The organism is Rhizobium sp. 768_B6_N1_8 (assembly GCF_051811225.1).
Classification (GTDB): domain Bacteria; phylum Pseudomonadota; class Alphaproteobacteria; order Rhizobiales; family Rhizobiaceae; genus Rhizobium.
In genome coordinates this window covers 3,224,857-3,280,163 of record NZ_JBPWPV010000001.1, presented here as the reverse complement: position 1 = coordinate 3,280,163, position 55,307 = coordinate 3,224,857, and the positions used below count along the sequence as shown (strand labels likewise).

57 protein-coding genes (2 of these 57 only partly in view) are annotated in these 55,307 nt (G+C 60.7%); 30 read left to right on the top strand and 27 right to left on the bottom strand.

Translation table 11 applies throughout. The annotated features are described in order from the left end of the window. On the bottom strand, positions 1 to 3,160 hold the 5' portion of the coding sequence (locus tag AB8B33_RS16880; RefSeq protein WP_439016224.1) for a hybrid sensor histidine kinase/response regulator. 227 nt of this gene lie to the left of the window's left edge; 3,160 of the gene's 3,387 nt are visible here — the first part of the coding sequence; its start codon is at positions 3,158 to 3,160; its stop codon lies beyond the left edge, outside the window. 178 nt (positions 3,161 to 3,338) lie between these two features. On the opposite strand from AB8B33_RS16880, the gene AB8B33_RS16875 reads away from it, so the two are divergent. From AB8B33_RS16875 to AB8B33_RS16780, 20 genes are all read left to right on the top strand, one after another. Further along, entirely contained in the window at positions 3,339 to 5,243 is a 1,905-nt protein-coding gene (locus AB8B33_RS16875) for a phosphatase PAP2 family protein (RefSeq protein WP_439016223.1), read from the top strand. Between the two features lie 184 nt (positions 5,244 to 5,427). Continuing rightward, complete coding sequence (urtA, locus tag AB8B33_RS16870) at positions 5,428 to 6,720, top strand: urea ABC transporter substrate-binding protein (RefSeq protein ID WP_113321639.1); 1,293 nt, start codon at positions 5,428 to 5,430, stop codon at positions 6,718 to 6,720. A gap of 194 nt (positions 6,721 to 6,914) precedes the next feature. Next, entirely contained in the window at positions 6,915 to 8,534 is a 1,620-nt protein-coding gene (urtB, locus tag AB8B33_RS16865) for an urea ABC transporter permease subunit UrtB (RefSeq protein WP_439016222.1), read from the top strand. Then, positions 8,531 to 9,694: an urea ABC transporter permease subunit UrtC gene (urtC, locus tag AB8B33_RS16860; protein ID WP_113321641.1), complete on the top strand. Its 1,164-nt coding sequence runs from the start codon at positions 8,531 to 8,533 to the stop codon at positions 9,692 to 9,694. Before urtB ends, urtC begins: the two co-directional genes overlap by 4 nt. A 4-nt stretch (positions 9,695 to 9,698) precedes the next feature. After that, positions 9,699 to 10,454: an urea ABC transporter ATP-binding protein UrtD gene (gene urtD, locus AB8B33_RS16855; RefSeq protein ID WP_113311270.1), complete on the top strand. Its 756-nt coding sequence runs from the start codon at positions 9,699 to 9,701 to the stop codon at positions 10,452 to 10,454. Positions 10,455 to 10,553: 99 nt separating this feature from the next. Beyond that, a complete protein-coding gene (locus AB8B33_RS16850; RefSeq protein ID WP_439016221.1) occupies positions 10,554 to 11,048 on the top strand; it encodes a hypothetical protein in 495 nt (164 codons plus the stop codon). A gap of 18 nt (positions 11,049 to 11,066) precedes the next feature. Then, positions 11,067 to 11,762, top strand: a complete 696-nt coding sequence (gene urtE, locus AB8B33_RS16845; RefSeq protein ID WP_007816041.1) for an urea ABC transporter ATP-binding subunit UrtE — start codon at positions 11,067 to 11,069, stop codon at positions 11,760 to 11,762. Between the two features lie 178 nt (positions 11,763 to 11,940). Then, on the top strand, positions 11,941 to 12,765 hold the full coding sequence (locus AB8B33_RS16840; protein WP_439016220.1) for an urease accessory protein UreD: 825 nt from the start codon (positions 11,941 to 11,943) through the stop codon (positions 12,763 to 12,765). Positions 12,766 to 12,785: 20 nt separating this feature from the next. Next, a complete protein-coding gene (locus AB8B33_RS16835) occupies positions 12,786 to 13,088 on the top strand; it encodes an urease subunit gamma (RefSeq protein ID WP_007816043.1) in 303 nt (100 codons plus the stop codon). A 9-nt stretch (positions 13,089 to 13,097) separates the two neighbouring features. After that, positions 13,098 to 13,349: a DUF1272 domain-containing protein gene (locus tag AB8B33_RS16830; RefSeq protein ID WP_439016219.1), complete on the top strand. Its 252-nt coding sequence runs from the start codon at positions 13,098 to 13,100 to the stop codon at positions 13,347 to 13,349. A 10-nt stretch (positions 13,350 to 13,359) separates the two neighbouring features. Beyond that, a complete protein-coding gene (locus AB8B33_RS16825) occupies positions 13,360 to 13,665 on the top strand; it encodes an urease subunit beta (RefSeq protein ID WP_037104568.1) in 306 nt (101 codons plus the stop codon). A 25-nt stretch (positions 13,666 to 13,690) separates the two neighbouring features. After that, positions 13,691 to 14,101, top strand: a complete 411-nt coding sequence (locus tag AB8B33_RS16820) for a lysozyme inhibitor LprI family protein (RefSeq protein WP_439016218.1) — start codon at positions 13,691 to 13,693, stop codon at positions 14,099 to 14,101. Between the two features lie 16 nt (positions 14,102 to 14,117). Beyond that, positions 14,118 to 14,741 carry a Urease operon accessory protein gene (locus AB8B33_RS16815; RefSeq protein ID WP_439017267.1) on the top strand — a complete coding sequence of 208 codons (624 nt, stop codon included), beginning with the start codon at positions 14,118 to 14,120 and terminating at the stop codon, positions 14,739 to 14,741. Between the two features lie 3 nt (positions 14,742 to 14,744). Further along, positions 14,745 to 16,457, top strand: a complete 1,713-nt coding sequence (ureC, locus tag AB8B33_RS16810; protein ID WP_439016217.1) for an urease subunit alpha — start codon at positions 14,745 to 14,747, stop codon at positions 16,455 to 16,457. A gap of 21 nt (positions 16,458 to 16,478) precedes the next feature. Beyond that, positions 16,479 to 17,153, top strand: a complete 675-nt coding sequence (locus AB8B33_RS16805) for a TIGR02117 family protein (RefSeq protein ID WP_439017266.1) — start codon at positions 16,479 to 16,481, stop codon at positions 17,151 to 17,153. Positions 17,154 to 17,559: 406 nt separating this feature from the next. Further along, positions 17,560 to 18,423: a GGDEF domain-containing protein gene (locus AB8B33_RS16800; protein ID WP_439016216.1), complete on the top strand. Its 864-nt coding sequence runs from the start codon at positions 17,560 to 17,562 to the stop codon at positions 18,421 to 18,423. A gap of 85 nt (positions 18,424 to 18,508) precedes the next feature. Next, positions 18,509 to 19,099 carry an urease accessory protein UreE gene (locus tag AB8B33_RS16795; protein ID WP_439016215.1) on the top strand — a complete coding sequence of 197 codons (591 nt, stop codon included), beginning with the start codon at positions 18,509 to 18,511 and terminating at the stop codon, positions 19,097 to 19,099. Between the two features lie 6 nt (positions 19,100 to 19,105). Then, the gene (locus tag AB8B33_RS16790; RefSeq protein WP_439016214.1) at positions 19,106 to 19,777 is read left to right on the top strand and encodes an urease accessory protein UreF; all 672 of its coding nucleotides are present in this window, start codon (positions 19,106 to 19,108) and stop codon (positions 19,775 to 19,777) included. Between the two features lie 87 nt (positions 19,778 to 19,864). Beyond that, on the top strand, positions 19,865 to 20,476 hold the full coding sequence (gene ureG / locus AB8B33_RS16785) for an urease accessory protein UreG (RefSeq protein ID WP_439016213.1): 612 nt from the start codon (positions 19,865 to 19,867) through the stop codon (positions 20,474 to 20,476). Positions 20,477 to 20,551: 75 nt separating this feature from the next. Next, positions 20,552 to 21,985, top strand: coding sequence for a DUF6880 family protein (locus AB8B33_RS16780; protein WP_439016212.1), 1,434 nt, complete (start codon positions 20,552 to 20,554; stop codon positions 21,983 to 21,985). Between the two features lie 2 nt (positions 21,986 to 21,987). Here the strand turns inward: AB8B33_RS16780 and AB8B33_RS16775 are convergent, their stop codons facing one another. Beyond that, entirely contained in the window at positions 21,988 to 22,674 is a 687-nt protein-coding gene (locus AB8B33_RS16775; RefSeq protein WP_439016211.1) for a Crp/Fnr family transcriptional regulator, read from the bottom strand. A gap of 111 nt (positions 22,675 to 22,785) precedes the next feature. Then, a complete protein-coding gene (locus AB8B33_RS16770; protein WP_439016210.1) occupies positions 22,786 to 22,983 on the bottom strand; it encodes a hypothetical protein in 198 nt (65 codons plus the stop codon). A gap of 156 nt (positions 22,984 to 23,139) precedes the next feature. On the opposite strand from AB8B33_RS16770, the gene AB8B33_RS16765 reads away from it, so the two are divergent. Further along, complete coding sequence (locus AB8B33_RS16765; protein ID WP_439016209.1) at positions 23,140 to 24,201, top strand: LacI family DNA-binding transcriptional regulator; 1,062 nt, start codon at positions 23,140 to 23,142, stop codon at positions 24,199 to 24,201. A gap of 58 nt (positions 24,202 to 24,259) precedes the next feature. Here AB8B33_RS16765 and AB8B33_RS16760 read toward each other — a convergent pair whose 3' ends face one another. The 6 genes from AB8B33_RS16760 to AB8B33_RS16735 all read right to left on the bottom strand — a co-directional run bounded on the left by AB8B33_RS16760 (position 24,260) and on the right by AB8B33_RS16735 (position 33,084). Next, positions 24,260 to 27,580, bottom strand: coding sequence for an efflux RND transporter permease subunit (locus AB8B33_RS16760; RefSeq protein ID WP_439016208.1), 3,321 nt, complete (start codon positions 27,578 to 27,580; stop codon positions 24,260 to 24,262). A gap of 12 nt (positions 27,581 to 27,592) precedes the next feature. Continuing rightward, on the bottom strand, positions 27,593 to 28,825 hold the full coding sequence (locus AB8B33_RS16755) for an efflux RND transporter periplasmic adaptor subunit (protein ID WP_439016207.1): 1,233 nt from the start codon (positions 28,823 to 28,825) through the stop codon (positions 27,593 to 27,595). Positions 28,826 to 29,236: 411 nt separating this feature from the next. Continuing rightward, positions 29,237 to 30,208: an ABC transporter substrate-binding protein gene (locus tag AB8B33_RS16750; protein ID WP_113321658.1), complete on the bottom strand. Its 972-nt coding sequence runs from the start codon at positions 30,206 to 30,208 to the stop codon at positions 29,237 to 29,239. Between the two features lie 54 nt (positions 30,209 to 30,262). Next, positions 30,263 to 31,390: an ABC transporter permease gene (locus AB8B33_RS16745; protein WP_113321659.1), complete on the bottom strand. Its 1,128-nt coding sequence runs from the start codon at positions 31,388 to 31,390 to the stop codon at positions 30,263 to 30,265. Further along, a complete protein-coding gene (locus tag AB8B33_RS16740) occupies positions 31,387 to 32,271 on the bottom strand; it encodes an ABC transporter permease (protein ID WP_439016206.1) in 885 nt (294 codons plus the stop codon). The genes AB8B33_RS16745 and AB8B33_RS16740 overlap by 4 nt, the downstream gene beginning before the upstream one ends. A gap of 30 nt (positions 32,272 to 32,301) precedes the next feature. Next, a complete protein-coding gene (locus AB8B33_RS16735; protein ID WP_113321661.1) occupies positions 32,302 to 33,084 on the bottom strand; it encodes an ABC transporter ATP-binding protein in 783 nt (260 codons plus the stop codon). Positions 33,085 to 33,178: 94 nt separating this feature from the next. On the opposite strand from AB8B33_RS16735, the gene AB8B33_RS16730 reads away from it, so the two are divergent. Beyond that, complete coding sequence (locus AB8B33_RS16730; RefSeq protein WP_439016205.1) at positions 33,179 to 33,592, top strand: cupin domain-containing protein; 414 nt, start codon at positions 33,179 to 33,181, stop codon at positions 33,590 to 33,592. Between the two features lie 2 nt (positions 33,593 to 33,594). Here the strand turns inward: AB8B33_RS16730 and AB8B33_RS16725 are convergent, their stop codons facing one another. From AB8B33_RS16725 to AB8B33_RS16710, 4 genes are read right to left on the bottom strand one after another with little or no spacing between them, the layout of a single operon-like run. Beyond that, entirely contained in the window at positions 33,595 to 33,972 is a 378-nt protein-coding gene (locus tag AB8B33_RS16725; protein ID WP_439016204.1) for a hypothetical protein, read from the bottom strand. A 5-nt stretch (positions 33,973 to 33,977) separates the two neighbouring features. Beyond that, entirely contained in the window at positions 33,978 to 35,432 is a 1,455-nt protein-coding gene (hydA, locus tag AB8B33_RS16720) for a dihydropyrimidinase (protein ID WP_439016202.1), read from the bottom strand. Next, positions 35,429 to 35,710 carry a hypothetical protein gene (locus AB8B33_RS16715; RefSeq protein ID WP_439016201.1) on the bottom strand — a complete coding sequence of 94 codons (282 nt, stop codon included), beginning with the start codon at positions 35,708 to 35,710 and terminating at the stop codon, positions 35,429 to 35,431. The genes hydA and AB8B33_RS16715 overlap by 4 nt, the downstream gene beginning before the upstream one ends. After that, entirely contained in the window at positions 35,707 to 36,960 is a 1,254-nt protein-coding gene (locus AB8B33_RS16710) for a Zn-dependent hydrolase (protein WP_439016200.1), read from the bottom strand. The genes AB8B33_RS16715 and AB8B33_RS16710 overlap by 4 nt, the downstream gene beginning before the upstream one ends. A 300-nt stretch (positions 36,961 to 37,260) precedes the next feature. Here AB8B33_RS16710 and AB8B33_RS16705 point away from each other — a divergent pair, with 300 nt between their 5' ends. Further along, positions 37,261 to 37,911 (top strand): TetR family transcriptional regulator C-terminal domain-containing protein, encoded by a 651-nt coding sequence (locus AB8B33_RS16705; protein WP_439016199.1) that lies wholly within the window; start codon positions 37,261 to 37,263, stop codon positions 37,909 to 37,911. A 142-nt stretch (positions 37,912 to 38,053) separates the two neighbouring features. Here the strand turns inward: AB8B33_RS16705 and AB8B33_RS16700 are convergent, their stop codons facing one another. Further along, complete coding sequence (locus AB8B33_RS16700; protein ID WP_439016198.1) at positions 38,054 to 38,953, bottom strand: LysR family transcriptional regulator; 900 nt, start codon at positions 38,951 to 38,953, stop codon at positions 38,054 to 38,056. Positions 38,954 to 39,055: 102 nt separating this feature from the next. Here AB8B33_RS16700 and AB8B33_RS16695 point away from each other — a divergent pair, with 102 nt between their 5' ends. Then, entirely contained in the window at positions 39,056 to 40,078 is a 1,023-nt protein-coding gene (locus tag AB8B33_RS16695; RefSeq protein WP_439016197.1) for a zinc-dependent alcohol dehydrogenase family protein, read from the top strand. Between the two features lie 43 nt (positions 40,079 to 40,121). Here AB8B33_RS16695 and AB8B33_RS16690 read toward each other — a convergent pair whose 3' ends face one another. Further along, positions 40,122 to 40,532: a rhodanese-like domain-containing protein gene (locus AB8B33_RS16690; protein WP_439016196.1), complete on the bottom strand. Its 411-nt coding sequence runs from the start codon at positions 40,530 to 40,532 to the stop codon at positions 40,122 to 40,124. 71 nt (positions 40,533 to 40,603) lie between these two features. Between AB8B33_RS16690 and ftrA the strand changes: the two genes are divergently transcribed. Further along, the gene (ftrA, locus tag AB8B33_RS16685; RefSeq protein ID WP_439016195.1) at positions 40,604 to 41,605 is read left to right on the top strand and encodes a transcriptional regulator FtrA; all 1,002 of its coding nucleotides are present in this window, start codon (positions 40,604 to 40,606) and stop codon (positions 41,603 to 41,605) included. Positions 41,606 to 41,666: 61 nt separating this feature from the next. On the opposite strand, the gene preA is transcribed toward ftrA, so the two are convergent. The 4 genes from preA to AB8B33_RS16665 all read right to left on the bottom strand — a co-directional run bounded on the left by preA (position 41,667) and on the right by AB8B33_RS16665 (position 46,797). Further along, positions 41,667 to 42,980, bottom strand: a complete 1,314-nt coding sequence (preA, locus tag AB8B33_RS16680; protein WP_439016194.1) for an NAD-dependent dihydropyrimidine dehydrogenase subunit PreA — start codon at positions 42,978 to 42,980, stop codon at positions 41,667 to 41,669. Between the two features lie 15 nt (positions 42,981 to 42,995). Then, entirely contained in the window at positions 42,996 to 44,357 is a 1,362-nt protein-coding gene (locus tag AB8B33_RS16675) for an NAD(P)-dependent oxidoreductase (protein WP_439016193.1), read from the bottom strand. Between the two features lie 456 nt (positions 44,358 to 44,813). Beyond that, positions 44,814 to 45,809, bottom strand: coding sequence for a sensor histidine kinase (locus AB8B33_RS16670; RefSeq protein ID WP_439017265.1), 996 nt, complete (start codon positions 45,807 to 45,809; stop codon positions 44,814 to 44,816). Positions 45,810 to 46,002: 193 nt separating this feature from the next. Continuing rightward, positions 46,003 to 46,797 carry a response regulator gene (locus AB8B33_RS16665; protein ID WP_113185377.1) on the bottom strand — a complete coding sequence of 265 codons (795 nt, stop codon included), beginning with the start codon at positions 46,795 to 46,797 and terminating at the stop codon, positions 46,003 to 46,005. Between the two features lie 274 nt (positions 46,798 to 47,071). Between AB8B33_RS16665 and AB8B33_RS16660 the strand changes: the two genes are divergently transcribed. Both AB8B33_RS16660 and AB8B33_RS16655 read left to right on the top strand, forming a co-directional pair. After that, a complete protein-coding gene (locus AB8B33_RS16660; RefSeq protein WP_007815242.1) occupies positions 47,072 to 47,278 on the top strand; it encodes a NepR family anti-sigma factor in 207 nt (68 codons plus the stop codon). A 10-nt stretch (positions 47,279 to 47,288) separates the two neighbouring features. Next, positions 47,289 to 47,843 (top strand): RNA polymerase sigma factor, encoded by a 555-nt coding sequence (locus tag AB8B33_RS16655; RefSeq protein WP_113321671.1) that lies wholly within the window; start codon positions 47,289 to 47,291, stop codon positions 47,841 to 47,843. Between the two features lie 226 nt (positions 47,844 to 48,069). Here the strand turns inward: AB8B33_RS16655 and AB8B33_RS16650 are convergent, their stop codons facing one another. The 7 genes from AB8B33_RS16650 to hemP form a co-directional block, all read right to left on the bottom strand. Next, positions 48,070 to 48,471 (bottom strand): hypothetical protein, encoded by a 402-nt coding sequence (locus tag AB8B33_RS16650; RefSeq protein WP_439016192.1) that lies wholly within the window; start codon positions 48,469 to 48,471, stop codon positions 48,070 to 48,072. A gap of 8 nt (positions 48,472 to 48,479) precedes the next feature. Next, a complete protein-coding gene (locus tag AB8B33_RS16645; protein ID WP_439016191.1) occupies positions 48,480 to 48,824 on the bottom strand; it encodes a DUF883 family protein in 345 nt (114 codons plus the stop codon). 134 nt (positions 48,825 to 48,958) lie between these two features. Beyond that, positions 48,959 to 49,753 (bottom strand): heme ABC transporter ATP-binding protein, encoded by a 795-nt coding sequence (locus AB8B33_RS16640; protein WP_439016190.1) that lies wholly within the window; start codon positions 49,751 to 49,753, stop codon positions 48,959 to 48,961. A gap of 9 nt (positions 49,754 to 49,762) precedes the next feature. Beyond that, positions 49,763 to 50,872: a FecCD family ABC transporter permease gene (locus tag AB8B33_RS16635; RefSeq protein WP_439016189.1), complete on the bottom strand. Its 1,110-nt coding sequence runs from the start codon at positions 50,870 to 50,872 to the stop codon at positions 49,763 to 49,765. Between the two features lie 2 nt (positions 50,873 to 50,874). Continuing rightward, positions 50,875 to 51,804, bottom strand: a complete 930-nt coding sequence (locus tag AB8B33_RS16630) for a heme/hemin ABC transporter substrate-binding protein (RefSeq protein ID WP_439016188.1) — start codon at positions 51,802 to 51,804, stop codon at positions 50,875 to 50,877. 11 nt (positions 51,805 to 51,815) lie between these two features. Further along, a complete protein-coding gene (locus AB8B33_RS16625) occupies positions 51,816 to 52,865 on the bottom strand; it encodes a hemin-degrading factor (RefSeq protein ID WP_439016186.1) in 1,050 nt (349 codons plus the stop codon). Positions 52,866 to 52,885: 20 nt separating this feature from the next. Further along, positions 52,886 to 53,071 (bottom strand): hemin uptake protein HemP, encoded by a 186-nt coding sequence (gene hemP, locus AB8B33_RS16620; RefSeq protein WP_007815260.1) that lies wholly within the window; start codon positions 53,069 to 53,071, stop codon positions 52,886 to 52,888. A gap of 180 nt (positions 53,072 to 53,251) precedes the next feature. Here hemP and AB8B33_RS16615 point away from each other — a divergent pair, with 180 nt between their 5' ends. Then, entirely contained in the window at positions 53,252 to 53,683 is a 432-nt protein-coding gene (locus AB8B33_RS16615) for a hypothetical protein (RefSeq protein ID WP_439016184.1), read from the top strand. Positions 53,684 to 53,745: 62 nt separating this feature from the next. Here the strand turns inward: AB8B33_RS16615 and AB8B33_RS16610 are convergent, their stop codons facing one another. After that, the gene (locus AB8B33_RS16610) at positions 53,746 to 53,895 is read right to left on the bottom strand and encodes a hypothetical protein (RefSeq protein ID WP_439016182.1); all 150 of its coding nucleotides are present in this window, start codon (positions 53,893 to 53,895) and stop codon (positions 53,746 to 53,748) included. A 90-nt stretch (positions 53,896 to 53,985) separates the two neighbouring features. Between AB8B33_RS16610 and AB8B33_RS16605 the strand changes: the two genes are divergently transcribed. Beyond that, positions 53,986 to 55,131: a TonB family protein gene (locus tag AB8B33_RS16605; protein ID WP_439016181.1), complete on the top strand. Its 1,146-nt coding sequence runs from the start codon at positions 53,986 to 53,988 to the stop codon at positions 55,129 to 55,131. A gap of 107 nt (positions 55,132 to 55,238) precedes the next feature. Beyond that, positions 55,239 to 55,307, top strand: partial view of a DUF2325 domain-containing protein gene (locus tag AB8B33_RS16600; protein ID WP_007815267.1) — the 5' portion only. It continues 339 nt past the right edge of the window; 69 of the gene's 408 nt are visible here — the first part of the coding sequence; it begins with the start codon at positions 55,239 to 55,241; the stop codon falls past the right edge of the window.

The following is a 55,307-nucleotide window of genomic DNA, read 5'->3' as shown; positions in this document are numbered from 1 at the left end:
CAATCACCGGCGCGGGTGTCTGATCGTCGGCATAGAGCCATTTCAGGGCGAGATGCAGGGCCAGCTTGTCGCGCAGCTGCTTGATGTCGACCGGCTTGCCGATCGCGTCACTGTGGCTGTCGTCGCTGTCGCTGTGAGCGGCGGCATCGCCGATATTTGCTGACAGCATCAGGATCGGCGCTGTGCGTCCCGCCTCGCGCAGCCGGGAGACGAGCTGCCAGCCGTTCATACCGGGCATGGAGATATCGACGAGAAAAAGGTCCGGCTCGATACCCTCGATCAGCGTCAGGCAGTCGGGGCCGCTTGCGGCCGTCAGCACGATGAAATCGAGGGGAACCAGGATTTCCCGCATCATCTCGCGATGATCCTCGTTGTCGTCGACAACGACGATAGTGCGGCGCGGGCCGTCATAGCTGACGATCTTCTTTTCCTGCGGCGGTGCTGCAACGGCGCGCATGACGGCCGACAGCATGAGACGGACGCGGAAGGTCGAGCCCTTGTCCTTTTCACTCGTGACAGAGATTTCGCCGCCGAGCGTGTTGGTCAGTAGGCGAGTGATGGTGAGGCCAAGGCCGAGACCTGGCATCGGCCGCACGCTCTCCGCTTCGCCGCGCTGAAAGGGCTCGTAAATGCGCGTCAGATCCTTCTCGGCGATGCCGCGGCCTGTGTCGGAGACGGTGAAGGTCGCGACCTGGCTGCGGTAGCCGACATCGAAGGTTACGCTGCCTTCGTCGGTAAACTTGATGGCATTGGAGAGCAGGTTGACGAGAATCTGGCGCAGCCGCTTCTCATCGGTGCGCACGAATTGCGGCAGGGACGAAGCACGCTCGTGGATAAAGGAGAGCCCCTTTGCCTGTGCCTGCGGCCGGAACATATCGACGATCTGGTCGAGGAAGTCCTGGATATTGATTTCGTTCGAATAGACCTGCAGACGGCCGGCTTCGATCTTCGAGATGTCCAGAAGGCCATCGATCAGACCGGAGAGATGTTCGGCGCTGCGACGGATCACCTTGATCGAGGACTGGCGTGGCGCGGGAATCGTCTCGTCGCGTTCGAGGATCTGCGCATAGCCGAGAACGGCGTTCAGTGGCGTGCGCAATTCGTGGCTCAGGCCCACGACATAGCGGCTCTTGGCACGGTTGGCGGCTTCGGCGGTTTCCTTGGCGGTCTGCAGCGCGGCATCGGTTTTCTTGTGTGCGGCGATTTCTTTCAGGAGCAGTGTGTTCTGGCGGGAGGATTCTTCCTCGGCGACGACGCGGCTGTCATGGGCAAGCACATAGAACCAGCAGGCGACGCCGGCGATGACCGAGAAGACGAAGAAGACGATCAGGATGGTGCGGTTCACGACTTCGGCCGTCTCCGGCGATGCCGAGCTGACCTGATGGGCGATCATCGCAAGAATTGCACCGACGGCCGTCAGCGCCAGCGCCACGGCAATACCGTAGCGGCCGAGGCGGGTGGTCAGCTTCTGGACGATGGTTTCCGGCAGCAGGGTCTTTGCGACGGTGCCGACCTGCGCATTGAAGCGGGCATTCGGCTTGCACATGTCGTGGCAGCGGCTGTCGAGCGAGCAGCAGAGCGAGCAGATCGGCGCGGCATAGGCCGGGCACCAGGCCATGTCTTCCGGCTCGAATGGATGTTCGCAGACGGAGCAGGTGATGGTGGTCAGGTTCTTCCAGGCATGGCGCGGTTTGCGGGCGAGATAAAACTTGCCCTTCGTCGCCCAGGCGAGGGTGGGGGAGGCGATCAGCGCGATCACGAGGGTGATGTAGGGCGCAAGCGAAGCCGCGATCGAGCCGAAGACGCCGAAATGGGCGATGAGCGCGACGCCGGCCGAGAGCGTCATGGCGCCGAGGCCGACCGGGTTGATGTCGTAGAGATGGGCGCGCTTGAACTCGATGCCGGGAGGAGCAAGGCCGAGCGGCTTGTTGATGAAGAGATCGGCCGAGATCGTGCAGAGCCAGGCCATGGCGATAATCGAGAAGATACCGAGCGTTTCCTCGAGCAGCCGGTAGATGCCGAGCTCCATCAAGAGCAGCGCGATCGCCACGTTGAAGACCAGCCAGATGACGCGGCCGGGGTGGCTATGCGTCAGGCGCGAAAAGAAATTCGACCAGGCGAGCGAGCCGGCATAGGCATTCATCACGTTGATCTTCAACTGCGAGACCACGACGAAGGCGGCCATCAGCAGCAGGGCGGCATTGTGCCAGGGGATCATGTAGCCGAAGGCGGTCAGGTACATCTGCGCAGGGTCGGCGGCGCGGTCGAGGGGCACGCCGGAGGTGAAGGTCAGCACGACGAGAAATGAACCGGCAAGCAGCTTGGGTGCACCGATGATGACCCAGCCGGGACCGGCGAGGAAGATGGCGAGGCGATGGCGCCACTTGCGCTGTGGGTCCGGCGGCAGAAAGCGCAGGAAGTCCGCCTGTTCGCCGATCTGCGACATCAGCGCCAGGATGACGGCGGAGGCTGCGCCGAATTCGACGAGATTGAAATCCGCGACCGTGCCGGGCGGGCCGGAGACGTGGCGGATACCGGCAAAGGCGCGCCAGACGTCGAATTGGCCCCAGTCCAGAAAGGCGATGAAGATGAAAGGCAGGATATTCAGGATGATCCAGAAAGGCTGGGTCATCAGCTGGAATTTGCTGATCAGCCGCACGCCGTGGGTGACGAGCGGGATCACCATCACGGCGCTGATGATGTAGCCGATCCAAAGCGGAATGCCGAGCGTCAGCTCCAGCGCACCCGACATGATCGAGGCCTCGATCGCAAACAGCATGAAGGTGAAGCTGGCGTAGATCAGCGAGGTGATGGTCGAGCCGATATAGCCGAAGCTCGCACCGCGCGTCAGCAGGTCGATATCGACGCCGTGGCGAATGGCGTATCGGCTGATCGGCAAGCCGATCGCCAGCATGGCGACCGAGGCAACAATGATGGCATAGAAGGCATTGGTGGTGCCGTAGGACAGCGTGATGGCGCCGCCGATCGCCTCCAGCGCCAGGAAGGAGATCGCGCCGATCGCCGTCTGCGAGATGCGCTGGGAGGAGAAGCGGCGGGCGCTCTTTGCGGTGAAGCGCAGCGCGTAGTCTTCAAGCGTCTGGTTGGCGACCCAGCGATTATATTCGCGTCTCACCGGAATGATGCGTTGGCGCGCTGTCATGCCCTCTTTCCGGCGTTCCGGTCAGCTTATCGTCTCCAAGCCACTTTTGGCGGGATGGGCGGGAAAGGCAAGAGGCGGAACGCCGGCAGATTCACAGAACGGCAATATTTTTGAAACCGGTCTGTCACATAAGGGCTCTAACTCTCCCGCCGTCCGTTCAATCATTTCGGGTATCACCATGTCTGTTCCAAGCCTCTGCCGCCTGAGCACTGCGCTCGTCTGCCTTCTTTCGATCGTGCCATCGCTTGCCGCCGCCGAGCAGACCACGGCGGCGAAAGCGCCTTATATGGAGGCCGGAAACACCAACAAGCGCGGCGACGCCTGCTTCTCGACAGTGGACACCAATGCCGCCGTCCATCTTCTCTCCGGCTTCCTCGAAGTCTGGACGCCGCGCACGCCGTTCGTCGACGCCGGAGTAGAGGCCCCGGCCAAGGACAATTGCCCTGCGGTTGCCAAGACGGATTGGGACGGCATTCCCTTAAGCAAGACCGACGGCCAGGTCGTCAACAAGCTCGTCCATGACGCAAACATCGGCTATGTCGTCAAGGCGACACGAGCACGGACGGCCGATCAGGCGATTGCCGCTTATCTCGACGATCGGCGGGGCAAGAATGCCAGCATTGTCGATGGCCTCGGGCCGCTGACGGATGCCTGGAAGGCGGGCTCCAAGCAGACCACCACGATCACCGAAGTCGCGGTCGATGCGACGACGGTCAAATACGACGACAAGGGCAATAATCGCGGCGCCGGCAGCAAGCCGGACACGGAAAACAAGACCGATGCCAACCCGGACATGGGCCTTGCCATCGATTTCATCAATGCCGCGAGCGGTGATGGCTCGACGGAGCCGGCCAAGCGCTATTTCAAATATGCCCGCCCCTATCGTTGGAGCCCGGACGTCTCGGTCGTCCCGACGCTCGAGCCCGCCAAGAACGGCAAGCCGGTCGAGGACGGCGGCTTCCCGAGCGGGCATACGGCGGAAGCCTGGCGGGATGCGCTCGCCATGGCCTATCTCGTACCGCAGCGTTTTCAGGAGATGATTACACGCGCCAGCGAATTGGGCGAAGACCGCATCCTTGCCGGCATGCATTCTCCCCTCGACATGATGGGTGGCCGCATGCTCGGTACCGCCACGGTCGTCTACAATCTGAACAAGGCCGACAACGCCGCGCTGAAGAGCGATGCTTATGCCCAAGCGCAGTCATGGCTGATTGCCAAGTCGGGCGTTGCGGATGCGGGCGCGCTCGAAGTCGCGGCCCATGCAGCGCCGCTCGCCGCAGACCGTTTCGCCGATCATGACGCCAACCGCGCTTACGTGCTGCAGCGCCTGAGCTATGGCCTGCCTACCATCCATGGGACCGACCAGCCGGCGCGCGTGCCGCAGGGCGCCGAAGCGCTTCTCGAAACGCGTCTGCCCTATCTCGACGGCGAGCAGCGCCGCGACGTGCTGAAGACGACGGAGATCGCCTCGGGCTATCCGCTGCTCGATGATGCTGAAGGCTACGGCCGCCTCAACCTGTTTGCCGCCGCAGACGGCTATGGCGCCTTCGATCAGGACGTGACCGTGACGATGGATGCCGCAAAGGGCGGCTTCAATGCGATCGACACCTGGCGCAACGATATCGGCGGCAAGGGCAAACTGGCGAAGCGCGGCAGCGGCATTCTCGGCCTTTCCGGCGCCAACAGCTATGCCGGCGGCACGGTGCTGGAAGAAGGCGTGCTGGTGGCAGGCTCGCCCTCGGCCTTCGGCACCGGCGGACTGTCCGTGAACGGCGGTTCTCTCATCCTGGCGGCCGATAGGCCCCTGATTGTAGGTGGTGATTACCAGCAGTTCGCCAATGCCGCGGCGAAACCGACGCTCGGTGCTGACGGCGCGGGCACGCTGGTCATCGCAGGCAAGGCGGCACTCTCCGGCGACCTCGATGTCACACTTGCCTCGGGCTATGCCCCGGCGCCCGGAACGAAGATCGAGATCCTGAAGGCGGGAGCCATCACCGGCATCTTCGACAGGTTCACCATCTCCGGCCACAAGGCGACCCTTTCCTATGGCCCGACATCCGTCACCTTGACGATCGGCGGATAATATCGAACTGACAGGGCATCCTCTCCGTGGGATGCCCTGGCTTGTCTTTGCCTGCCCGTTTGCCCCTGCCGCCTACGTCATTTTGCGTATGTGTTTTTGCGTTGCAGCACCCGATAGTCCCCTCGGCAACAGTTAATTTCCGTTTCCGGCCTGTTGCGGAACAAGAAGAGGGGAGTTCAACCAGATGAATCTCAGGTCCACTATCACGGGCGTCGCGCTCGGCGCCGTCATGGCGGCAACGGCAGCCTTCCAGGGCGCAATTGCCGCCGACGACACGATCAAGGTCGGCGTGCTGCATTCGCTTTCCGGCACGATGGCGATTTCCGAAACGACGCTGAAAGACGCCATGCTGATGCTCATCGATGAGCAGAACAAGAAGGGTGGTCTCCTCGGCAAGAAGCTCGAAGCCGTCGTCGTCGACCCGGCTTCCGACTGGCCGCTGTTTGCCGAAAAGGCACGCGAACTGATCGAAAAGGACAAGGTTGCGGCCGTCTTCGGTTGCTGGACCTCGTCTTCGCGCAAGTCGGTCCTGCCGGTTTTCGAAGAGCTGAACTCGCTGCTTTTCTACCCGGTCCAGTACGAGGGTGAAGAATCCTCGCGCAACATCTTCTATACGGGTGCCGCTCCGAACCAGCAGGCAATTCCGGCCGTCGACTACCTGATGAACACCGAAGGCGTTAAGCGCTTCGTGCTCGAAGGTACCGACTACGTCTATCCGCGCACGACCAACAAGATCCTGGAAGCCTATCTCGAATCCAAGGGCATTCCGAAAGAAGACATCCTGATCAACTACACGCCGTTCGGCTTCTCCGACTGGCAGACGGAAGTCTCCAAGATCAAGGAATTCGGCTCGGCCGGCAAGAAGACCGCCGTCGTCTCCACAATCAACGGTGACGCCAACGTTCCCTTCTACAAGGAACTCGGCAACCAGGGCGTCAAGGCAACCGACATTCCTGTTGTCGCCTTCTCGGTCGGCGAAGAAGAGCTTGCCGGTCTCGACACCAAGCCGCTCGTCGGCCATCTCGCCGCCTGGAACTACTTCGAATCGGTCGATACGCCGATCAACAAGAAGTTCATCAAGGAATGGCATGCCTACACCAAGAACGACAAGCGCGTGACCAACGACCCGATGGAAGCTGCCTATATCGGCTTCAACGCCTGGGTTAAGGCTGTTCAGGCTGCCGGCACGACCGATACGGACGCGGTTCTCGACCACATTATCGGTGTCTCCGTTCCTAACCTCTCCGGTGGCACGGCGACCGTCATGCCGAACCACCACATCACCAAGCCGGTGCTGATCGGTGAAATCCAGGCGAACGGCCAGTTCGAAATCGTCCAGCAGACCCCTGAGGTCGTCGGCGACGAATGGTCCGACTTCCTGCCGGACTCCAAGGATCTAATCTCCGATTGGCGCAAGCCGATGAACTGCGGCAACTTCAACGTTGCCACCGGCAAGTGCGGCGGCAAGGGTTCCTGAGTTAGCCGATCCGACACGAGCCAGAAGAACTTCCGTCCGGATTTCAAATCCGGGCGGAAGCTCCGTCCCCAGCGGGTTGGCGAACAGGCCGGCGCTGGAGCAATTCCAGAAAGACTGCGCAGCGGTTGCGTCCGGAATTGCGAAAATAGGGGGATAGAGCATTTCGAAATGCTCTAGTTTAGGCGGGAAAGCCGATGTATCGCGCCATCAAGATCTTTCTTTTGACCATTTGCCTGACGCTCACGGGGCTGACGACCGGCCTCAAGGCCCAGGATGATGTCCACGCTCTTGTCGATGCACTTGGCGTCGGCGGCTTTCCGGAGCGTGAAGCGGCCATCAAGGCGCTCGTCGCTTCCAAGGATGCGCATGTCAGCCAGATATTGCAGCAGCTGAGCGACGGCCTGCTTTACGTCAATTCCGATGAGGGTGGTCCCGTGCTCCTGCAGGGCGGCACCGATGACGAGCCGACCTATTCCGATCCGCTCACCGGCGAGGCTGTGGCCGACATCGATCCCGACACGATGTCCAAGGTCAGGGTCAACAATTCGGTGCGCACGCTCATTTCCACCCAGATGAGCCAGCTGACGCTGCTGAGCCCCGATCGCGGCGCTCGCTTTGCTGCTGCCCAGGGCCTTCTGAAAGATGCCGATCCCGCCAATCTCGATCTGCTGAATTCCGCTCTGGCCGATGAAAAAGACGCCGAGATCAAGAGCACCATGGAAGCGGCTCGCGCCGTGATGGTGTTGAAGAGCGATATGAGCGCCGACGAGAAGGGGGCTGCCATCGATACGGTTGCCGCCCGCGGCGGCCGCGATGCGCTGACTATTCTGACCACGGCGCTGGCAACCGCGCCCGATGATCTCAAACCTGCCATTCAGGCGCATATCAGCACCATCAACCGTAGTCTGGCTCTCTGGAATATCGTCCAGAATGTCTGGTACGGGCTGTCACTCGGCTCGGTGCTGTTGCTTGCGGCCATCGGCCTTGCCATCACCTTCGGCGTCATGGGCGTCATCAACATGGCGCATGGCGAGATGGTGATGATCGGCGCCTACACAACCTATGTCGTGCAGGAATATATCACCTCGGCCTTTCCGGGATTGGCGGATTATTCGCTGGCCTTTGCCGTGCCTGCCGCCTTCATCTTCACCGGTTTCGTCGGCCTCGTCATCGAGCGCTCCGTCATCCGCTTTCTCTACGGCCGGCCGCTGGAAACGCTGCTCGCCACCTGGGGTGTTTCGCTCATCCTGCAGCAAGCGGTGCGTACGGTCTTCGGCCCGACCAATCGCGAGGTGCGCAATCCGAGCTGGATGTCCGGTGCCTTCGAATTCGGCGGCTTGGCGATCACCTGGAACCGTCTCTGGATCATCGTCTTCTCGATGGCAGTCCTCGTGGCGCTGCTGATGCTGCTGAAGCGCTCCGCCTTCGGCTTGCAGATGCGCGCGGTCACCCAGAACCGCCGCATGGCTTCGTCCATGGGCATCCGCACCGGCTGGGTCGATGCCTTCACCTTCGCGCTCGGTTCCGGCATTGCCGGCATGGCGGGTGTGGCGCTCTCGCAGATCGATAACGTCTCGCCGAACCTCGGCCAGAGCTACATCATCGACAGTTTCATGGTCGTGGTCTTCGGCGGCGTCGGCAATCTCTGGGGCACGCTGGTCGGTGCTCTGTCGCTCGGCGTCGTCAACAAGTTCCTCGAGCCCGTCGCCGGCGCCGTGCTCGGCAAGATCCTGGTGCTCGTCCTCATCATTCTCTTCATCCAGAAGCGTCCGCGCGGGCTCTTCGCACTCAAAGGAAGGGCGGTGGAAGCATGATTACGGCCTTCCTTCTCCGATCTCTCGATCGCCGGATCTCCATTGCCATCGCCATCCTGCTTGTGGTCGCGGTTCTCGTGCCGGTGCTCAATCTGGCGACATCGGCGGACAATCCGCTGCATGTGCCGACCTACATCATGGCGCTGTTCGGCAAATATCTCACCTATGCGCTGCTGGCGCTGGCGCTCGATCTCGTCTGGGGTTTCTGCGGTATTCTTTCGCTCGGCCATGGCGCCTTCTTCGCGCTCGGCGGTTATGCGATGGGCATGTATCTGATGCGCCAGATCGGTTCGCGCGGCGTCTATGGCGACCCTGTTCTGCCCGATTTCATGGTCTTCCTGAACTGGAAGGAGCTGCCCTGGTTCTGGTACGGTTTCGATCAGTTCTGGTTTGCCGCGCTGATGGTGCTGCTGGTGCCCGGCCTGCTTGCCTTCGTCTTCGGCTGGTTCGCCTTCCGCTCGCGCGTCAACGGCGTGTACCTGTCGATCATCACACAGGCCATGACTTATGCGCTGCTGCTCGCCTTCTTCCGCAACGATATGGGCTTCGGCGGCAATAACGGCATGACCGATTTCAAGGATATCCTTGGCTTCAATGTGCAGGCCGATGGTACGCGTGCGACGCTCTTTGCTGCAACCGCGATCTTCCTGGCGCTCTCGCTGATGATTGCCTCGGCGATCGTGCGTTCGAAATTCGGCAAGGTGCTGGTTGGCGTGCGCGATGCGGAAAGCCGCACGCGCTTCCTCGGTTATCGCGTCGAGCATTTCAAGCTCTTCACCTTCGTCGTTTCGGCGATGATGGCGGGTATTGCCGGCGCGCTTTATGTGCCGCAGGTCGGCATCATCAATCCCGGTGAATTCGCACCGGCCAACTCCATCGAAGTCGTCATCTGGACGGCCGTCGGCGGCCGCGCGACGCTGATCGGACCGATCATCGGCGCCATCCTCGTCAATGGCGGCAAGACGATCTTTACCGGCCTCTTTCCCGATTACTGGCTCTTTGCGCTCGGCGGCCTCTTCGTGCTGGTCACGCTGCTGCTGCCGAAGGGTATTGTCGGCACGATCGCCCAGTATCTCGGCAAGCGGAAGCCCGTCTCGACCAGCGTACCGCCAGCGGTTGCCGAAGAGGGTGTCGACGCGAAAATACAGGCTGCGGAGTAGACCCATGATCCCTGACGTCAAACCCAACAGCGTGCTCTACCTCAACGGTGTCTCGGTCTCCTTCGACGGCTTCAAGGCGCTGAACTCGCTCTCCATCGTCATTGAACCTGGTGAACTCAGGGCGATCATCGGCCCGAACGGCGCCGGCAAGACAACGATGATGGATATCATCACCGGCAAGACCCGCCCCGACGAGGGTGAGGTCTTCTTCAACGGCAATATCGACCTTACCAAGAAGGACGAAGCCGATATTGCCCAGCTCGGCATAGGCCGAAAATTTCAGAAACCGACGGTCTTCGAAAGCCATACGGTCTGGGACAATCTGGAACTGGCGTTGAACCGTCGGCGCACAGTGTTCTCGACCCTGTTCTACCGGCTGTCTGGCGAAGACAAGGCGCGCATCGAGGAAATCCTGGAGACGGTGCGGCTGACGCATCGCCGCGATGAATTCGCCGCCAACCTCTCGCATGGCCAGAAACAATGGCTGGAGATCGGCATGCTGCTGGCCCAGGAGCCGAAGCTCCTGCTCGTCGACGAACCGGTGGCGGGCATGACCGATGCCGAGACGGCGGAAACGGCGATCCTGCTCAAGGATATCGCCAAGACGCGGTCCGTCGTCGTCGTGGAGCACGATATGGGCTTCATCCGCGATCTCGGTGTGAAGGTAACCTGCTTGGCGGAAGGTTCGGTATTGGCCGAAGGATCCATCGATTTCGTCAGTAGCGATCCGAAGGTGATCGAGAACTATCTGGGTCGCTAATAATGCAACTTCTAGGCTTGAACCTGACAAGAGAAGACGCTCTAAAACGAGCAGATTTCATTGTGGGGTTTCATAATGGCTTTTCTCGGAATTCTGGTCATGGCGATCGGCGGCGCGGCCGTCTGGTATTGGCGTTTGAAAATGATGCGTGAGGCTGGAAGCGAGATCATCGATTCCGTTGAGCGCATGCGGGGTGCTTATAAGCGCGGAAAGTTCCGCAAGCAGGCAGCTGTAGCGCCGCTGGCCTCGATTGCCGATCCGGCGATTGCGGCGGTGGCCTTTTTCTTCTGCCTCGCCAAAGAGAAGCCGATGTATTTCGATGCGGCGAAGGATGTCGTCCGCGACCGCATGAAAGGCATTATCCGGCCAGGCGACCTGGAAGAGGTGCTGGTTTTCGGTGAGTGGGCGTCCAAGAACGCCAACAGTCCCGAAGATCCGATCCGCCGCTTTCGGGATCTATGGATACGGGCGCTCGACATGCAGGAGCGTCAGCAACTGATCGGTATTGCCGAGGACGTGGCCGCGGTCGGCGGCGAGAAAACGAAAGAACAGGAGCACGCCTTGCAGATGCTGAGGCGTACGCTGATGAACTGATGGGGAATGGGTGAACGGATGCTGACAGTCGAAAACGCAAATCTACACTATGGCGCAGCCCAGGCGCTGCGCGGCATCTCGATCAAGGCCGAGATGGGCAAGATCACCTGCGTGCTCGGCCGCAATGGCGTGGGCAAGAGTTCGCTGTTGCGCGCCGTCACCGGCCAGCACCCGATATCGGCGGGAACCATCACCTTCAACGATGCGAAGCTGAATGGCCTGCCGCCTTTTGCGCGCGCCAAGCAGGGCATCGGCTATGTGCCGCAGGGGCGTGAAATCTTCCCGCTGCTGACGGTCAAAGAAAACCTCGAGACCGGCTTTGCTCCGCTTGGCCGCCGCGACCGCAACATCCCAGACGATATCTTCAGTCTCTTCCCGGTGCTGAAGTCGATGTTGTCGCGTCGCGGCGGCGATCTTTCGGGCGGGCAACAGCAGCAGCTGGCGATCGGTCGCGCCATGGTCACGCGGCCGAAGATTCTCGTGCTCGACGAGCCGACCGAGGGCATCCAGCCCTCCATCATCAAGGATATCGGCCGGGCGATCCGATACTTGCGCGATTCCACTGGCATGGCGATCCTGCTTGTCGAGCAATATCTCGATTTCTGCCGCGAGCTTGCCGACTATGTCTACATCATGGATCGTGGCGAGATCGTTCACGAGGGCCTTGCCGAGACGCTGGATACGCCGGAGGCGCGCCGCCATTTGACGGTATGACCTCTCTGGCGATCGCGCTGGCAGATGCCGCATTTTGCGGCAAATGCCTTCCGCGCCATCCTCACAGCCCGTGGGGGCACGGGCTTTCGAAAAGCGGCACGGGACTTGCTTTGTTGCAGTCAACAGACACATTCAACGCGAGTTGCCAGACAGGATGGCATCTGCGCACGGGGGTGGCATGACAGGCGCGGCGGCGGGCATCACGAGACCGCAGAGAGCGGAAGGACGCGGGCATCTTGCTGCCAAGGTGCAGGATGGGCGTACGCGAATCCGTGAGCTTTATCAGGAAGGTGCAGCGAAGATCCGCCTGCCGGATACGTTCGATTCCTCGATGGAGGCTGTTCTCATCAATACGGCCGGCGGGCTGACCGGCGGCGACCGGATGATCTGGAGCGTATCGGCTGGAGCGGGTACGCGCATCGATGTGACGACGCAGGCCTGCGAGAAGATCTACAAGGCATCGGCCGGCACAGCAGAGGTGACGACGCAGATCGAGGTTGGGCCGGGCGCCCGCGTCGACTGGCTGCCGCAGGAGACCATTCTTTTCGACCGCGCTTCATTGTTTCGCCGTCTGGATGTTGATCTCGACGACAGCGCGGAGTTCCTGGCCGTCGAGGCTATCCTGCTCGGGCGCAAGGCGATGGGCGAGACGATGGAGACGGGGCTGTTTCGCGATCGCTGGCGTATCCGCCGGTCGGGCCGGCTGATCCATGCCGAGGAGTTGCGCCTTTCCGATGCCGTGGCGCTGCTTGCGGCAGAGCAGGCGGTGCTCGGCGGGCAGGTGGCTTTTGCGACGGTGCTTTATGCCGGACCGATGTCGGAAGCCTATCTCACCAAAGTACGGCCGCTCGTGGACGGGCATATGGGCGGGGCAAGCGCCTGGAGCGATAAGATCGTCGTGCGCCTTGCCGCAGCCGATGGCTTTGCGCTGAGAAAAATCCTCATCCCGGTCATTTCCGCCTTGCGCAATGGAGCGCCTGTGCCGAAAGTCTGGAATCTATGAGTTCAACAAGCGGATAGACGATGAACCTCACCCCGAGAGAAAAAGACAAGCTGTTGATTTCCATGGCCGCCATGGTGGCCCGCCGGCGGCTGGAGCGCGGCGTCAAGCTGAACTATCCGGAAGCTATCGCCCTCATTAGCGATTTTGTCGTCGAGGGCGCGCGGGATGGCCGCCCGGTCGCAGAACTGATGGAGGCCGGCGCCCATGTGATCAGCCGCGACCAGGTGATGGAAGGTATTGCCGAGATGATCCATGACGTGCAGGTCGAGGCGACATTCCCCGATGGCACGAAGCTGGTGACCGTTCACGAACCGATCCGCTGAGGAGACACCATGCTGGAGCTTCGACCCAATTGCGAATGCTGCGATAAGGATCTGCCGCCTCATAGCGCGGAAGCGATGATCTGCACATTCGAATGCACGTTCTGTGCGGATTGCGTTGAAAATGTCCTCAAAGGTGAGTGCCCGAATTGCGGTGGCAATCTTGTTGCCAGGCCGATCCGGCCTGCGGCAAAACTTGCGAACAATCCGGCCTCCACGAAACGTGTTCTGAAGTCCGAGGGCTGCGCGCCCAAGGCGGCTTAAGGAGAAACAGATGATCCCTGGCGAAATCATTGCTGCAAGCGGCGAGATCGAGCTCAATGCCGGCGCACCGACCGTGACGCTTGAGGTCTCCAATACCGGCGACCGTCCCGTGCAGGTCGGCAGCCACTATCATTTTGCCGAGACCAATGCCGGCCTCTCCTTCGATCGTGATAAGGCCCACGGCATGAGGCTCGACATTCCCGCCGGCACGGCCGTGCGTTTCGAGCCGGGCCAGACCCGCTCGGTGACGCTCATTCCTCTGTCCGGCAAACGTGAAGTCTATGGCTTCCGCCAGCTCGTCATGGGCCGGCTCTAATTAAAAGAAAATGACGGGAGGACACATGCGCTTGAAGATCGGGCTCATCGGTGGAGCATTTATGCTGCTTGCCGCCGGTGCTGCCCATGCCGAGGACGTGGACTGTGACAATGCGCAGACACAATCCGATATGACGAGTTGCGCGCAGGCGCGCTATGAAGAGGCCGACAAGGCGCTCAATGCCCAGTACAAGCAGACGCGCGCCGCCATGGTGGCGATCGACGGCGATCTCGAGGGTGACATGAAGGGCGCCGAACAGGCGCTTCTCAAGGCACAGCGCGCCTGGATCAGTTATCGCGACGCTCAATGTGAGAATTACGGCTTTCAGGCACGCGGCGGCACGATGGAGCCGATGCTGGTGGCGGGCTGCCTTGCTGACCTGACGGATCTCAGGACCAAGGAGCTCAAAGAACTCGCCAATGGAATGGGCCAGTAAGGTGGGCAGGACGATCATGATCGTAGGCAACGGCGAAGTGGGAGAAGGAGGGGCTGAGATCATCGATGCCGCCGACTTCGTCATCCGCTTCAACGAATGCCGCTCCTATGGTGCCGGCGGCACGCGCACCGATGTGGTTGCCGTGTGCAATACCGGCCGACCCGCCAAGGCCATGCTCGGCTCGGAAAGCTGGCGCATCCATCCCGGTGTTGTCGAAGCCTCGGAAATCTGGAGTGTGCGCGATCCCGAAAAATTCGCGGCGATGCGCGCACCTCTTGCGGCTTCGCATCCGGAGCTCGATGATTTCTGCGACGATTACACCAACCAATTCAGCGCTTTCTGTGCTGAAGCTGGCAAGGTGCATCGGATCGTTGACAAACAGGTTCACGAAGCCGTCGATCAGGCGCTTTCTGCCTTCTCGCCGGCGCCTTACATCGTGCCGAGCAGTGGCATGATCGTGATCGGCGAAGTGCTCGACAGATTTCCCAACGACGAGGTGACGCTCGCAGGCTTCGGCCATGTGGGCTGGGAATGGCATCCCTTCGCCGCCGAGAAGCAGCTCGTCGACTCCCATATTGCGGCTGGCCGTCTCAGGCGGCTTGCCGGAAAACCATTCGTCTCTTCCTCCCAAGGAGCCTGATAGATGCCCTACAAGATCTCCCGCAAGGCTTACGCCGGCATGTTCGGTCCGACCACCGGCGACAAGGTCCGCCTTGCCGATACGGAGCTTTTCATCGAGATCGAAAAGGATTTTACCACCTATGGCGAAGAGGTGAAGTTCGGCGGTGGGAAAGTCATCCGTGACGGCATGGGCCAGAGCCAGGTGACGCGGGCAGATGGCGCGGTCGATACCGTCATCACCAATGCCGTCATCATCGACCATACCGGTATCTACAAGGCCGATATCGGCTTGAAGGACGGTCGTATCGCGGCGATCGGCAAGGCCGGCAATCCGGATATGCAGCCGGGCGTCAATATCATCGTCGGTCCGGGCACGGAAGCGATTGCCGGCGAAGGCAAGATCATCACGGCCGGCGGCATGGACAGCCATATCCATTTCATCGCGCCGCAGCAGATCGAGGAAGCGCTGATGAGCGGCCTGACCTGCATGCTCGGCGGCGGCACGGGGCCGGCGCACGGGACACTTGCGACGACCTGCACGCCCGGCCCTTGGCATATTGCGCGCATGATCGAGGCAGCCGATGCTTTCCCGATGAACCTCGCTTTTGCCGGCAAGGGCAATGCGTCGCTTCCGGGTGCATTGCAGGAAATGGTGCTCGCCGGCGCCACCTCGCTGAAGCTGCACGAGGACTGGGGCACGACGCCCGGCGCCATCGACTGCTGCCTGTCGGTCGCCGACGAATATGACGTACAGGTGATGATCCATACGGATACGCTGAACGAGAGCGGCTTCGTGGAGGATACGATCGGCGCCATCAAGGGCCGCACCATTCATGCCTTCCATACGGAAGGAGCGGGCGGCGGTCACGCACCCGACATCATCAAGATCTGCGGCCAGCCGAACGTCATTCCGTCGTCCACCAATCCGACGCGGCCCTATACGGTCAACACCATCGCCGAGCACCTGGACATGTTGATGGTCTGCCATCACCTGTCGTCGTCGATCCCTGAAGATATCGCCTTTGCCGAAAGCCGTATCCGCAAGGAGACGATCGCGGCCGAAGACATCCTGCACGATATCGGCGCCTTCTCGATTATCTCGTCGGACAGCCAGGCCATGGGCCGTGTCGGCGAAGTGCTGATCCGTACCTGGCAGACCGCCGACAAGATGAAGCGCCAGCGCGGCCGCCTGAAAGACGAGAAGGGCGACAACGACAATTTCCGTGTCCGCCGTTACGTCGCCAAATACACGATCAATCCGGCGATCGCACATGGCCTGTCGCATGAGATCGGCTCCATCGAAGTCGGCAAGCGCGCTGACCTCGTTCTATGGAACCCGGCCTTCTTCGGCGTGAAGCCGGACATGGTGTTGCTCGGCGGCTCCATTGCCGCAGCCCCGATGGGCGATCCGAATGCCTCGATCCCGACGCCGCAGCCGGTGCATTACCGTCCGATGTTTGCCTCCTTCGGCAAGAGCCTGACGAACTCCTCGGTCACCTTCGTCTCTCAGGCTTCGCTCGACGCCGGTCTCAAGGGCCGCCTCGGCGTCGCCAAGAATCTCGTTGCAGTGAAGAACACCCGTGGCGGCATCTCCAAGGCGTCGATGATCCACAACGACCTGACACCTGATATCGAGGTCGATCCGGAGACCTATGAGGTGCGGGCGAATGGCGAATTGCTGACCTGCGAGCCGGCGACGGTGCTGCCGATGGCGCAGCGTTATTTCCTGTTCTGAGCCCCATCTTTCATGCGCGGTTTGAAGCTGACAGCGCGATGGCTTATAGGGGCGATCGCGCTGTTTTTGTTGCTGGTGGCCGGTGGCACCTTCACTCCAAGGCCTATGCTTGGGGCAGCCGAGGCTTCTCCCGATATGACGTCCTCGCAACGCATTCTGCTGCTTTCCGGCCCGATCCATACGGATATTGCGATCCCGCTCGACGATCGGCTTCGGGCGTCGTTTTCATTCCTTGAGGATGCCGGCATTCCGGTGAGCGATCCTGCCGCACAATGGCTGATTTTCGGATGGGGCGGTCGCTCATTCTATCTGGAGACACCGACCTGGGCCGATCTGAAGCCGATGCCCGTACTTCGGGCGCTGACGATCGACGGATCGGTGATGCATGTCGATGTTGCCGGAGGCATCTCCGAAACCCATCCGGCCGTGACGGTTCTCAATGTCGATGGCGGGCGCTTCGAGCAATTGCTCGGCTTCATCAATGACAGTTTCAGCCGGGAAAATGGAGCGGTCGTGCCGGTCGGCGACAGGGGATATGGCGACTATGACAGGTTCTTCGAGGCGAAGGGCTATTTCAATGCGCTGTTTGGCTGCAATACATGGACTGCCGCTGCGCTACGGACAGGCGGCTTGCGAACGGGTTTCTGGAATCCGTTGCCGCAGACGCTGGTGCTTTCGCTTAGTCTCTATAATTGAAGTATAGAGGATCTTCTGCAGCTTGGCGCTGCTGACGGCGCGGCGTTATTTTCCGTTTTAACCCTTGTGTTTTAGAGACACTATTCCCCATTGTTGCCCTTAAAGTGAAATCTGAGCATCATTCCCCGGCTGGTTGTGAAAACCGGTGGATAGACTGTGATTTTTAATCCATAGATCATTCTGGAACAGGAGCCGATTGTCCCCTGTAAAATCCGTTTGAAATCAAGTTTTTAGATGTGTTTCCCATAGTGGACATGCCTGTCCCGAAAAGTTGCACTCTCTGCTAGAAAAAACAGATCGGCTGAATCCCCTGAAATCACTCGAATTTTAGCGATTGGATTAAGACCTCCGCAGCAATTGCAACCCTATCAATGGCCTTGAAACGCTGGCAGGAAGGTCGATTCTCATGGAAAACTGGATATCGCTTCAGGCTGAGCTAGGCAGTTTCGAGCAGCGCAAAACCGTTTATACTTTTGCGCTGAAGATGAGTTTTCTGGCGGTTATTCTGTCCGGCTTCATCATCGTGATCACGCTGCCTCCGCTCAACTTCATGGGAGTGCTGCCGATTACCCTCGGGCATGCCATGATCTTTGCCATCATCCTCTCCTGGCTGATCGGTGGAATGGTGTCCGGCGTGTTGTCGCTGGTGGCGGGTTTCGCCATTCATGACCTGACCGTCTCCCGTGCCAAATTCGAAAAGCTCAGCCGGACCGACACGCTGTCGGGGCTTCTGAACCGGCGTGCTTTCACCGATGCCCTGGAGAGGGTAGAGGGGGATGCCTGTCTCGCCATTTTCGACGTCGACCGTTTCAAGGCGATCAACGACCGTTTCGGCCATGGCTGTGGTGATGCCGTCATTACTGCCGTCTCAGCCATGCTTTCTGCGGCTTTCGATGGCGCGTCGGTCGTGGCGCGGCTCGGCGGCGAGGAGTTCGGTGTTGTCGTTCAAGGCGGGACGCGGGAGGAGCGGGTGGCGCGCATTGAAGGGGTGAGGGCACAGATTGCCGCGCGGCCGATTCCGGCGGATGGGCATGACGTCACCATCACGATATCAGGCGGTATTGCCGATCTCCACGAGGGACGCGACAAGGAGGCGGTCTATGCCTCCGCCGACAAGGCGCTCTATCTCGCCAAGGCGCTCGGCCGTAATCGTGTCGTCCATGAGCGGGAAGGGCTGAACCACGCCTGGCATGGCCTCGTCGAAAACGGCCTTGGCGTGCAGGGTGTCGGACCTGACGAGGGGAGCCTGCTGCAGGCATATGGAATCTAGGCTAGCGCGTTACGAAACGTGCATTGGTGCTTGCATCGCGAAGGGCTATTTTGCATGGTCTAGGTCCCAGTTTAACGGATATGTCATGCAGCGCCTCACATCTTACCTTCCCGCCGGCACCCCTTCCTCCCATCCGACCGCACAGGTCAAGCTGCCGCACGATCTGCGGCACCTGCGCCGCAAGCTCCTGCATCTGGAGAACGGCGAGATGGTGATGCTCGATCTCAAGGATCCGGTGCTTTTCGCCAATGGTGACATGCTGGTGCGCGAGGATGGCGAGCTGATCGAAATCCTTGCCGCCGACGAGAAACTGTTTGAAGTGCGCGGCCGTGACCGCGCGCATCTGATCGAACTTGCCTGGCATCTCGGCAACCGTCATCTCTCGGCGCAGATCGAGGAGGATCGCATCGTGATCCTGCGCGATCACGTCATCCGCACCATGTTGCAGGGGCTGGGCGCGATGGTGCTTGATATCAACGAACCCTTCCAGCCAGCTCGCGGCGCCTATCATTCTCAGGGCGGGCATTCGCACGGGCATGACCATCATGACCACGATCATGAGCATCACGACCACGAGCACCATGATCATGCGCATCATGAACATGGGCATGATCATGACGACCATGATCAGGAGCATGGCCACAACCACGACCACAGCCATCATAAGCATGATTGAAGCCTGATGGCTGAGGATCGTGAGCTGCAGGCTTTGCTGCGCCTGACGGCATGGCTCTCGCCGGCTTTTCCCGTCGGCTCCTTCGCCTATTCCGGCGGGCTGGAGCGGGCGGTGGCGGATGGACTTGTCGGCGATGCGGGCATGCTGCGGCGCTGGCTTCAGACGCTGACCAGCAACGGCTCGGTCTGGAACGATGCTGTGCTCTTTGCCGCAAGCCATCGTGGTCATAACGATGGCGACTGCCTTGCGGAGCTTGCAGAACTGGCAGCAGCGCTTGCCGGCTCGCGCGAGCGGCATCAGGAGACGATGTTGCTTGGCGAAGCCTTCCTGACGGCTGCGCAGGGCTGGCCGGATGGGGTGTTCAGCCGATTGCCGAAGAAGACGGCCTATCCGGTGGCCGTCGGTGCGGTGACGGGCGCGCACGGGATAGCAATCGAGAAAGCGCTGGCTGCCTTCCTGCATGCCTATCTCTCCCAGGCGGTCTCCTCCGGTATCCGGCTCGGTGTCACGGGACAGAGGGGTGGTGTTGCCATTCTTGCTGGTCTGGAGGAGCATGTGATGGATATTGTCGCACGTGCTGCCCGCTCCACTCTCGAGGATCTCGGTTCCGCGACGGTTCAGGCCGATATTGCCGGGCTTCGTCACGAGACACAGCAGACGCGGTTGTTCCGCTCATGAACGAGACTTATCCTGATACCTGCGTCATTTGACGGTGGCGGGAAAGCAGCGCTTCGCTATCATCTGACTTCGATAGGAGTAAGAGACATGAAATCAAGAAACGGACCCTTGCGCGTCGGTATCGGCGGGCCGGTCGGCTCGGGCAAGACGGCGCTGACCGAAAAGCTCTGCAAGGCGATGCGCGATGATTATTCCGTCGCCGTCGTGACCAACGACATCTACACGACCGAGGATGCCGAGGCGCTGGTGCGCATGCAGGCACTGCCGTCCGAGCGCATCGTTGGTGTGGAGACCGGCGGCTGCCCGCATACGGCCATCCGCGAGGATGCGACGATCAACCTGCAGGCTATCGCAGGTCTCAACGAGCGCATCCCCGACCTCGACGTTGTTTTCATCGAATCCGGTGGTGACAATCTGGCGGCGACGTTCTCGCCTGATCTCGCCGACATCACCATCTATGTGATCTCCGTCTGCCAGGGTGAGGAAATTCCGCGCAAAGGTGGGCCGGGCATTACAAGGTCAGATCTTCTCGTCATCAACAAGAAGGATCTGGCGCCTTATGTCGGGGCTGACCTCGATGTGATGGACCGGGATGCGGCGCGCATGCGGGCGGCTCGCCCCTTCGTTTTCTCCGACATGAAGCGTGGCGACGGCATCAGCTCGATCGTCGACTTCCTGCGGGTGCAGGGTGGTCTCTAGATTATTTCGTCGTCCCGATCTTGGACCGGAATGCTCTGCACGGTAACGTTGACGCAAATCAGCTAGCGAAGAGCAATGGCGGCGAAGACGACTCTTAATGCGAAGAACCTGGAAGCGCTCGGCACGCAACGGCTTGCCGAGCTGCTGATCGAAATCAGCACCGGCAGCGCCGCTCACAAGCAACGGCTTCGCATGGAGCTCGCCGGCAACGAGAGCAGCGCTGAGATGGCGCGTCAAATACGCAAACGGCTCATCAGTATCGCTCGCGCTCGCACCTACATAGACTGGCACAAGGTAAGGAAGCTCAAGGCCGATCTTGAAACGCAACGCAAGGCGATCGTCGATATCGTTGCCGCAGACGATCCGAAAGAAGGCTTCGAACTGATCTGGCAATTTCTGGCGCTTGGCGATTCGATCTTCGAGCGATCCGACGATGGCAGCGGTTCGCTCATGGCGAGTTTTCACCAAGCTCGCACGGATGCCGGTGTTATCGCCAAGATGGCAGCTATCGATACCAAGACCCTTGCCGACAAGATCTTCGCAGCCGCCCAAGGGAATGCTTATGGCCAGTACGACGAATTGATCACGGCGATGGTCGCGGCGCTCGGCAACGATGGTCTCGAACATCTGAAAGCCTTGTTCGTGGAGTGGTCGAACGAGCCTCTCGCAAAGCCCGCAGTCGCTGACCGTCGGCTCATCGGCTTGGGTTCCCATGGCCCGATCTATGAGGACGAAGTCTACAGGCAGCGCCGCGAACTAACCGTGCATATCGCTCTGCAAGAGATCGCCGACGCTCAGGGCGATGTCGATGCGTATATCGCCCAGCAACCTGAGAAGACCCGCAGGTTCCCTCAGGTGGCTGCAGACATTGCCGACCGTCTGCTTTTGGCAGGACGTGCTGACGAGGCACTCGAGACGCTGGACCGAGCTGATATCGGAGGCCGGGCTGAAAATCCCGTCGAGTGGCAATTGGCCCGTATCGCGACGCTCGAAGCTTTGGGGCGCGCTGACGAGGCTCAGGCCGATCGATGGACGTGGTTCGAGCAATCGCTGAACGACGTGCACCTACGCGCGTTCCTGAAGCGATTGCCAGATTTCGATGACATCGAGGCTGAGGAAAAGGCGTTCGCCTATGCCCAGGCTTTCCCTGACGTCCACACGTCGCTCGTTTTTTTCCTGGGCTGGCCGGCACTTGCCGAGGCCGCAAAACTTATCGTCAGGCGGAAGGCGGAGCTCGACGGTGACCTCTATGAAGTGATGACGCCGGCTGCTGAAGCACTGGCCGACAAACATCCGCTCGCGGCCACGATCGTCTTGCGTTCAATGATCGATTTTACGCTCGATAGCGGGCGATCCAGTCGCTACAAGCATGCGGCACGGCATCTGGCGGAATGCGCGTCTCTCGCCCCCCATATCGTCGATTTCAGCAGCGTTGGCTCCCACGATGCCTATGTCGCGCAGTTGAAGCGACAACATGGCAAGAGACATGGCTTCTGGGGTCTGGCCTAGCTTCATATCCTTCTCAGTGAATTGATGTCGTTGATAGCGATGAAACGTCCGCGCACGGTCACGCCTGCGGATTTGAGCGTCGAGAAGGCGCGGGACAGCGCCTCCGGCGCCAGGCCGAGCTTGCGGGCAAGCAGGTTCTTCGGGAAGGGCAGTCGCAGCGATGCCGTTGCCGGGCCTTCCTCGACGCAATGCGAGAGCAGGTAGTGCGCCACGCGCTGCGGCGCCGTCTGCATGCGGTCGTTGGCGAGGCATTCCATCGTCGACAGCAGATGCAGCGACAGGCTGCGCATGATCGCAGTGCCGATCTGAGGGTGTTCAGCCAAAAGGGCGCGGACCTTGCCGATATGGAAGCGGGCAAGCACCGTGTTGTCCATCGATTGGGCGCCATAGCGATAGATGCCGCCTGCCTGGATCAGACATTCGGCGAAGCTGTCGCCCGGCTCGCAGATGCGGATGTCTGCCTCACGCCCTTCTCCATTCAGACGAAAGAGCCGGACGTAGCCCTCCAGCACGCTGTAGAAATAAACGCCCGGCTCGCCTTCCTGAAAGAGAATGTCGTGCGAAGCGGACGTGATCACGGTGGAGCAGGCACGCAGCGCCTCGGTTTCCGCGCTGTCCAGCTCTGCAAATATTCCGGCTCTGGAAAGCAGCGCCCGCTCGCGGCTGCTCGGCATCAGCATCCTGTTCATGTTCCGGCCTCCGGCAGCGGCCAATGCCGCCAATATCCCCTTGATGATGCCAGAATAGGGGAAGCGAAGCGCGCGGGAATTGATTTTGGTCAAACGCCTCAGGAGAGCCTCTTATCGAAGCCGGCGATCGATCGGGATGGTGAAAGACCAGGCGCCCGGGCCTTTGCGATTGCTGATGAACCGACGCATGAAGGGCAGGAGGACAAATAGACGCTTGCCGCGTTCGGCCTCCTCGGCAGGCTGGTTGTTACGCGGGTTTCCCCAGCGGTCTTCATAGATATCCTTGAATAGCGAACTGATCGGGATCATCGCTCTATTCTCCGTCATATTGAATCGATTCAAAATCTCAATGGATTTATTGAACCGATTCAATCTTCTTCCTCATCCGTAACGCTGTCAAGTTTATTTTGAACCGATACAATCTTTTGCTAGAGTGAGCCGAATTCGCACCTGCAAGGAGTAGCTTTGGGCAAAGGGCATGTGAGACTGGCTGATGTCGCCAAGGCGGCAGGCGTATCGCAGGGCACGGCATCGAACGTATTCAGCCGTCCAGACGTGGTTCGGGAGGAGGTTCGCGAGCGGGTGCTCAATGTCGCACGCGAGCTCGGTTATGGTGGGCCTGATGTCAAGGGCAGGCTGCTCAGGGCAGGGCGGGTGAACGCGATCGGCGTCGCCGCCGTCGAACCGCTTACCTATTTCTTCGACGATCCCTGGGCGCGTTCGCTGATGACCGCGATCGGTGAAGTTTGCGATGCCAGCGGCACAGGCATTGCCGTCGTATCGGCGATGAACGAGGAGCGGCTTGCCTGGAACATCAACAGTGCGCTCGTCGACGGCTTCATCCTGCTGTGCGTGGAAGGCGGAGAGAGGCTCGTGGAACTCACGCGTCAGCGACAGCTGCCGTTCATCGCGCTGGCGCTCGGTATCGAAGATGAGACGATCCCGGCGATCGGCATCGACAATGTCGCGGGCGGAGCTGCGGCTGCGCGGCATCTGCTGGAGCTCGGGCACCGGAATATCGCGATCCTATCGATCGGCGATGTCGATGGCCTTGTCGGGCTGGTGGCGCCCGCGCGTGTCGATCCTGAAATGGAAGCGACGCCGCGTGACCGCATGCATGGCTACTGGCAGGCGTTAGCGGAATACGGTATTCCTCGCGAAGCCGTTCCGATCCAGGGAACGCTGCATGACAGGCCGAGCACCATCACGGCTATGGAAGCCCTGTTTTCCTCTGCCAATCCACCGACGGCAATTCTGGCAATGTCGGACAAGGTTGCGCTGTTTGCCATGCAGTGGCTCGCCGAGCGCGGGCTAAAAGTGCCAGAGGACGTATCCATTATCGGCTTCGACGGTGTGCCGGAAGCCGCAACCTCGCTGCCGCGCCTGACCACCGTCGCGCAGCCCTTTGCCGAAATCGCACGGCGCTCGGTGACGGCGATCCTCGAGAATGCGCTGCCGGAAGATCATGAGGCGCTCGATCTCGAACTTGTCGTGAGAGACAGTACGGCGGCGCCAAGGCTGCGGTAAGCTCGGTAAACAAAAAGGCCGGGTCGATGCCCGGCCTTTTTCCTTCATGGCGTTAGGCTTATTCAGCCGCGAAGGGCGGCAGGCGCAGCACGTTGGTGTCGTTGGCAACCTTGCGCTTGCTTTCCGGCTTCTCGATCGCGTTCAGGCGTTCCTCCAGCGAGTCGATGTCGCTGCGGTTCTCGCGGGCGACGCGGGTCAGATCTTCGCTCGACATCGGCAGGTCCTCCTTGTCCTTCTTGCCGACCAGGCGGCCGAAGATCCAGCCGAGCAGGCGAGACAGATCGTCCATGATCAGGAAGAAGGAGGGCACGACGACGAGCGAAAGCACCGTCGAGACGATAATGCCGCCGATCACCGCGATCGCCATCGGCGCGCGGAACGAGCCGCCTTCGCCAACGCCGAGCGCGGAAGGCAGCATGCCGGCCGACATGGCGATCGAGGTCATGATGATCGGCCGTGCGCGCTTGCGGCCGGCTTCGACCATGGCCTCGACACGAGCCATGCCCTGGTGGCGCATCTCGATCGCGAAATCGACGAGCAGGATGGCGTTCTTCGTGACGATACCCATCAGCATCAGAATGCCGATCATGACGGGCATCGACAGCGGATTGCTGGTGACGATCAGGCCCGCCGCCACGCCGCCGATGGCGAGCGGCAGCGAGAACAGGATGGTGAAGGGCTGGATTACGTCCTTGAAGAGCAGGATCAGCACCGTCAGCACCAAGAGGAGGCCCATCAGCATGGCGTTGACGAAGCTCTGCTGCATCTCCGTCTGCACCTTGGTATCGCCGCTTTCGGCAAGATGCACCGTGGCCGGGATCTTGGCCTCGTTGACGATCTGGCGGAAGCGGGCCGAGGCCGTGTCGAGAGCCACGCCCTGCGGCAGGTCGGAGCCGATCGAGACGACGCGGTAGCGGTTGTTGCGCTTGATCGAGCTGACGCCTTCCGAATAGTCGATATTGGCGACGCTTGCGAGCGGAACGGTGCCGCCGCTGGCGGTCTGGATCTTCAATGCCCGGATGGCCGCGAGATCACGGCGCATGTCGAGTGCTGCCTGAACCCGGATCGGGATCTGGCGATCGTCGAGCGAGATCTTGGCAAGAGCCGCATCGACATCGCCGATGGTGGCGACACGGATCGTCTCGGAGATCTGCTGCGGCGTGATGCCGAGGCGGGCGGCTTCGTCCTTGCGGGGGTAGACCTGCAATTCCGGACGGGGCAGGGCGCCGTCGGCGCTGACATTCGCCAGCAGCGGATCGGCACGCAGCTTGGATTCCAGAATGCCGACCGCATCATTCAGGTCCTTCTCGTTCTTGGAGAGGAAGTTGAAGGACAGGTCGCGTTCGCCGCGGTCGTTGAGCTTGAGGATATGGACGTCGGGAATGTCGCGCAGCTTGGCGAAGACTTCCTTTTCGATATCCCATTGCGGACGTTCGCGGCCGTGGACTTCCACCTTCGGCAGCATCGGGCCGATGACGGGAATATGGCCGAGCACATCGTTGACCACCTTCTTGACCAGCGACTGGTCGAGCTTGTGGAGCGCAAGCGTGATCGTCGCACGGCGCAGTTCGAGATCGCCCTTCGGCGATGCGCCGCCGAGAACGAAGACGCTTTCGACGCCGTTGATGTCCTTGACCCTGTCATAGATCGCATCGGTCGTCTTCTCGGTGTCGTCGAGCCGGGCATTGGGCGGCAGTTCGACGGAGAGAACGATGCGCGAGGCGTCTTCCGGCGGCAGGAAGCTGCCGGGAACCTGCATCAGCAGGAAGACAGAACCGATCAGGAAACCGATCGCCGCAAGCAGCGTCGCGTAACGCGTGTACCAGTGCCCGGTCGTGCCCCGCACCAGGCGCGTATAGCCCTTCATCAGCAGGCCGTCATTGTCGTGATGGTCTTCCATGCCGTCTTCGGCACGCATCAAATAGGCGGCCATCATCGGGGTGATGAGGCGCGCCACCATCAGCGAGAAGAAAACAGAGAAGGCGACGGTCAGGCCGAACTGGATGAAGTACTGGCCCGGAATGCCCGGCATGAAGGAAACCGGCACGAAGACCGCGATGATGGTGAAGGTGGTGGCGATGACGGCAAGGCCGATTTCATCAGCCGCCTCGATCGCCGCCCGATAGGGCGTCTTGCCCATCTTGATATGGCGGGCGATGTTTTCGATTTCTACGATCGCATCGTCGACGAGAATACCCGTCGCAAGCGTCAAGGCCAGGAAGCTGACAAGGTTCAGCGAGAAGCCCATCATGTCCATGACCCAGAAGGTCGGGATGGCGGAGAGCGGTAGCGCGATTGCCGAGATCAGGGTCGCACGCCAGTTCCTGAGAAACAGAAGGACGACGATGATGGCGAGGAGAGCACCCTCGAGCAGCGTATGGATGGCGGCTTCGTAGTTGCCGTAGGTGAAATAGACCGAATCGTCGATCAGCTCGATCTTTACGTTCGGGTTTTCGCCCCGCACCTTGTCGAGGCTCTGCGCCACGGTTTCGGCGACGCTGACTTCGCTGGCGCCCTTCGAGCGGAAGACGCCGAAGGTAACGACAGGCGTATCATTGAAGCGCGAGAAGGATTTCGGCTCCTCGTAGGTGTCCTTGATGACGCCGAGATCGGACAGCTTGACGAAGCGACCGTTCGGCAGAGCAATCGTCGTGTCGGCAAGCTCGGCGACGTTGCGGGCATCGCCGAGAACGCGGATCGCCTGCTCGCTGCCGGCCACCTGGCCGCGGCCGGAGCCGAGATCGACATTGGTGCCGCGCAGCTGCTGATTCACGCTCGCGGCAGTGATGCCATATGCATCGAGCTTGCCGGGGGTGAGTTCGATGCGCACTTCGCGCTCTGCGCCACCGTAGCGGTCGACGCGGCCGATGCCGGACTGGCCCTGCAGTGAACGCTTGATCGTGTCGTCAACGAACCAGGAGAGTTCCTCCAGCGACAGGTCTGGCGAGGATACGGCGAAAGTCTGGATCGCCTGGCCTTCAACATCGACCTTGGAGACAATCGGTTCTTCGATGTTTGCCGGCAGATCGCTGCGGATACGGTCGATCGCGTCCTTGGTGTCCTGCACGGCCTGTTCGGTCGGCACTTCCATACGGAACATGACGTTGGTCTGCGAGCTGCCGTCGGTCACCGTCGACTGGATCTCGTCGATGCCGGTGATCGAGGCGACCGCGTCTTCGATCTCCTTCGTCACCTGCATTTCGAGTTCGGCAGGCGAGGCGCCACTCTGCGTCACGCTGATCGAAACCAGCGGCACGTCGATGTTTGGAAAGCGGGTGATAGGCAGCGCATTGAAGGACTGCATGCCGATGAACACCAGCAGGCAGAAGGCCAGGAGCGGCGCGATGGGATTTCGAATGGACCAGGCTGAAAAATTCATCGGATGGTCTCTTTAGTTGGAAGCCGGAGGCTGTTCACGCACCGGAGTGATATGGTCACCGTCGCGGACATAAGCGCCCGCCTTGGCCACGACCTCGTCGCCGGTCTTCAATCCATTGACGATCTCGACATAGGCACCGTCCTGGATGCCGGTCTCGACCTTGGCGTATTTCACCACGCCATCCTCGACCCTGCGGGCGGAGGAGCCTTCGTTGCTGGTGAGCACTGCCGTCAGGGGAAGCGATACGCCCTCCGTCTCGCGAACGATGATCTCGGCGCTGCCATACATGCCGGAACGCGCCTTGCTGTCATCGTCGATAGAGATATGGACGAGGCCGAGGCGGGTGACCGGATCGACGGTCGGCGACACCAGGCGCACGGCGCCGGAAAGCTTCTCGCGGCTGCCGGAAAGCGAAATCGTCGCCTTCTGGCCGGCCATGATCCTGACGATGTCGCTTTCGGCGACTTCGGCGACAAGTTCGACGTCGCCGTCGCGGATGACGGTGAAAAGCGGATCGCCGTTGCCGGCGGCAATAGCGCCGACCTTGGCGTTCTTGGCCGAAATGATGCCCGCGACCGGTGTCTTCACATCGGTGCGCGCCAGTTTCAGGTCCGCGTCGGCGATCTGGCTGTCGAAGACCTTGAGATCGGCTTCGGCGACCTCGATCGCCTGCTCGGCGGAGGAGACGCGGGCATTGGCGGCGGCGGCAGTTGCATCGGCCTGCTCGACCTGGGCGGTCGAAACCGTACCCTTCTTGACCATTTCCTGGGCGCGGACCTGCTGCTGCCTTGCCTGCTCGGCATTGGCCTGAGCCTCGACGAGCTGGGCGCGTAGCTGGGCAAGGCTTGCCTCGCCCTTGGCTTTCGTCGCCATCATCTGGCTCTTCGTCAAGACCAGAGCGTCATCGTTCAGCGTCGCCAGCGTGCTTTCCGCCTGAACCTTGTCGCCGACATCGGCCTTCAGGGTGCGGATGGAGAGGCCTTCGACCTGCGGCTGGATATAGACTTCCTCGACGGGCTTGACCGTTCCCGTGCCGATGACACGGTCGACGAGGGTGCGGTTTACGGCCTTGGTGACAACGATTGCGGGCAGGTTCTGCAGAGCCTGGGCCTGCGGCTGGGTGGCCTTGGGTTCCTGCGCAAATACAGCCGAGGCCGCAAAAGCGGCGGCAAAAAGGGCCGAGACCGCAAAAGCGGTGACAGGGAAAGTGGAGGCGCGTAGTAGTGCGTGTGGCTTCAGTGCCATGCGTCTTCGTCCAATCTCTTGACAGGATCGGCCGGACTCGCGCGTCGTCATGCAACTCGCGAACCGGGCAAATGCCGTCTTCCAAATCTCAGAGGTATTTACCCGCATCTCATCTGCCGGAACGCGTCATCCCTCTCCGGCAAATCCAGCTAGAACGTGGTATCGATTTGCTCCACGTGCAAGCCTGGCAGAAAATAATTCCCCATGAGATAATATTAATTACCATTGCGGGGCTCATCAATCACCTCAGGGTTATGTGAACATGACGATGATTGATCGGCTCTCATATGCTTGACGTTTGACGCCTGATAAATGCGACAGTTGCAAGGCGATTTTTTTCATTGAGTGCAAAAAAACAGAAACGCGCGGGAGAATCTCCCGCGCGCGTTGCATTTTGGTATCGCTATGCCGTTACTTGGCGGCGGCGTCAGTGATGTCGTGGGTCCAGGCGCCCGATGGCTCCTTGTTGATGATCTTCTGGTCGAGCAGGGCCTTCGCCGTACGATCATAGAGCGTGGTGTCGAGTTTGCCGGTGCCGTCACCGATCAGCTTGGCGACTTCGCCCATCATGCGCTTCTGGTGGTTTTCGTCCTGGCCGCCGGCGTCGACGACGATTCCGGCTGCTTCATCCGGGTTCTCCATGGCGTATTTCCAGCCCTTCATCGAAGCGCGGACGAACTTGACCATCTTTTCCTTGAAGGCCGGATCCTTCAGCTTTTCTTCCGACGCATAGAGACCGTCTTCCAAGAGGTCGTTGCCCATGGCGGTGTAGTTGAAGACGGTGAGATCTTCCGGCTTCAGGCCGGCATCGATTGCCTGCCAGTATTCATTATAGGTCATGACGGAAATGCAGTCGGCCTGCTTCTGCAGCAGCGGCTGAACGTCGAAGCTCTGCTTGAGTACCGTCACACCGTCAGGGCCGCCATCGGTCTTGAGGCCGAGCTTGCTCATCCAGGCGAAGAAAGGATATTCGTTGCCGAAGAACCAGACGCCGAGGGTATGGCCTTTGAAATCGGCTTCGGTCTTGACCGGGCCGTCCTTGCGGCAGATCATTTCCATGCCCGACTTCTGATAGGGCTGGGCGATGTTGACCAGCGGAACGCCCTTTTCGCGAGCAACCAGCGCACCACCCATCCAGTCGACGATCACATCGGCGCCGCCGCCGGCGATCACCTGCTCGGGAGCGATATCGGGGCCGCCTGGCTTGATATCGACGTCGAGGCCTTCTTCTTCATAGTAGCCCTTGTCCTTGGCGACGTAGTAGCCGGCGAATTGCGACTGGGTGACCCACTTCAACTGGAGCGCCACCTTGTCGGCCGCCATCGCGTGGGCGGCGGCAAGCGACATAGCGCTCGCCATCATTGCAACCATTAATTTTTTCATTTTCTTGTTCCCTCTGAAGTTATGCCCAGGCCCTGGTGCGGGGCCGGGGCACGTCTAACCACCACGGATAGACGGATGCCAGAACGTCACCGCCCTCTCGGCAAGGGCGACGACACCATAGAAGATCGAGCCTGCAAGCGCCGCGACGGCGATCTCGGCCCAGACCATGTCGACATTCATGCGGCCGATCTCCGTGGAGATGCGGAAGCCCATGCCGACGATCGGCGTTCCGAAGAATTCCGCAACGATGGCACCAATCAGAGCCAGCGTCGAGTTGATCTTCAGTGCATTGAAAATGAAGGGCATTGCGGCGGGAAGCCTGAGCTTGACCAGCGTCTGCCAGTAGTTCGATGCATAGGTGCGCATCAGGTCGCGCTCCATGTTGCCGGAGGCGGCTAGCCCTGCAACGGTGTTCACCAGCATCGGGAAGAAGGTCATGATGATGACGACGGCCGCCTTCGACGGCCAGTCGAAGCCGAACCACATGACCATGATCGGTGCCACGCCGATCATCGGCAGGGCCGAAACCAAATTGCCGATCGGCAGCAAGCCGCGGCGCAGAAAGGCGAAACGGTCGGCAAGGATGGCGACGACGAAGCCGCTGACGCAGCCGATGGTGTAACCGATCAGAACGGCCTTGAAGATCGTTTGCCTGATATCTTCGCCGAGGATCGGCAGGGAGCCTATGATGCGTGCGCCAATCGCGGACGGCGGTGGCAGCAGCACGAAAGGGACACCCGCGCCGCGCGTGATTGTTTCCCAGATGATGAGGATCCAGGTGCCGAAGATTGCCGGGATCAGCAGCCGCAGCAGCCACTGGCCGGACGGTGTTGTCGGCTTGAGTTCCGAAAGCTCCGTCACGCAGCGCCAGGCAAGCAACCAGCAGGCGGCCAGCAGCAGGAAGAAGGAGGTGCCGGCGAAGCCTTCATTGCCCGAAAGTGTACCGAGCAGAAGCCATGCCGCACCATGAGCGCCGATGAAGAGGGCGGTTGCGACAAGCGATGTGGATAGGGGCGCGAAGGAGATCAGTGCTGCGACGATCGCAAGCAGTGCGATCAGGATGACAGTTCCTGCGGACGGAGGCTGTGTGGCACCGGCCCCAAAGACAGGCAGCATGACCATTGCGCCTGCCACGCAGAGGAGAGCGATCAGGCCCTGCCAGGAAAGCACGATTTGCTTCATACCGGCCTCCCGCCCATGGCGCGGTCGACGATCTTCGCGACGAGGCCAACCATGGCGACAAGGATTGCGGCAAGGACCGAGCCGGCGACCAGTGCTGCCCAGATATCGATCGTCTGGCTGTAATAGGAGCCGGCAAGCAGCTTGGAGCCAATGCCGGCGACGGCGCCGGTCGGCAGTTCGCCGACGATAGCGCCAACGAGGCTTGCGGCGATTGCCACCTTCATCGAGGTGAAGAGGAAGGGGATGGAGGCAGGCACGCGCAGCTTCCAGAAGGTTTGTGCGGCCGTGGCATTATAGGTGCGCATCAGATCGAGATGCATGACCTCGGGCGAGCGCAGCCCCTTCACCATGCCGACCGTGACCGGGAAGAAGGAGAGGTAGGTGGAGATCAGCGCCTTCGGGATGAGGCCGGTAATATTGATCGAGCCGAGCACGACGATGACCATCGGTGCGATTGCCAGGATCGGCACGGTTTGGGATGCGATGATCCACGGCATCAGGCTGCGATCGAGCGCCTTGATATGGATGATGCCGACAGCGATCACGATGCCAAGCAGCGTACCGAGCGCAAAGCCGAGCGCGGTGGAAGAGAGGGTGACGCCTGCGTGGTAGACGAGGCTGCGATTGCTGGAGAGCTTTCGCAGGAAGGTGTTTTCGAAGACGTTCTGCGCCACCTGATGCGGCGCCGGCAGGATGGGCTTCGGCTGGGAGAGTGCCCTGCCGATGAATTCCGTCGTCGTCGAGGTGACGTTATTGCGCGCGTCCATATCGCGCTGGAACGGCGCGTTGAGGAAGACCGCGGCGACATACCAGACGGCGATCAGCACCAGCAGGATCGTGAGGACGGGGATGATCTTGTCCTTGAGGGTGTCGGGTTTCATGCGGCCTCCCTCGAAATTCCGCGTATGCGCTTACTCATAACTGTGCCCCGCCCTCAGCCCTTCGCGGACGCGATGAGCGATTTCCAGGAATTCCGGTGTCTCGCGGATGTCGAGCGGTCGTTCCTTCGGCAGTGTCGAGTCGATAATATCGGTCACGCGGCCCGGGCGCGGCGACATGACGACGATCTTGGTGGAGAGGTAGACGGCCTCGGGAATGGAGTGAGTGACGAAACAGATCGTCTTGTTGGTGCGCGACCACAGTTTCAGAAGCGCTGCATTCAGATGATCGCGGACGATTTCGTCGAGGGCGCCGAAGGGTTCGTCCATCAAGAGCAGATCGGCATCGAAGGCGAGCGCGCGGGCGATCGAGGCACGCTGCTGCATGCCGCCTGAGAGCTGCCAGGGAAATTTCTTCTCGAAGCCGGAGAGTTCGACGAGGTCGAGCGCCCCATCAATGCGCTTCTTCTGTTCCGGTTTCGAATAACCCATGATCTCCAGTGGCAGGGCGATGTTCTTCTCGATTGTGCGCCACGGATAAAGTGCCGGCGCCTGGAAGACGTAGCCATAGGCGCGGGCCTTGCGGGCCTCATCCGGTGTCATGCCGTTGATGGCGATGTCGCCGGAGGTCTTGCGCTCGAGATCGGCGATGACGCGCAGGAAAGTCGTCTTGCCGCAGCCGGAAGGGCCGATGAAGGAGACAAACTCGCCCCTGCGGATATCGAGATTGACATCAGCAAGCGCGTGCACCGCGCCGTCATTCGTCTGGTAGCTGAGACAGAGATCCTTGGCGGATACGACGGAGGGTGCTTGCATCAATAAACCAGTCTTGTTTTCGCCGCGCCGGCGCGATTTTCCATGATATCATTGCCGTCGGTCTTACCGACAGCACAGTCCTTGGAGGATGAGGATGGACGCAAAATCAAAGCCCACCTGCCACACTGTTCGCCCCAACCACACCTATGACGGCAAGCAGGGGCTCAGCTATTTCGAGGGTATTGCGGCCGAGACCGTGGGCGCGAAGGGCATCTGTATGCATCTTCTGACGATCCCGCCCGGCGTGCGCGCCAAGGCGCATCTGCATGAGGCGCATGAAACGGCGATCTACATGCTCTCCGGTGAGGCGCATACCTGGTATGGCGACCAGCTCGAGAACCACATTGTCGTGCATGCCGGCGAGCTTTTCTACATCCCGGCGGGCGTCCCGCATTTGCCGGCCAACTTGAGCAGCACGCCATGCACGGCGATCATTGCCCGCACCGATCCGAACGAGCAGGAAAGCGTGATCCTGCTGCCGGAGCTGGATGCGCTGGTGCCGGCGTGAGGCTATTTGCATAGCGGCAGCGGCCCCCACTTGATTGCGGCATCAGCCACGAACCCGATCGTATAGCCTTTAGGCCCTGATGTGATCTTGACGGTGTCGTCGTTGCTGCTCTCTTCGCCCTCCGCCTGGCAAGCGACCGTGGCGGTGAAGTCCTTGCCTTCGGTCTTCAGGACTTTCTTGATTTCGCAGTAAGAGGCCGCCGTGGTGATGCCCTCGGAAGTCAGCAGAAAGAAGTTGTCGGAACCTGTGCTTTCGCCGCTCTTGGCGTAGGCGCAGCCATCCTTGTTGCCGTAGCTGCCCTTGATGGGCAGCGTGCCGGCATTCGCCGCGGTGGAAAGCGCGGCCAGGGAAACGATCGTCAGAAGCAGATGGCCGCGCATATGTATCACACCCCGCTCGCCGGGATGCCCGTGCGCTCGACCTTGCGGGGAGCGGTGATCTCCTTCCAGGTCGACAGCGCCTTGCTGACGGCGGTGACCGGCTCGCGCTTGACGAATTCGCCATGGCCGGAGCGGGTCTTGACGGTCCCTTCCTCGATCGCCACGACGCCACGTGTCAGGGTATAGCGCGGCAGGCCGGTGACTTCCTTGCCTTCGAAGACGTTGTAATCGATCGCCGACTGCTGGCTCTTCGACGTAATGGTCTTGGAGCGCTTCGGATCCCAGACGACGAGATCGGCATCGGCGCCGACGAGGATCGCGCCCTTCTTCGGGTAGATGTTGAGGATCTTGGCAATGTTGGTCGAGGTGACGGCGACGAATTCGTTCATCGTCAGGCGACCCGTATTGACGCCATAGGTCCAGAGCATCGGCATGCGGTCTTCGAGGCCGCCGGTGCCGTTCGGGATCTTGGTGAAATCGCCAACGCCGAATCGCTTCTGCGCCGTGGTGAAGGCGCAATGGTCGGTCGCCACGACCTGCAGCGAACCGGAGGCGAGGCCCGCCCAAAGGCTGTCCTGATGCTGCTTGTTGCGGAAGGGCGGGGACATGACGCGGCGGGCGGCATGATCCCAATCCTTGTCGAAATATTCTGACTCGTCGAGGGTCAGGTGCTGGATCAGCGGCTCGCCATAGGCGCGGATGCCCTTCTGACGGGCGCGGCGGATCGCTTCATGCGCCTGTTCGCAAGAGGTGTGGACGATATAGACAGGGCAGCCGGCCATGTCGGCGATCATGATGGCGCGGTTGGTTGCCTCGCCCTCGACTTCGGCCGGGCGCGAATAGGCATGCGCCTCGGGGCCGTTATTGCCTTCGGACAGCAGCTTGGCGGAAAGGGAGGCGACGACATCGCCGTTTTCGGCATGGACGAGCGGCAGGGCGCCAAGCTCTGCGCAGCGCTGGAAGGAGGCGAACATCTCGTCGTCGTTCACCATCAAGGCGCCTTTATAGGCCATGAAGTGCTTGAAGGTGTTGATGCCCTTGTCCTCAACGATCGTCTTCATTTCATTGAAGACCTGTTCGCCCCACCAGGTGATCGCCATGTGGAAGGAATAGTCGCAATTGGCACGCGTGGATTTGTTGTCCCACATGGTCAGCGCTTCGAGCAGCGACTGGCCGGGCGAGGGAAGGGCGAAATCGACGACCATGGTCGTGCCGCCGGAAAGGGCAGCGCGCGTGCCGCTCTCGAAATCGTCGGAGGAATAGGTGCCCATGAATGGCATTTCGAGATGGGTGTGCGGATCGATGCCACCAGGCATGATGTAACAGCCTGTGGCATCCAGCACCTCGTTGCCGGAGAGGTTCTGGCCGATCTCGACGATCTTGCCGCCGTCGATCTTCACATCCGCCTTATAGGTGAGGTCGGCCGTGACGATGGTGCCGTTCTTGATGACTGTGCTCATTCTCCGAACTCCCTGTCGCTGCGCGGTGCCTGCGCAAGCTGGTTATCCAATGACTGGCGGTAGCGGATGCAGCCGCGCATAAATTGAGGCCAATCGGGCACGATCTGACCGCCGGTCGGCGTATCAGGCAGAAGCGTCCACAGATCGGGATGATGCCAACAGAGTTCATGGCCAGATGTATCGCGGTGAATGCGGATCGCGCGGCGCATGGCTCGTGCCGCCAACAACAGATCACCGTGGCTCATGCCGTCCAGATCTGCGTCCGGATCCGTGATCACGACACTATCTCCGCCGTCTCGACCACCGCATGGAACAGCACATCGGCACCCGCCGTTGCCCATTCCTTGGAAATGTCTTCCGCCTCGTTATGCGAGAGGCCGCCGACGCAGGGGCACATGACCATGGTGGCGGGCGCAACCTTAGCGGCCCAGCAGGCGTCGTGGCCGGCGCCGGAGATGATGTTCATGTGGCTGTAGCCGAGGCGGTCGGCGGCGGAGCGGACTGACGTGACGAGCTTCTCGTCGAAGGTGACGGGCTCGAAATGGCCAATCGCCTCGATGGAACAGCCCACACCCAGTGCATCGCAGATCTTGGGCGCTTCGGCCTCGATCTTTGCCCGCATGCGGTCGAGCTTGGCCTTGTCGGGCGAGCGGATGTCGACGGTGAAGACGACCTTGCCCGGCAGCACGTTGCGGGAATTCGGCGAGAAGAAGACCTGGCCGACGCCGCCGACGGCGCCCGGCTGTTCGCCCATGGCCACGCCCTGGACCATTTCGAGGATGCGCGACATCGCAAGGCCGGCATTGACGCGCATGTTCATCGGAGTTGAGCCGGTATGGGCTTCCTTGCCGGTCAGCGTGAATTCCAGCCACCACAGGCCCTGACAGTGGGTAACGACGCCGATCTGCTTGTTTTCGGCTTCGAGGATCGGGCCCTGCTCGATGTGATATTCGAAATAGGCGTGCATCTTGCGGGCGCCGACTTCCTCGTCGCCGACCCAGCCGATGCGCTTCAGCTCGTCACCGAAGAGATTGCCTTCGGGATCCTTGCGATTGTAGGCGAAGTCCAGGCTGTGCGCGCCGGCGAAGACGCCGGAGGCCAGCATCGCAGGCGCGAAGCGGGCGCCTTCCTCGTTGGTCCAGTTGGTGACGACAATGGGGTGCTTTGTTCTGATGCCGAGATCGTTCATGGTCCTGACGACTTCGAGAGCGCCGAGCACGCCAAGCACGCCATCATATTTGCCGCCGGTCGGCTGAGTATCGAGATGCGAGCCGACATAGACGGGGAGGGCGTTCGGATCGGTGCCGGGGCGGGTCGCGAACATCGTGCCCATCTTGTCGACGCCGAGCGTCATGCCGGCGTCTTCGCACCATGTCTTGAAGAGGTTGCGGCCCTCGGCGTCGGAATCCGTCAGCGTCTGGCGGTTGTTGCCGCCGGCAATTCCCGGGCCGATCTTCGCCATGTCCATGAGACTGTCCCAGAGACGGTCCCCATTGACGCGCATGTTTTCGCCTGGCGCTGCCACCATACTGAAAGTCCTCACCTGTTTTGCGGCAGTCATGCAATGTACATGCCCGCCTTGTTCCCGTGGTCAAATTCCGCTGCCGCTTCTTGTTCTGTCAGCGCCGGAAAATCGCCAGTTGCCTTTGTTTTTTATCTGGCGGATAATTTGACCGATTGGTAAACATTACAACTTCCATCGCTGCGCTCAAGACGAAAATCACGAAAAATACAGACAAAAATGCGGGCAATTGCGCATTAAAGCGGCAGGAGGGGCCGTTCTTCAAATCTTGAGCGAAGGAGTTGAATTTCAAGGGGAAAAGAGCGAATGGCCATACCGAGAGCGGCGAAGACACTTCGGCGGACACGCATCCAGGAGGAGAAGGAAGAGCAGATCCTGGAAGCGGCTCTGGATGTGTTTTCGGTCAGCGGCTTCCGCGGCTCGACCATCGACCAGATCGCCGAAGTGGCCGGCATGTCGAAGCCGAACCTGCTCTATTATTTCCGCACCAAGGAAGCCATGCACCGGGCGCTGATCGACCGGGTGCTCTTCAACTGGCTGGAGCCGCTGAGGGCCTTCGATGCGGAAGGCGATCCGGAAGCGGAGATCCGCAGCTATATCCGCCGCAAGCTGGAGATGGCGCGCGATTTCCCCCGCGAGAGCCGGCTATTCGCCAACGAGATGTTGCAAGGCGCGCCGCACGTTCTCGACATGCTGAAAGGACCGCTGAAAGAGCTGGTCGACGAAAAGGCGGCCGTGATCCGCACCTGGATCAAAAGCGGCAAGATCGCCCGCTGCGACCCCTATCACCTCATCTTCTCGATCTGGTCGACGACGCAGCACTATGCCGATTTCGACGTGCAGGTTCGCGCCGTGCTCGGCGAAGAGCATTCCGGCGACGGGCGCTTCGAGGACGCGGCGCGCTTCCTGGAGCAGCTTTTCATCGGCGGGTTGCGGCCGGATCGGTCGGGCGCCTGATGCGTCGCTTCAAAGAGTTAGAGCGTCCTTTGTGCGTCCGAATGGACGCACGGCGCTCTAGGTCCTGCCCGGACGTGCCAAGCGGGCAAGAATGTCCGTTACCCTCCTCGGTCGGGCGCGCTTCTCATCCGGTTTCTTCCGTCTAGCCCATCATTGCTGGAAGCCGGGCGGCGAGCGTGTCGATCGCCAGTCTGACCTTCGGCACCATGACCGGCGAGCGCAGCCAGATAGCGTGAGCATCGAAGATATTGGCTTCCTCGTGTTTCAGGACTTGGACGAGACGGCCTGCAGCAACGTTCTCGCGTACCAGCCAGCAAGGCAGCCAGGCAAGGCCGCGGCCGGCAAGCGCTGCGTCCGAGATCGCCGCGAGGTCATCGAGCCGCAGCCGCGAGCGTGGCAGGACCTGCCGCCATGGATCATTTGGCGCGGGGAAGATCCAGCTCCTTTCATAGTCGCCTCGTCTGTAGACGATGCCTTGATGCTGCGGAATATCCGCGATCGTCTGCGGTACGCCGTGCCTTTCGAGATAGGCGGGAGATGCACAGACGGTCATCCGCTGACGAGCGACGGCGCGGGCGATCAGGTCGGGATGGTCTTTCAGTTGCCCGTTGCGGATGGCAAGATCGAAACCATCCTCCAGGAGGTCGACGATACGATCGTTGAACGAGAGATCGAGTTCGAGTTCGGGATGCTCATCGAGCAGATTTTCCAGGATTGGTGCGATGCAGAGGCGACCGAAGAGCGCGGGCATGGAGATACGCAGCCGGCCACGCACGCTATGCCGGCCTGACTCCAGCATGGCCTCGCCGAGGCGGATTTCTTCGACCGCACGCAAGCAGCGCTCGTAGAAAAAGCGACCTTCCTCTGTCAGGCTTTGCATGCGCGTGGTGCGGTTGAAGAGGCGTACGCCGAGGCGCTGCTCCAGCCGCGCGATGGTCTTGCCGACGGCGGAACGCGTAAGATGCAGCCGCACGGCGGCGGCCGAAAAACCGCCTGCCTCAACAGTCTCGACAAAGATCGAGATGCCTTTCAGTTGCTCCATATTGTTTCCTCAGTGGAACCAGTCTGGCGAATTAATATCACAACTGGTGCAGAATTTTCAACGATATGGTCTCGCTCCCTACAATGAACAAGGAGCGAGACGATGCAGACGACACGGCAATGGCAGATCGACAGGGTCGGTCCGGACCAGAAACTGACGATCGGCGAAGGCAGGCTGGAGCCGGTTTCCAGCAACAAGGTGCTGGTGCGGACACAGGCGGTTTCGCTGAATTTTCGCGACAGGCTGGTGATGGAAAACGGCATGGGATTGCCACTGCATTTTCCCTTCGTGCCGGCCTCCGACATGGCGGGTGTCGTGGAAGCGGTCGGTCCCGAGGTCACTCGTTTCAAACCGGGCGACCGGGTTATCTCGACCTTCTCGCCCGACTGGATCGATAGTCGCAGCCTGGGCGATGCGCGCACGCCGCCTTACAAGACGCGCGGCGGCTTCTATCCCGGCGTTCTCTCGGATTATACCGTCCTGTCCGAGGAGTGGTATGCGCATTCACCGAAGACGCTCGATCCGGCCGAAGCAAGCACCTTGCCCTGCGCCGGACTGACCGCCTGGTTCGCGCTGATCGAATGCGGCAGATTGAAAGCAGGCGACAAGGTGCTGGTGCAAGGTACAGGCGGCGTGGCGCTCTTCGGCCTGCAGATCGCCAAGGCCCATGGCGCGGAGGTCTTCATCACCTCAGGCAGTGTAGATAAGCTGGAGCGCGCCGCCGCCCTGGGTGCCGATCATGCCATCAATCGCAATGAAGGAGATTGGGTGGAGCAGCTCTATTTGCTAACTGGCGATTATGGCGTCGACCATGTGTTGGAAATTGTCGGCGGTGCCCATCTCGGTCAGGCCCTGAAGGCTGTGGCGGTCAATGGCCGAATCTCCGTCATTGGGGTTCTCGACGGTTTCGAAGTGTCCGGCCCGGCCGGTCCTCTGCTGCTCAAGGCGCCCGTCGTACAAGGCATTGCCGTCGGCCATCGGCGCGCGCTGGAGGATCTGGTGCGGGCGGTCGATCAGACGGTGCTGAAACCCGTGATCGACAAGTGCTATGCCTTCGAGGAATTCCCTGCGGCGCTCGAGCATCTCTATCGCGGGCCATTCGGCAAAGTCGTGGTCGAGTTCTGAGTGAAGGACTTCCCTTCTCCCTTCTAGGGAGAAGGGGTTCGGATCAGGCGGCGGCGCTCGCATCGCTTTCGAAAGCAAGACCTTCATCGGCCCAGCCGGTGAGCCCGCCGATCATCAACTTGACGGAGAGGCCGAGGCGGGAGAGGCGGAGGGCTGCCTTGTCGGCACCGTTGCAATGCGGGCCGGCGCAATAGACCACGAACAGCGTATCGGAAGGCCATTCCGACATGCGGTGCGCAGTCATCTTGCCGTGCGGCAGGTTGAGGGCGCCCGGCACATGCGACAGCGCAAAGAGTGTTGGCGAGCGGACGTCGAGCAGGACGAAATCGACCTTGCCCGAAGTGAAGGCGGCGTTCACATCCGAGCAATCGGTCTCGAAGGCGAGCTTGCGGGCGAAGTGTTCGGCGGCGGTTTCGGGTGCTGCGGCGGGGATTTCGGAAACGGGACTAGGCATGATCTCTTCCTTTCTTGCCTTTGATTGCAGCCGATCATTGGCGATGATAGTGATGGACGAAATTGGCCATCATGACGGATAGCGTAAAGATCATGCCAAAATCGGATGCTCGCAAGACACGGGGACCGCACGTCGTAGCGCTTGCCTATGATGGGCTCTGCACTTTCGAATTCGGCATTGCCTACGAGGTCTTCGGCCTGTCGCGGCCGGAGATGGGCGAGGGCTGGTATCGCTTCTCGGTCGCCGGCATCGAGGCCGGTCCGCTGCGGGCGGCCGGCGGGTTGACGGTTGCGGTCGACAGAGGGCTGGAACTGCTTGACGAGGCGGATCTCATCATCGCGCCGGGATGGCGGGCGATCGATGCGCCGGTGCCGGAAGCTTTGATTGCTGCCTTGCGTGCTGCCCATGAACGGGGAGCGCGGGTGATGTCGCTATGCTCGGGGGTCGCCGTGCTTGCCGCGGCAGGACTGCTCGCCGGGCGGCGGGCAACGACCCATTGGCGCTATATCGCCTCGATTGCCGAACGTTACCCCGACATCGCGCTCGATGCCGACGTGCTCTACATGGACGAGGGCAGCATCCTGACGGCGGCGGGCAGTGCCGCAGGCATCGATCTCTGCCTGCATGTGGTGCGCGGTGACTTCGGCCCGGATGCGGCCAACAGCGTGGCGCGTCGTCTCGTCGTTCCGCCGCATCGCGAAGGCGGACAGGCGCAGTTCATTGCGGCCCCCGTGCCGGAGGAACGCGAGGGCATTCGTCTCGGACCATTGATCGAATGGATGCGGGAGCGTCTGGCTGAGGAGCAGCCGATCAGCCTGCTTGCCGGCAAGGCCGGCATGAGCATGCGCACCTTCCAGCGCCGCTTCGAGGCGACGACAGGCGACAGTGTCGGCGAATGGCTGCTGAAGGAACGGTTGCGGCAGGCGCGCGATCTTCTGGAGAAGGAGCTTGCCGTGTCGCTCGACGATATCGCCATCGCCAGCGGGTTTGGCACGTTGGCGACCATGCGCCATCATTTCCGCCGGCGGCTCGGGACGAGTCCGAGCGCGTATCGGAAATCATTCGGGCTTTGAGAATAAACGGATAAAGAAAAAGCCGCCTTGGGCGGCTTTTTTATCAGGCTTTTCGGAGATTTTACTCCGCAGCCTGGCGCGCCATCGGGTTGTTCGGGTGGGTCGTCCAGTTGGCGTAGTTCGGATCGACCACCTTGCCGGTGCGCTTATCGAGGGCGCCAGCTGGAAGCTGCTCCATGGTGATGCAGTTTTCGACCGGGCAGACGCTGACGCAGAGATTGCAGCCGACACATTCCTCGTCCATCACCTCGAAATGGCGAACGCCGTCGACGAAGTTGGTGATTGCCTGGTGCGAGGTGTCCTCGCAGGCGATGTAGCAGCGGCCGCATTTGATGCAGGCGTCCTGATCGATCTTGGCCTTCGCTATGTAGTTGAGGTTGAGGTACTGCCAGTCGGTGACGTTGGGCACGGCGCGGCCGGTGACGTCGTCGAGGGTCTTGTGGCCCTTTTCGTCCATCCAGTCGGAAAGGCCCGTGATCATTTCCTGCACGATCTTGAAGCCGTAGGTCATGGCCGCCGTGCAGACCTGGACGTTGCCGGCGCCGAGGACGAGGAATTCGGCAGCGTCCCGCCAGGTGGTGATGCCGCCGATGCCCGAGATCGGCAGGCCGTAGGTTTCCGGGTCGCGAGCGATTTCGGCGACCATGTTGAGCGCGATCGGTTTCACCGCAGGGCCGCAATAGCCGCCGTGACTGCCCTTGCCCCCAACGGTCGGGTTTGGCGCGAAATTGTCGAGATCGACCGAGACGATCGAGTTGATCGTGTTGATCAGCGAGACGGCGTCCGTGCCGCCGGCCTTGGCGGCGCGGGCAGGGCGGCGGATATCGGTGATGTTGGGCGTCAGCTTGGTGATGACGGGCATGCGCGTGTATTGCTTGCACCAGCGCACGACCATTTCGATATATTCTGGCACCTGTCCAACGGCCGAGCCCATGCCGCGCTCGGACATGCCGTGCGGACAGCCGAAGTTCAGTTCGATACCGTCTGCTTCGGTCTCTTCCACCAGCGGCAGGATGGCTTTCCAGGCCTGTTCCTCGCAGGGCACCATGATCGAGGCGATGAGCGCCCGGTCGGGCCAATTCATCTTGACCTGCTTCATTTCGCGCAGGTTGGTCTGCAGGTCGCGGTCGGTGATGAGCTCGATATTGTTGAGGCCGAGCAGGCGACGGTCGGCACCCCAGATCGCGCCGTAGCGCGGACCATTGACGTTGACGACAGGCGGGCCTTCTTCACCTAGCGTCTTCCAGACGACGCCGCCCCAGCCGGCCTTGAAGGCGCGCTCGACATTGTAGGCCTTGTCGGTCGGCGGTGCGGAGGCGAGCCAGAAGGGGTTCGGGGACTTGATGCCGACGAAATTATTGCGGAGATCAGCCATTGTTCATTCTCCCCTTCAGGCGACGGCGACAGCCGGAGCGGCTGCGGCGGACAGGGTACGGTGAATGGATTCGGCCGCATCGCGGCCATGGGCGACGGCAGAGACGGTGAGGTCTTCACCACCGAAGACGCAGTCGCCGCCAGCCCAGACGCCATCAACCGATGTGCGGCCTTCGGCATCAACTGCGATGCGGCCGGATTCCATCCGCAGCGCGCCGAGACCTGAGGTCTCGAATGTCTGGCCGATTGCCTTGAAGATCTGGTCGGTGGCGATCACACCCGTCTCGCCGGTGCCGGAAAGGCGACCACCGACGATTGCGGTATATTCCACCTCGATTGCCGCCACCTTGCCATCCTGCGAGAGGATGGATTTCGGCGCCAGCCAGTGGCGGATGATGACGCCCTTGGAGGTGGCGAGATCCTGCTCGAATTCCGAGGCGTTCATGTGCTCCTTGCCACGGCGGTAGCAGATCGTCACTTCCTCGGCGCCGAGAAGCTTTGCCTGCACGGCGGCATCGATTGCCGTCATGCCGCCGCCGAGAACGACGACGCGGCGGCCGATGGCGATCTCGCCCTTGTCGCCGGCCTGGCGCAGGGCGGCAATGAAATCGACTGCATCATCGACACCAGGCAGGTTTTCATTGTCGACGCGCAATGCGTTGACGCCGGCAAGGCCGAGGCCGAGGAAGACGGCATCGTACTGGCCCTGCAGGTCGGAGAGCGAGAAATCGCGGCCGAGCTGCTGGTCGTGCTTCACCTCGATGCCGCCGATCGAAAGGACGTAGTCGACCTCTTTCTGCGCGAAGTCATCGACCGTCTTGTAGGTGGCGATGCCATATTCGTTGAGGCCGCCGGATTTCGGCTTGGTGTCGTAGATCACCACATCATGGCCTTTGACGGCGAGGCGGTGGGCTGCCGCAAGGCCGGCGGGACCGGCGCCGACGACGGCGATCTTCTTGCCGGTCGGTTCCGCACGCCGATAGAACTGCTTGTCGGCGGCCATTGCCGCATCCGTCGCATAGCGCTGCAGGCGGCCGATCTCGACAGGGCGCTCTTCGGCCGTGTTGCGCACACAAGCCTGTTCGCAGAGCTCTTCGGTAGGACAGACGCGGGCGCACATGCCGCCAAGGATGTTCTGGTCGAAGATCGTCTTCGCCGAGCCGATCGGATTGCCGGTCGAAATCTGGCGGATGAAGAGCGGAATATCGATGGAGGTGGGACAGGCCGTCATGCACGGCGCGTCATAGCAGAAATAACAGCGGTCGGCGGCGACCAGCGCTTCGTGGTTGTCGAGGCGCGGATGAAGATCGGAAAAATTAGCCTCGTACTCGGCGGACGAAAGCCGGCCAGCACGAATCCCAGTTTCCAGGCGTTCCATTGAAGTTCCCTCTTTATTGGTAACGACTAGTGAGGGAATCGTAACTCAGGTTCAAAAATTTATCAAACGGTAAAATTTTGGCACTTTTCTTTCGTCTGCGTCATGTAAGTAATTGATTTTGTTTGTCATGATAATTCTTTAGGCAGGCTCTGCCTTCCGATTGGGTGGATCTGAGTGGCAACCCAGTTCGGGTGTCCGAGAAAAAATTGACAAAAGGCCAAATTTTTTTCGAACCGGGGGAACCAAAGTTAATGAGCGTAGTTAATGCGATATCCGGATGATGACCGCATCGACCCAACATGCGCGCCCCCAACCCATCATTCGGACGAACTCACGGTCCCCTCCCGGTGAGTGGAGACAGCCGGTGCGCCGCCCTCGCACCGGCTGTTTTTCCGTCTAGGTCCCAACAATTTCAGCAAGCAGGCATTCCGGCAAAACGTGCAGCGGTAAAACGTCTCAAGTGCGTTTCAGGATTTCGAATTCCGTTTCCGGAACGGTCAGGTGATATTCAATGCGGCCGGGTACGAGCGTCAATTCGGCCTTGCCGTTGACGGAGGAGGGCACGACACGCTCCAGCACCGTGCGGCCGAAGCTGTTTTCGCTGAATTCGTGCACATCGGCACTGTTCGGAAGCACTTCCACCCAGGCGAGTTCGATTGCCCGGCGGCCGGCGATCTTTGCCTCCCGGCAATTCAGCGTGACCGATGTCGCCCCGCTGGCGATTGCGCCATAGGAGGCGGAATTGACGATCAGTTCATGTAGCGCCAGGCCGACATGCACGGCGGCGTTTGGTGTCAGATGGGCGTTGATGCCAAAGATCGGCATTGAGCCTGATGTTTCCGGCCAGTAGGGGGCGAACTGCTTTCCGGCGAGCTCGAACAGAAAGGCACCGCGCCAGCTGGAATCGGTGATCAGATCCTGCGAGTTGGAGAGCGACTGAAGACGGCCGCGGAATTTCATCAGGAAAGCATCGAGAGAAATGGTGTTGCGCGCGGTCTGCGTGGCGATACCCTGGATGATGGCAAGCAGGTTCTTGGAGCGGTGGGAAAGCTCGCGCAGCAGCGATTTCAGCACCTTTTCGCGATGCCGGCTTTCGGTAATCTCCGAGATGACGGAGAGCAGGCCGTAATTGCCGTGCGCGCCGGTGCGTTGAACGTTCAGTTCGAATGTCCTGACTTCGCCGTCGATTGCAACATCGACCTCGGCATTGCTGGAGGCGCCGGTCTCAAGCACCATCCGCTTCATCGCGGCAAGGGATTTGCCGTGTGCTTCGCCAAACAGCGAACCGTCATCACCACCGGCGACAAAACGCTTCTGGAAATAGGGGAGAAGGTTTTCGGCATAGATTATTGCAAGGCCCGCATCCTGATACAGGATAGAGATAGCGGCGCTGGCGAGCGCGCGCTCCATAATGGCCGCCTTGCCTTCGGTGGTGAAAGGCGTTCCGGACAGTGGTCCAGTCGTATTCACTCGGCCGCCTTTCCTCAGTCCCTTCGAAGATACGGAGGGATGTTACCCCTCCCGACAAAACTGCCGGTCATTCTAAAAGCAAGCGCTGCAAAAACCGTTAAAGCCGCCAATACGCTCCGGCAGAGCCGGAACGCATCGCTACCGGAATGGTTCCGGCGCGGCTGAAATTCATGTTTCAGGCCGCCACACGGGTCGTTTCATTGAAGAAAAGCGCCTGACTGATCAGAGCCTTGACCATGTCGGGGTTGAAGGGCTTGGTCACCAGGAAGGTGGGCTCCGGCCGCTCCCCAGTCAGCAATCTCTCGGGGAAGGCGGTGATGAAGATGACGGGCACACTCGATGTCTTCAGGATATCGTTGACGGCATCGATGCCCGAGCTGCCGTCGGCAAGCTGGATATCGGCCAGAACCATGCTTGGTTTGGTCTTGTTATAGAGTGCCACGGCTTCCGTATGGGTGCGGGCGATGCCGGTAACGCGGTGGCCGAGGCTCTCGACCATCTGCTCGATATCCATGGCGATCAGCGGTTCGTCCTCGATGATCATGATATCGGTGGCCACCTGGCGCGAGATCTCGTGCGAAGCCTTGTCGAGGAGCTCCATGGTTTCGTCATCGCTGATTTCGAGAATGTCGGCGATCTCGGAGACACGAAAATTCTCGACGGAGGCGAGCAGGAAAGCCTGCCGGGCGAGGGGCGAAACCTTCGAGAGGTTCAGCGTCGCGCGCTGTTCCCAGGCATAGGGAGAGGATGGTTCGGGAATCTCGACCGCAGTGGAACCAAACAGTTGCGTGAACAGTTTGTAGAGTGCGACGCGGTCATTCGCGGTATCCGGGAATATGGAGAGATCGGCGATGATCGCTTCCAGGACGGCGGCGACGTAAGCATCGCCAGAAGTCTGAGTGCCGGTAAGCGCGCGGGAATAGCGACGCAGATAAGGAAGGTGCGGCGCAATTCGAGTGGAAAGTGTCATTAAAAACTCCCGTCTACAGGCCATGAATAGCTGCAATGATCTGAAAACGCTGTCTTGATAAAAAAGTTCCTGATGGAAGGAACTTTTTTTGCAGCGCCGCATTATCCTAGCCGACAAATGAAGGGCGTCACGTTTTGACCCATGTGAGCGGAATGGATCTATTGCATCAAGGGTTCGAAAGAACCGGCTTGATCGATTGGATATACGTTCCATTTATCTTTCACAGCAGACTTTGCCTTTCATCCCGAGACAACAGGCAAGAAGTGATCAGTTGATGACGACAGCAAAGACAGAAGCACCGGACGAGCGCCAGCTGGAGCTGCGGGCGAGCGACATACTGGATCCGAACAATCAGATCGGCGTCAGGCTGCGGTCGCTCTATGCCGCCGCGCAGGAGGAAGCTATTCCCGACCGCTTTCTCGATCTGCTGGAAAAGCTCGACCAGGCCGAATTGATGGCTTCCGCCAAGATGGCCGAATAGGAATACCCGCATGGAAAAAGCGCAACCGAGCTTCAAGCGCGAACTCCTGGCGGCACTGCCAAGCCTTCGCGCTTTCGCCATATCCCTGATCGGCCGGCACGATCGCGCCGACGACCTGGTTCAAGACACCATCATGAAGGCCTGGGCCAAGCAGGACCATTTCGAGATGGGCACCAACATGAAGGCCTGGCTCTTCACGATTCTGCGCAACGAGCTCTACAGCCAGATGCGCAAGAGCGGGCGTGAGGTGCAGGACAGCGACGGTTTGTTTACCGAATCCATGGCGACACATCCGGCCCAATACGGCGCACTCGACCTGCAGGACTTCAAGAAGGCGCTGGACCAGCTGCCGCCGGACCAGCGCGAAGCGATCATCCTCGTCGGCGCATCGGGCTTCTCTTACGAGGAAGCGGCGGAAATCTGCGGCTGCGCCGTCGGTACCATCAAAAGCCGTGTGAACCGCGCACGCCAGCGTCTGCAGGATCTCCTGCAGATATCAGGCGAGGCGGATTTCGGCCCGGATGCCACGTCGGCGCCGCTGACATCGAAGGCCTTTGCCTTCTGATCAATTTGTTTCCGTGGGAGGAAGGAAGGCCGGTTGCCCTACGGGGCGCCGGCTTTTTATTTGGCGTCCCGGTCACCTGCCTGCCTGAGCTGGTCGTCGAAAAACCGGGCACCACAGCGTCGATGCGATCACTCGCTGGAATGCAGTATCCCGCGCCCAAGGATTTGGGCGCGGGATATATTTGCGACAAAAGCAATGTCGGGAAAGTGAAAGGTGCTGCGGAACGTCAGTCGTCCCGCTTCGAACCCACGAGATTGGCGGCGACAAGAGCGGCCACTATGCCTGCAGTCAACAGCGGCTGAGAGCGGACAAGGCCGAGGCCGACGGTTGCCAGGGATTCAAGTGCGGCTCGACGTTCGCGGGCGCGACGGGCTTCCTGGCGATTCATGATTGCCATGACGACGAAGACGGTGATCGCGATCAGCAAGGCGCAGGCTGCCAGGAAAAGCGAAGCGCCGATCGGCCCATAGATGCCTGCCAGCCAGATCGCTCCTGCGGTCACGGCAAGCGCATAGGCGGTCAGCAGAAAGAGCAACGCAACGGCGATGAAGATGCCGTTGCGCTTGGTGCGTTCCACCGTGCGGTGAACGCTGGTGCCTACGAGCAGGCTCAGGATCGGGAAGAGCATCGAGCCTCCTAGCGGCGGGCGAGCATGGCGATAAGCAGGCCGAAGGCGGCAGCGGCACCGACTGTTGCCAGCGGGTGACGGCGGACCGTATTGCGCACTTCGCTTGCGCCGCGCAGGTAACTCTGCTGCAGTTCGTTCAGCAGATCCTCGCTGCGGCCGAGGATGTCCTCGTAGCTTGTGGATGCCTGCGAGCGCAGCTTTTCACCCTGATGGCGGGAGGTCTTGCCGAGAACATGCGTCAGTTCGGCGAGCTCTTCGCGCAGGGCTTCGATCTGATCCTCGATACTGGCTTCGAGATTGTGGAGAGCGCCGTTGCGGCGGCTGCGGCTGGATTGGAAGAGGGAATAGGCCATGACTGTCTCCATAGCTGGGCGCGGACAAGCACCGCCCGGTTTCACACAGGGTCAGCGCCATCAATGGCACGGAAGAGAACACCCGGCTTTGACCCAAATCATTGCGGACAACGCATTTGGGCTGGAAAGGTTCCTCAGTAGGCGGGAAGCGCGCTGTGCGCAAGCACGAAGGGCGTGCCGTCGACTGGCACCTGATTGACGCGCAACGGGCAGCCGAAGACGGATTGCATGGTTTCGTCCGTCAGTACCTCACGCACATTGCCAGCGGCTGCCAGCCGGCCGGATTTCATCAATACGATCCTGTCGGCGAAGAGGGCCGTCAGGTTGAGATCGTGCATGACAGCGATCACCCCGCCGCCGCGTTCGCAGAAATCGCGCGCCAGCGTCATGATCGTCAGCTGATGGCTGATGTCGAGACTGGAGACCGGCTCATCCAGCAGCAGCCAGCAGGGTTTGCCGTCAACGACCGGCTCGGCGATCTGGCAGAGCACCCGGGCAAGCTGAACGCGCTGCTGCTCGCCGCCTGAGAGCTCCTGATAGAAGCGCCCCTCGAAGCCAGTGAGATCGACGGCGGCAAGCGCTTTTGCGGCTGTCTGTTCGGCTCGATCGGAGTGAAGGTTGAGGCCTGATGTCAGGCCCATGCGGACGATTTCCCGCACGGTGAAGGGAAAGGAGATGCTGCTTGCCTGTGGCAGGACCCCGCGAATGGAGGCAAGCTGCCAGGGCTTCAGTGTGTGCACCTCTTCGCCGTTGAGACGAACGGAACCGTCATAGGCAAGCTCGCCGGAAACGGCTTTCATCGTCGTCGTCTTGCCGGAGCCGTTCGGGCCGGCAATGGCGGTCAGTTCGCCCGCCTTCGCAGTGAAGGCAACATCGCGAACGATGGTCTTGCCGGAGAGGTGCACGCAGACGCCGAAAACTTCGATCATCGAACAAACTCAAAGGGCAAGGCGCGAGCGCTGCCGCAACAGGATCCAGAGGAAGAAGGGACCGCCGACGGCTGCCGTGATGATGCCGATCGGCAGTTCGGCCGGTGCCACGATTGTGCGGGCGAGTACATCGGCAAAGATCAGCAGCGAGCCGCCGAGCAGGGCCGAGGCCGGCAGGAGGAAGCGATGGTCCGGGCCGATCACCATGCGCAATATATGCGGCACGACGATGCCGACGAAGCCGATGCCGCCGCTGACGGCAACCGAAGCGCCGGTTGCAGCCGCAACGGTGACGATGGCGATATTCTTCAGCCGCTGGACCGGCACGCCCATGTGGAAAGCCGCGGCCTCGCCGAGTGTGATTGCGTTCAGGCCGCGTGCCATGAAGGGCAGGGCAATGAAGGACAGAAGGATGATAGGGCCGGCTGCTGATATCTTGACCCAGGTTGCGCCGGCAAGCGAGCCCATGCCCCAGAAGGTGAGGTCACGCAGCTGCTGGTCGTTCGCCATGTAGATCAGCACGCCTGTCAGCGCCCCAGCCAAGGCTCCGAGCGCGATGCCGGCAAGCAGCATGGTGGCGACCGAAGTCTGGCCATTGCTGGTGGCGACCCGGTAGAGCAGCAGCGTGGTGGCGAGACCGCCGCCGAAGGCTGCAAGCGGCAGGGCATAGATGCCGAGTGCAAGGTAGAGGGGCGCGGCAATGGTGCCGCCGAGCACGATCATCACGACGGCGCCGAGGCCTGCGCCCGAGGAGACGCCGACAAGGCCGGGGTCGGCCAGCGGGTTGCGGAACAGGCCCTGCATGACGGCGCCGGAGACGGCGAGCGATCCGCCGATCAGGAAGCCAAGGATGGCGCGGGGCAGGCGGATATCGAAGATGATGATCCGATCACGGGCGCTGAGCGCCGTTTCGGAGCCCGCCATGTTTCTGATGACATCGAGGATGGAGGCGTCCGACGCCCCGGTCGTGATGGAGAAGAGCAGGGCGAAGACGGAGGCCACGACAAGGAAGGCGATGCCCAGCAGAGCGAGCTCGGTTCTGTCGCCCGCCTGCCGGGGTCTGCGGAATGCCGCCGAGAAGGATCGCCTGTTTTCCATCATGGCTTCCGAAACGGCCATCGTCAGCCCCCGTAGATCGCCGCGTTGAGTTCGCGAACAGCACTTGCCGTGCGCGGACCGAAGCCCAGGAGATGCAGGCCATCCATGCGGATGATCGCCTTCTTCTCGCCGGCCGGCGTCAGCGCGATCGAGGGCTGTGCCAGCAGATCCTCGTTCTTGGTGCCGGCACCATCGCCGCGGTTCATCATCAGGATCACGTCCGGCTTGGCGCTGATGATCGCCTCGTCGGTGAGCGGCTTGTAGCCCGGGAATTCGCCGACCGCATTGATGGCGCCGGCAAGCTTGATGACGCCGTCTGCGGCGGTGCCGGTGCCCGACGCCATGATACGGCCGTTCTGGGCGCTGAGGATGAAGAGAACGCGCTTGCGCTCGGCCTCGGGGCGCTTTTCGGCTTCGGTGACGGCGGCATCGATATCCGCGCCGACCTTTTCTTCAAGCGCCTTTGCCTTTTCCGGCACGTTCAGCAGCGTACCGACGCGATCGATCTTGGCGATGATACCGTCGCGCGTATAGGCATTCGGAACGGTTTCGAAGGGCACGCTGGCATTCTTCAGGACGTTCAGCGCTTCCTGCGGTCCGGAGCCCTCGACGGCGATGATCGCCGTCGGGTTCATGGCAAGAATGCCTTCCGGCGAAAGGGCGCGCATGTAGCCGACATCAGGCAGCTTCAGGGCGGCTTCGGGAAACATGCTCGTGGTATCGCGGGCGATCAGCCTGTTTTCTTCTCCAAGCGCGTAGATGATCTCGGTGACGTCGCCGCCGACCGAAACCAGCCGCGAGGTGTCGAGCACCTTGTCCTCGGCATGGGCGGGGCGGATGAAAGCGAAGCTTTCGCCCGCTGGTGCTGCCGGGATCAGCGGCAGGGCCATGACAGCCGCCGTCAAGGCCAGTTCCCGGAGGCGGATCCGGCGCAGGTTTCTAAGCATCTTCATCGTTGCGATCCTTATGCGGCGACGCTTGTGGCTCGCGGCAGGTTTTCCATGATGTCACGCCATCCGGCATTCTCGTCGGAGCCTTCCTTCCGCTTGCCGAAGAACTGGATGATCATGTTGCCGTTGGCGTCATAGGCTTCGAGCGAGGTGACGTGGCCGTCCTTGGTCGGCTTGCGTACGGCCCAGGTCTCGGCAATGTGGTCCTGGCGCAGATGCAGATGGAAGGTTTCGTCGAGGATGTTGATCCACGGACCCATCGGCTGGACGTTGAAGATCGGGCCGGAATGGATCTGCACGATGCCGTTATTGGCAACGAAGCACATGATCGGCAGGCCTGATTTGACGGAGGCATGCATCATCTCTGCCGTCGCCGTATTGTCGAGCTTCCAGGCATAGTCGTCGCCAACCGTGCGCACGGCGGCCTGGCGGCCGATCTTCAGGCGCTTCAGCATGCCGAAGAATTCATGCGTGTCGGTCATCTTGCTCCAGTTGTCGCGCAGCTCTTCGCGGCTGACATCGCCGTCTTCGTCAACATCCGGGGAAGCCTCCGCTTCGACGAGTTCCTGGCCCTGGTCATCGAGCTTCAGCTCGGCGACGATGCGATGGTAGGCCTCGACATTGGATGCCGGGCGCAGATGGATCTTGTGGACGGCGTTGCCCATCTTGTCGAAATACTGGAGGCTGAGGCGCTCCGTGTCGCCGTCCTTCTTGGTGACGGCAAAGGCGTGGACCCAGCGGCTTGGAAAGACGCGCAGATCGATGTTTTCGCCGAGTACGATGGCGTTGTGCTCGCCGACCTTGATGTTTTCGTAGACACCGATCTTCTCGTGTACGGCGCTTTCGTTGCGCGACAGGGCCATGACTTCACGTAGATCGGCGACACGTTCGAGCAGCTTGACGGCGCTGGCATCGATTCTGATAGCACTGACGCCGACTTCGGCGGCGACGAGGGCCGCCTCGGAAATCTTGAGCTGCGCGGCAATATCGCGCTCGCGCATCTTCGGATTTTCAGCGCGGAATGCGCGGATTTCGGATGGTGCCGGTCTGGTCTGCTCGGTCATGTTCTACCCTGCTATTGAGCTTATTTGTTGAGAATGAGTTTGCCCTGACGGGTGATCTTCAGGCGGTAGATCACGCCGTCGTGCCGAATCATGATCTCGTTTGAGCCGGCAAAAAGATCGCCGCTTTCGAGAACGCGGATCTCGGCCACCGCAGGTCCGTTCCGCGGCGGTGCGAGCTTAAAGGTATCTGGCTTTTCAACCATCATTTCGGTTGGCTTATTCCGTGATTGCGGGGGTGAAGGCCCCGGTTCCGGTTACAATTAACTTGACTCTCATACTCATAGTTTTTTAAAGACGCAATAATTGAAGACAAAAGCAGTCAAGTTTTTGATCCTGCTGTTTTGAAGCCGCTGGACGGCGGTCAATTTGCTTATGGAGAGGCGATGATGACGGGTCGGTTTGCTGCGTTTGGGGCTAGTGTGCTGTTTTCGGTGTCGGGTATTGCACAGGCCTATGCGCAGGATGCGACTGCAGCCGCCAAACTTGACGTCGAGCTCAATGCGCTGGCGCCCTCGCAGAAGGGCTGCATGATGACCTTCGTTGCCGAGAACAATCTGCAGACGCCGATCAACAAGATCTCCTTCGAACTCGCCTTCTTCAACGACAAGAATGCCGTCGACCGTATCACCGTGCTCGATTTCCGCGATCTGCCGCAGGGCAAGAAGCGCGTGCGCCAGTTCGATATGCCGAACGTCAAGTGCGAGACGGTCACGCGCATCCTCATCAACGACACACCGGTCTGCGACGGGCCGGCCGCCGGCGAATGCATGAAGGGTCTCGTGACCCGCTCGCAGATAACAGTTCCTTTCGAAGGCTAAGACCCAGGCCGGGGTGAAGCCCGGCGCATGTTCCAGGCTGTCCGAGGCGTCAAATGGCAATTTCAGCGAAGTCCAGATCGAGACAGGTGCTCATCGAGGAGGCGAGCGCTGACGAGAGCCTGAACGACAACACTCCTGGCATGCATCCTGGCCACGAGCTTTCCGATCTGCGCAATGCGCAGCGCCAGCCGGCCGGCGAGCAGGTTATTCATTATGCGCGTTTCGCGCAGATATCGTCTTTCCCCGATCATCCGGAAACCGCATCGACCTCTTCCGTCACCCCGCCGCCGATGGATGCGGCAGTGGAAAAGCAGGAAGACGAGAAGGCGCCGGTGCGGCGGCGGCTGACGGTCACGTGTATCTGCTCGCTGCTATTTCATGCGGCATTGGCGACGGCGCTGATCGTTGCCTTTCCGAAGGCGCCTGAGGAGGCGTTGATGGAAGCGGGCGCAGCAATTAGCGTCGTCATGCTTGGCAGTTCGGATGCGGATCAAAGTGCTGCCGGCGAGACAGAAGTAACGATTCAGGAAGAGATCATTCCTGAGACGGTGCAGCCGGACACGATTAAGCCAATGGAAACGACAGAGGCGCAGCCTGAGGCCGTTCAGCCGGAGACTGTCCAGCCGACCGAAGTGCAGCCAGTAGAGACCGAGACTGTTCAGCCTGCACAGGAGGTTACCCGTCAATCACCGGAAACAGTAGCGGCGGTTGAACCGGAAGTTCTGGTGTCGGAAACGCCTGCGGAAACTTCAGTCGCTCAGCCAATGTCGACGGTCGTGCCAGAACAGACGGCGGAGACGCCGGTGACACCGGAGGCTCCTGTAACTCCTTCAGCTGTCGTGACGCCGAACACACCTGTGATTTCTTCTGAACCGCCGGTGGCCGTGGCGATGCAGTCTGAACCGGCGGAGATAAAGCCTGTAGAGACGGCTGCGATCTCTCCTGAGCCGGCGCCTCCAACCGAGATAGTCACACCCTTGCCGAAGCCAAAGCCGGAAAAAACTGCGGAAAAGAAGCCGGTGGAAAGAAAACTGCCACCGAAGAAGGCGCAGGGGTCGGAAGGAGATGCGAAGCAGGAGTCGCGTCGAGGGGCCGCCGACGGTCAGGCCGACGCCAACTCCGATGATAATTCGCGCTCGGCAGGCGGAAGGAGTGGGTCTGGCGGAGCATCGGAAGCCAATTACAAAGGCAAACTCATTTCGCGCCTATTCCGCTGCGTTGATCGGATGGAGTCACGGTATCGCGATGATCCTGTCACCTTGACGGTTCGCATTACGGTCAGCCGCAGCGGCGACATAACGTCGTCGGGTATCGTCAGAGGCTCGGGCCGTCCGGATGTGGATAATGCGGCTCTCGGCAGGATAGCTTCCTGCAATCTTCCGGCTCTGCCGGATGAAATGGGTTCATCGCACAGCTACACATTTCCGGTTCAGGTCACGCGCCGATAATATGATAAAAATAATCAACTTTATACTTTACTCTAAAAATCAAGTTTAATAAGGTCCGTTCGCACACGCAGGAATCGTGTGACGATCAACGAGCGAACGGGTGGTAAATGGCTCGAAAGGCGAAGAAGGGGGCGAACCGGGAGATCCGTGTTCAGGCCGATCAGGAGACGAAAGAG

Excerpts from the sequence above, each read along its gene's own strand:
- AB8B33_RS16795 (WP_439016215.1), top strand. The coding sequence starts at position 18,509 with ATGCAGCGCCTCACATCTTACCTTCCCGCCGGCACCCCTTCCTCCCAT.
- AB8B33_RS16740 (WP_439016206.1), bottom strand. The coding sequence starts at position 32,271 with ATGAAACCCGACACCCTCAAGGACAAGATCATCCCCGTCCTCACGATC.
- hydA (WP_439016202.1), bottom strand. The coding sequence starts at position 35,432 with ATGAGCACAGTCATCAAGAACGGCACCATCGTCACGGCCGACCTCACC.
- AB8B33_RS16815 (WP_439017267.1), top strand. The coding sequence starts at position 14,118 with ATGATCGTAGGCAACGGCGAAGTGGGAGAAGGAGGGGCTGAGATCATC.
- AB8B33_RS16705 (WP_439016199.1), top strand. The coding sequence starts at position 37,261 with ATGGCCATACCGAGAGCGGCGAAGACACTTCGGCGGACACGCATCCAG.
- AB8B33_RS16660 (WP_007815242.1), top strand. The coding sequence starts at position 47,072 with ATGACGACAGCAAAGACAGAAGCACCGGACGAGCGCCAGCTGGAGCTG.
- ureG (WP_439016213.1), top strand. The coding sequence starts at position 19,865 with ATGAAATCAAGAAACGGACCCTTGCGCGTCGGTATCGGCGGGCCGGTC.
- AB8B33_RS16735 (WP_113321661.1), bottom strand. The coding sequence starts at position 33,084 with ATGCAAGCACCCTCCGTCGTATCCGCCAAGGATCTCTGTCTCAGCTAC.
- AB8B33_RS16630 (WP_439016188.1), bottom strand. The coding sequence starts at position 51,804 with ATGAAGATGCTTAGAAACCTGCGCCGGATCCGCCTCCGGGAACTGGCC.
- ftrA (WP_439016195.1), top strand. The coding sequence starts at position 40,604 with ATGACGGATAGCGTAAAGATCATGCCAAAATCGGATGCTCGCAAGACA.
- AB8B33_RS16730 (WP_439016205.1), top strand. The coding sequence starts at position 33,179 with ATGGACGCAAAATCAAAGCCCACCTGCCACACTGTTCGCCCCAACCAC.
- AB8B33_RS16835 (WP_007816043.1), top strand. The coding sequence starts at position 12,786 with ATGAACCTCACCCCGAGAGAAAAAGACAAGCTGTTGATTTCCATGGCC.
- urtA (WP_113321639.1), top strand. The coding sequence starts at position 5,428 with ATGAATCTCAGGTCCACTATCACGGGCGTCGCGCTCGGCGCCGTCATG.
- AB8B33_RS16760 (WP_439016208.1), bottom strand. The coding sequence starts at position 27,580 with ATGAATTTTTCAGCCTGGTCCATTCGAAATCCCATCGCGCCGCTCCTG.
- urtE (WP_007816041.1), top strand. The coding sequence starts at position 11,067 with ATGCTGACAGTCGAAAACGCAAATCTACACTATGGCGCAGCCCAGGCG.
- AB8B33_RS16875 (WP_439016223.1), top strand. The coding sequence starts at position 3,339 with ATGTCTGTTCCAAGCCTCTGCCGCCTGAGCACTGCGCTCGTCTGCCTT.
- AB8B33_RS16655 (WP_113321671.1), top strand. The coding sequence starts at position 47,289 with ATGGAAAAAGCGCAACCGAGCTTCAAGCGCGAACTCCTGGCGGCACTG.
- preA (WP_439016194.1), bottom strand. The coding sequence starts at position 42,980 with ATGGCTGATCTCCGCAATAATTTCGTCGGCATCAAGTCCCCGAACCCC.
- ureC (WP_439016217.1), top strand. The coding sequence starts at position 14,745 with ATGCCCTACAAGATCTCCCGCAAGGCTTACGCCGGCATGTTCGGTCCG.
- AB8B33_RS16635 (WP_439016189.1), bottom strand. The coding sequence starts at position 50,872 with ATGGCCGTTTCGGAAGCCATGATGGAAAACAGGCGATCCTTCTCGGCG.
- AB8B33_RS16645 (WP_439016191.1), bottom strand. The coding sequence starts at position 48,824 with ATGGCCTATTCCCTCTTCCAATCCAGCCGCAGCCGCCGCAACGGCGCT.
- AB8B33_RS16650 (WP_439016192.1), bottom strand. The coding sequence starts at position 48,471 with ATGCTCTTCCCGATCCTGAGCCTGCTCGTAGGCACCAGCGTTCACCGC.
- urtB (WP_439016222.1), top strand. The coding sequence starts at position 6,915 with ATGTATCGCGCCATCAAGATCTTTCTTTTGACCATTTGCCTGACGCTC.
- AB8B33_RS16780 (WP_439016212.1), top strand. The coding sequence starts at position 20,552 with ATGGCGGCGAAGACGACTCTTAATGCGAAGAACCTGGAAGCGCTCGGC.
- AB8B33_RS16830 (WP_439016219.1), top strand. The coding sequence starts at position 13,098 with ATGCTGGAGCTTCGACCCAATTGCGAATGCTGCGATAAGGATCTGCCG.
- AB8B33_RS16625 (WP_439016186.1), bottom strand. The coding sequence starts at position 52,865 with ATGACCGAGCAGACCAGACCGGCACCATCCGAAATCCGCGCATTCCGC.
- AB8B33_RS16755 (WP_439016207.1), bottom strand. The coding sequence starts at position 28,825 with ATGGCACTGAAGCCACACGCACTACTACGCGCCTCCACTTTCCCTGTC.
- AB8B33_RS16750 (WP_113321658.1), bottom strand. The coding sequence starts at position 30,208 with ATGAAAAAATTAATGGTTGCAATGATGGCGAGCGCTATGTCGCTTGCC.
- AB8B33_RS16615 (WP_439016184.1), top strand. The coding sequence starts at position 53,252 with ATGACGGGTCGGTTTGCTGCGTTTGGGGCTAGTGTGCTGTTTTCGGTG.
- AB8B33_RS16695 (WP_439016197.1), top strand. The coding sequence starts at position 39,056 with ATGCAGACGACACGGCAATGGCAGATCGACAGGGTCGGTCCGGACCAG.
- AB8B33_RS16775 (WP_439016211.1), bottom strand. The coding sequence starts at position 22,674 with ATGAACAGGATGCTGATGCCGAGCAGCCGCGAGCGGGCGCTGCTTTCC.
- AB8B33_RS16690 (WP_439016196.1), bottom strand. The coding sequence starts at position 40,532 with ATGCCTAGTCCCGTTTCCGAAATCCCCGCCGCAGCACCCGAAACCGCC.
- AB8B33_RS16665 (WP_113185377.1), bottom strand. The coding sequence starts at position 46,797 with ATGACACTTTCCACTCGAATTGCGCCGCACCTTCCTTATCTGCGTCGC.
- urtD (WP_113311270.1), top strand. The coding sequence starts at position 9,699 with ATGATCCCTGACGTCAAACCCAACAGCGTGCTCTACCTCAACGGTGTC.
- AB8B33_RS16700 (WP_439016198.1), bottom strand. The coding sequence starts at position 38,953 with ATGGAGCAACTGAAAGGCATCTCGATCTTTGTCGAGACTGTTGAGGCA.
- AB8B33_RS16800 (WP_439016216.1), top strand. The coding sequence starts at position 17,560 with ATGGAAAACTGGATATCGCTTCAGGCTGAGCTAGGCAGTTTCGAGCAG.
- AB8B33_RS16710 (WP_439016200.1), bottom strand. The coding sequence starts at position 36,960 with ATGGTGGCAGCGCCAGGCGAAAACATGCGCGTCAATGGGGACCGTCTC.
- AB8B33_RS16745 (WP_113321659.1), bottom strand. The coding sequence starts at position 31,390 with ATGAAGCAAATCGTGCTTTCCTGGCAGGGCCTGATCGCTCTCCTCTGC.
- AB8B33_RS16850 (WP_439016221.1), top strand. The coding sequence starts at position 10,554 with ATGGCGATCGGCGGCGCGGCCGTCTGGTATTGGCGTTTGAAAATGATG.
- urtC (WP_113321641.1), top strand. The coding sequence starts at position 8,531 with ATGATTACGGCCTTCCTTCTCCGATCTCTCGATCGCCGGATCTCCATT.
- AB8B33_RS16820 (WP_439016218.1), top strand. The coding sequence starts at position 13,691 with ATGCGCTTGAAGATCGGGCTCATCGGTGGAGCATTTATGCTGCTTGCC.
- AB8B33_RS16725 (WP_439016204.1), bottom strand. The coding sequence starts at position 33,972 with ATGCGCGGCCATCTGCTTCTGACGATCGTTTCCCTGGCCGCGCTTTCC.
- AB8B33_RS16610 (WP_439016182.1), bottom strand. The coding sequence starts at position 53,895 with ATGAATAACCTGCTCGCCGGCCGGCTGGCGCTGCGCATTGCGCAGATC.
- AB8B33_RS16840 (WP_439016220.1), top strand. The coding sequence starts at position 11,941 with ATGACAGGCGCGGCGGCGGGCATCACGAGACCGCAGAGAGCGGAAGGA.
- AB8B33_RS16825 (WP_037104568.1), top strand. The coding sequence starts at position 13,360 with ATGATCCCTGGCGAAATCATTGCTGCAAGCGGCGAGATCGAGCTCAAT.
- AB8B33_RS16675 (WP_439016193.1), bottom strand. The coding sequence starts at position 44,357 with ATGGAACGCCTGGAAACTGGGATTCGTGCTGGCCGGCTTTCGTCCGCC.
- AB8B33_RS16770 (WP_439016210.1), bottom strand. The coding sequence starts at position 22,983 with ATGATCCCGATCAGTTCGCTATTCAAGGATATCTATGAAGACCGCTGG.
- AB8B33_RS16640 (WP_439016190.1), bottom strand. The coding sequence starts at position 49,753 with ATGATCGAAGTTTTCGGCGTCTGCGTGCACCTCTCCGGCAAGACCATC.
- hemP (WP_007815260.1), bottom strand. The coding sequence starts at position 53,071 with ATGATGGTTGAAAAGCCAGATACCTTTAAGCTCGCACCGCCGCGGAAC.
- AB8B33_RS16790 (WP_439016214.1), top strand. The coding sequence starts at position 19,106 with ATGGCTGAGGATCGTGAGCTGCAGGCTTTGCTGCGCCTGACGGCATGG.